We start from the raw sequence: 57,671 nt of genomic DNA on the forward strand, positions 1-57,671 counted from the left end.
TGGAGTTCTATGCGGCCTACACCGACTACGAATGGATCATGGACTTCACCGAGAAAGTGATCCGCCAGGCTGCCATCGACGCCAAGGGCACTGCCGTGCTGACCTACGGCGGCCGTGAGCTGGACCTGTCCAAGCCATTCCAGCGCCTGACCATCTGCGGCGCCATCAACAAGTACGCTCCAGGCTACACCGAAGCGCAGCTGAACGACATGGACTTCCTGAAAGCCGAGCTGCTGAAGTTCGGCGTGAAGCCGTTCGCCACCTCCGGCTTGGGCGCGCTGCAACTGGCGCTGTTTGAAGAAACCGCCGAGGCGCAGCTGTGGGAACCGACCTTCATCATCGACTACCCGATCGAAGTGTCGCCGCTGGCGCGCGCCTCCGACACCCGCGAAGGCATCACCGAGCGCTTCGAGCTGTTCATGGTCGGCCGCGAGATCGCCAACGGCTTCTCCGAGCTGAACGATGCGGAAGACCAGTCGGCCCGCTTCCTGTCCCAGATGAAGGCCAAGGAAGCCGGCGATGATGAGGCGATGTACTACGACGCCGACTTCATCCGCGCGCTGGAATACGGCATGCCACCAGCCGGCGGCTGCGGCATCGGCATCGACCGCCTGATGATGCTGCTGACCGACTCGCCGAACATCCGTGACGTCCTGCTCTTCCCGCACCTGCGTAAAGAAGACTAAATAAATGGGGTACGTCCCCATTTTTCCTACGCCCGCGCTTGCTTGAACTTTCTGCAAGCGCGGCGCATCATGGGGCTCATGAACGCTCCCGAGCCCTCTCTTGCCGAACGCGTCTCGCGCCTGGAAATCCAGGTTGCCAGCATGCACGCCGAGCTTAAAGGTCTGATCGAGACTTCGGTCGCTGAGCTGAAGGGCATGCTTGCCGCGCTATCCGCGCGCATTGACGCGCAGAATATGCGTCTCGATGATCAGTCCCGCCGTCTCGACGAACATGCGCGCTGCATGGACTCGCTCGAAGCCTACATGCGCAAAATGAACGCCACCATCGTCATTACCGGCATCAGCATTGCGGTGAGTGTCATCCTCGGCGTCGGCGCCATCAATTCCTCGTTAGTTTCCGGTATGACGGCCGCCTTCCAGGCTGGCGACGGCAGCGCGCGCTGGCGTGCCAATGTGGAGCGCGATGTTGGCGAGCTGAAAAGGAATTTCGCGGAAATGGATGCCCGCCAGCGCCGCGACAGCACGGCCATCGAGCAACAAGGGCAAGAGCTGCGTGAAATCAGGAAACTGCTCGAGCGCCGCATGGCAACGCAGCAGCCCGAGCCAGCAAAACGCTGATTACTGGATCACGCGATAGCAAGGCGTGTAAGCCTTGCCCGCCAGCTTCATGCGGCTGTGCGCCACAAAGGACGCCAGCAGCGCATCCATCGGCCCCATGATCTCCTTGTCGCCATGGATCTCGAAGTGGCCGTACTTCTCGATGATCCGGATGCCCTCCTCCTTCACATTCCCCGCCACCACGCCCGAAAACGCCCGACGCAGGTTGGCCGCCAGCACATGCACCGGCTGGTTCTTGTGCAGACTCAGGTTGCGCATATTCTCGTGGGTCGGCGCGAACGGGCGCTGGAACTCTTCGTCGATCTTCAGCGCCCAATTGAAGTAGTACGCATCCGAACGCGATTTGCGGTATTCGCGCACCTGCTTCATCCCCTCCTGCATCTCCTGCGCCACCAGCTCCGGATCATCCACGATGATCTTGTAACGTTTCTGCGCCTCCGCCCCCAGGGTCTGGCCGATGAACTCATTGATCTGCACAAAGTACTCGCGCGCCGTTTCGGGCCCGGTGAAGATCAGCGGATACGGAATATCCGCATTCTCCGGATGCAGCAGGATGCCGAGGATGTACAGAATTTCCTCCGCCGTCCCCGCGCCGCCCGGGAACACGCAAATGCCGTGACCGGTGCGCACGAACGCCTCCAGGCGCTTTTCGATATCCGGCATGATCACCAGGTCGTTCACGATCGGGTTCGGCGACTCCGCCGCAATGATGCCAGGCTCCGTGATGCCCAGGTAGCGGCCACCGGTGAAGCGCTGCTTGGCGTGACCGATGGTGGCGCCCTTCATCGGCCCCTTCATCGCGCCCGGGCCGCAACCGGTGCAGATATCCAGCCCGCGCAGGCCAAGCTGGTAACCCACCTCTTTAGAATAGTTATATTCAGCGCGGTTGATCGAATGCCCGCCCCAGCACACCACCAGGTTCGGGTTCAACTGCGGCTTCAGCACATTGGCGTTGCGCAGGATATGGAACACCGCATCGGTAATCCCCTCGCTGCGCGACAGGTCGAACTTGGGATTGCCCGTCACCTCATTATTAACAAAGACAATATCGCGCAGCACCGCAAACAGGTGCTCGTGGATACCCTTGATCATCTTGCCGTCCACGAAAGCGATGGCCGGCGCACCCTTGATTTCCAGCTTGATCCCGCGCTCGCGCTGCAGGATGTTGATGTCAAAAGACTGGAAGCGATCCAGCAATTCCTTTCCATCGTCGATTGTGCTGCCGCAATTGAGCACCGCCAGGGCGCAGTTGCGGAACATGTTATATAGGCCGCCCTTGCCGGAATCCAGCAATTGCACCACCTCCGATTTGGACAGGACTTCCAGCCTGCCTTCCGGAGCAATGAGGGTATCGACAACGTTGCTGTCCATGATACAAAAATCCTTCTATAAACTTTTGGGGGGACCTGCACCTTCAATATACGCCTATGCAGTAACGATTCACAGACGCAAGCTTGGCAAACTTACCACAATGCTGCTTAGCAGCACGCGAATTTGCACTGGAAACCCTTACCTTAGATTACAATTCGGCTTTTTTTGACCAGGAGACACCGCATGGGCGGTCCTACCACGCAAACTACTGAGGCTCATATCCCTGAATTCAGGCAGATCATGGGCCACCCAGCTCCGCTCTGGATGCTGTTCATGTCGGAATTCTGGGAGCGCTTTGCGTTCTACGGCATTCGTTGGGCACTCGTGTTGTACATCGTTTCGCAGTTCTACGGCGGCGACGCTTCCGGCCAGGCTGCGGCTAACCTGACCTACGGCTCCTACCTGGCACTGGTCTACGCCGGCGCCCTGTTCGGCGGCTATGTGGCCGACCGCGTGCTCGGTTACCAGCGCTCCATCCTGCTTGGCGCAGTCTTTATGGCGGCCGGCCTGTTCATGATCGCCATCCCGGAAGACCACATCTTCAAGCTTGGCCTGGCGACCATTATTGTTGGTAACGGCATGTTCAAACCGAACATTTCGACCATGGTTGGCAAGCTGTATGCGATCAACGACACCCGTCGCGACTCCGGCTTCACCATCTTCTATATGGGTATTAACGTCGGCGGCTTCCTGGCCCCGATCTTCACCCAGCTGCTGGCGCAGAAGATCTTCAACACCGGCGACACCCCGGCTTACAAGATCGTCTTCATCTCGGCTGGTATCGGCATGCTGATCTCCCTGTTCTGGTTCTACATCGGCCGTAAAGGCCTGAAGGGCATCGGCGAGCCGGCACCGGAAGCGAAGTCCCCAATGCGCATCGTCTACGTGGCACTGGGCGCACTGGCCGTGATCCCGGTCATGTACTCGCTGCTGGCAGTGGGCGCCGCCGCCCTGCAAGGCGTGTTGACCGTGCTGTTCCTGATCCTGGTGGTGATGCTGATCGTCGAAGGCGTGCGTAACGGCCCTGTAGCGCGCGACAAGACCATCGCCATGATGATCATCTTCGCGTTCAACATCCTGTTCTGGTGCTTCTTCGAGCAAGCTGGCTCCTCGTTCACCTTCCTGGCCGACCAGATCGTGAACCGCAGCCTGGGCTTCATGGAATTCCCGGTAGCCTGGTTCCAGTCCGTGAACTCGCTGGCCATCATCGTGTTCGCACCAGTTGTGGCCGCGATCTGGGTCCTGCTGGGCAAGCGCAATATGAACCCATCGATCCCACGCAAATTCGGCCTGGGTCTGCTGGGTAACGGCCTGGCCTTCGGCCTGCTGATGTACGCGCTGACCTTCCTGGTCGACGACAAAGGCATGATCCCGTTCTGGACCCTGTTCATGGTGTACGTGATCCAGTCCATTGGTGAGCTGTGCCTGTCCCCGATCGGCCTGTCGATGGTGACCAAGCTGGCTCCGACCCGCCTGGTTGGCATGGGCATGGGCGGCTGGTTCCTGTCCACCGGTATCGGCAACAACCTGTCCGGTATCTTCGCCTCCCACGTGTCCGGCGAAAGCGGCATGTCGGTAGCTTCGGCCCTGTCCGGCTACACCTTTGGCTTCTGGTCCCTGATGGGCGCAGGCGTGCTGCTGTTCCTGATCGCACCACTGGTGCAGAAACTGATGCACGGCGTGAAATAAAAAAATGGGGTACGTCCCCATTTTTTAAGAAAGGCAGCTTCGGCTGCCTTTTTTTATGCTTGCGCGGTCAGCCAGGTGTCGAGGCGGGATTCGGCACCGGGCGGGAGGTGCAGGCCGAGCTTGCTGCGCCGCCAGAGGATGTCGGCGGCGGTTTGCGCCCATTCCTTGCGGCGCAGGTAATTCACTTCGGCGGCGTACAGGCCGGGCAGGATTTCCTCGCCCATGTCGGCCAGGTTGTTGCAGCCGTCCAGCATGGTGTGGATGCGGGTGCCGTAGGCGCGCACGTAGCGTTTGACCAGCTCGTGCGGCAGCCAGGAGTATTTCACCTGCACAGCGGCGGCCCATTGGCAGAATTCCTGCACCGAGCGGTTTTGCGGGACGGCGCCAAACAGGTCGCCACCGGGCAGGCAGGCTTTTTCGGTCCAGCCCTGGGCGCGCTTGCCGAGCTGCTTGCACAGCATGTCGGTGGCGTCTTCCGCCAGCTTGCGGAAGGTGGTGATCTTGCCACCGAAAACACTCAGCAGCGGTGCGCCCTGCTCGTCCAGCTCGAGGAAGTAGTCGCGCGTGACGGCCTTGGCGTCGGCGGCAGCGTCTTCCAGTAACGGGCGCACGCCGGCATAGGTCCACACCACGTCGGCCGGGCGCACCGGCTCGCGGAAGTAGTCGCTGGCCAGCTCGCACAGGTAGCGGATTTCGCTCTCCTCGATCTCCACCTTTTGCGGGTCACCCTGGTACTCCAGGTCGGTGGTACCGATCAGGGTGAAATCGCGTTCATAAGGAATGGCGAAGACGATGCGGCCATCCTTGTTCTGGAAAATATAGGCTTGGTCGTGCTCGAAAATCCGGCGCACGACGATGTGGCTGCCTTTCACCAGGCGCAGGTTGCGGGCCTTCTGCGCGCCTGCTGCGCCTTTCAGGAAGGCTTGCGTCCAGGGGCCGGCGGCGTTGACGATGGAGCGTGCCGTGATGCGCTTTTCAGTGCCGTCGGCTTTGCGCAACGTGGCCACCCAGTGGTCGGCTTGCCGCTCCACGCCGACGCAGGTGGTGCGGGTCAGGATGCAGGCGCCTTTGGCGCAGGCGTCCATGGCGTTCAGCACCACCAGGCGCGCATCGTCCACCCAGCCGTCGGAATATTCAAAGCCGGTGCTGAAACTGTCTTTCAGGGGGCGCCCTGCGGGGTGGCAGCGCAGGTCGATGCCGCGCGAACCCGGCAACAGCTCGCGCTTGGCCAGCATATCGTAGAGGAACAGGCCGGCGCGGATCAGCAGCGCCGGGCGTTGTCCGGCGTTGTGCGGCATGACGAAGCGCAGCGGCCACATGATGTGCGGCGCGCTGCGCAGCAGGACTTCGCGCTCCGCCAGCGCTTTGCGCACCAGGCGGAATTCATAGTATTCCAGGTAGCGCAGGCCGCCGTGGATCAGCTTGGTAGAGGCGGACGAGGTGTGCGAGGCCAGGTCGTCCTTCTCGCACAGCACGACACACAGGCCGCGGCCGGCGGCATCGCGTGCGATGCCTGCACCATTGATTCCGCCGCCCACTACCAGTACATCGCAATCCACGTCCGCCATGCTCTTCCCGGTTACTGTTTATAAACGACGCCTTCTTTCATCACAAAGCCGACTTTCTGCAGCAAGGTGATGTCTTTCAGCGGGTCGCCCGCCACGGCGACGATATCGGCAGCATACCCTGCTTCCAGCGAACCCAGGCGGTTCGACTGGCCCAACAAGGAGGCTGCATTCAGCGTGGCGGAGCGGATCGCTTCCAGCGCCGGCATGCCCGCTTCCACCATGTAGGCGAATTCCTTGGCGTTTTCGCCGTGCGGGAAGACGCCTGCATCGGTGCCGAAGGCGATCTTGACGCCGGCCTTGTAGGCGCGCGCGAAGGTACCCTGGATCTGCGGGCCGATTGCGGCGGCCTTCGGGCGCACCAGCGGCGAGTAGTAGTTGGGCTCCCTGGACTTGTCGGCGACATAGCGGCCGGCGCTAATCGTCGGCACGAACCAGGCGCCGTTCTTCTTGAACAGGGCGATGCATTCGTCGTCCATGAAGGTGCCGTGCTCGATCGAGTCCACGCCTGCTTTCAGGGCGCGTTTCATGCCTTCGGTGCCGTGCGCGTGGGCCGCGACCTTGAAGCCGTAATCGCGCGCCGCGGCGATCAGGGCTTTCAACTCCTCGTCGTCGAACTGGGAATTCATGCCGCTGCTGGCCTGGCTCAACACGCCGCCGGTGGCGGTGATCTTGATGACGTCCGCGCCTTCCTGGTAGCGGGCACGCACGGCCTGGCGCGCTTCCTCGGCGCTGTTGATCACGCCTTCCATCGGTCCCGGCGTGCCGTGCACGTGGCGCTCTTCGCGCGATTTGCCGTTGCTTGGGTCGCCGTGGCCGCCGGTGGTGGCGATGGTTTTACCGCCGGTGAACATGCGCGGGCCGACGATGGCGCCGCTGTTGATGGCGCGCTTCATGGCGATGTTCAGGCCTTCGCTCGCGCCCAGGTCGCGCACCGAGGTGAAGCCGGCTTTCAGGGTGCGCTCGGCGAAGGCGACCGAGTCGTAGGCGCGGTCGGCGGCATCCAGCGTAAGCTGGCCGCGCAGCGCTTCGACCTGGGGCTGGGTCTGGCCGGTCAGGTGCACGTGCATGTCGATGAAGCCTGGCATGCAGGACATGGCGCTCAGGTCGACGTCGCCTTTGCCTTTGGTTGGTTCGATGGCCTTGACGCTGCCGTTTTCAATGTGGACCGTGACCTTCTCGCGCCATACGCCGGCTTTCACGTCCAGCAGGCGGCCGCAATCGACCGTTTGCGTCGCGGCGCTAGCCGCTCCGGCTACCAGCAGCAGGCTTGCTGCACCCAGTTTCTTCATCACCCATTCTCCTTCTTTAACTAGTTAGCTTCTTCACGTGCCACCCACAAGAGCAGCGCCATGATTACAGCATAAGGTAGCAGGGACAGCAAATCCGCGCTTGGACCGCTGAAAAACGGGTTGCTTTGTTCTGCCCATTGCGTGACCGCGGCGTCGAAATTGGTCATCACGCCGGCGGTGATGGCGATGACGATGCCGGCCAGCGCGCCGCCCGCGATATAGCCCGATGCCAGCAGCACGCCTTCACTGCGGTCGCCTGCGGCCTGGCGCGCTTCCTCGTCCTTGCCGGCGTACTGCGGCAGCTTGTGGTTGCGGCGGTCGGCCAACCAGCGCAAGGTGCCGCCGACCGCAATCGGCAGGGTCGCCGACAGCGGCAGGTAGACGCCGACGGCAAAGGAGAGCGACTGCACGCCCGCCATCTCCAGCACGATGGCGATCATCACGCCCAGCATGACCAGGGTCCATGGCAGTTCCTGGTCCAGGATGCCCTTGATGATGTAGGACACCAGCACCGCCTTGGGCGCGTCGTACTTGCGTACCTCGCTGCCGTCCGGGCGCTTGGCGTGGGTGCCGTTGATGCCGGGGTCGACGAACCATACGGCCTTGCCGTCCGGCGCCACCAGGTATTTGCCTTCCGGCCCGCCCTGCGCGTCCGGCTTTTGCCAGACCTTGTAGGTGGCGCTGTCGCTGGCGGCCTGCGGCCCTTCCAGGCGCGCGGTAGCGGTCAGGCGCGCGGCGTCGGTTGTCAGGCCCGGCGCTACCTGGGCGGCCGGCACGTACACCGTGCTGGCGTTATTCAGCTGCAGCAGGATGGGGCCGAGCAGCAGCGCGGAGGCGAGCGAGCCGACCAGCATGGCGTACTGCTGCAGGCGCGGCGTGGAGCCGACCAGGAAGCCGGTTTTCAAGTCCTGCGAAACGGTGCCGGCGTTGGCGGAGGCGATGCAGACGATCGCGCCGACCGACAGCGCCGTAACGTAGTATTGGCCGCCGGTCCAGCCCACCGCCAGGAAGATCAGGCAGGTCAGCAGCAGCGTGGCGACCGCCATGCCCGAGGTGGGGTTGGACGAGGAGCCGATTTCGCCGGTCAGGCGCGACGACACCGTGGCGAACAGGAAGCCGAACACCAGGATCAGCAGGGCGCCCAGCAAATTCATATGCAGCGGCGTCGAGACGGTGATCACGGCGATGATGGCGAGGCAGCCGAGCACCACCCATTTCATCGGGATATCGCGCTCGGTGCGGCGCGTGGTGTCGGCCTTGCTGCCCTTGCCCGCGCCGGCCAGGCCGCCTGCCAGGCTGCGCCAGATCATCGGCATGGCGCGCAACAGGGCAATGATGCCGCCCGCCGCCACGGCACCGGCGCCGATATACAGGATATACGCGCCGCGCACGTCGTTTGGCCCCATTTCGGAAATCAGCATGGTGCCCGGCGCCAGCACGGCGCTCAGCGGGTCGCCGAAAAATTTGATCATGGGGATCAGCAGCAGGTAGGACAGCACGCCGCCCGCAGCCATGGTCAGGGCGATGCGCGGGCCGATGATATAGCCCACCCCCAGCAGCTCCGGCGACACTTCGGCGCCGATAGAGCCGCCCTTGAGCGGCGCGCCCAGCACCACTTCCGGCGCATCCTTCCAGCCTTTCAACGAGACGTTGAATGCCTTGTACAGCAAGCCCACCGCAAAGCCGCCGAAAATCAGGCGCGCCCGGCGGCGGGCGTCGTTGGCCGCCCCGGACTCGCCTTGCAGCGCCTCACCGGCCGCCAGGCGCGATGAATCGCTGGCTGCAGCCTTGAGCACTTCGGCGCAGGCTGTCCCCTCGGGGAATTTCAGTTCGCGGTGCTGGTCCACGATCATGGTGCGCCGCATGGGAATCATCATCAGGATGCCGAGCAGGCCGCCCAGCACGCCCACCAGCATCACGCGCGAGATTTCCAGGTCGAAGCCAAGGATCAGGATGGCGGGCATGGTCACGCCCAGGCCGAAGGCGATCGACTCGCCGGCCGAACCTGCGGTTTGCGCGATGCTGTTCTCCAGGATGCTGGAGTCCTTGCCGCCCAACTTCTTGGCCAGGCCAAAGAAGGTGACGGCGATGACCGCCACCGGGATCGATGCGCTGACGGTCAGGCCGACTTTCAGCACCAGGTACAGCGAGGAAGCACCAAACACCATGCCCAGGATGGTGCCGAGGAACAGGGCGCGGAAAGTCATCTCCGGCAGCCGCGCCTCGTCGGGTATATAGGGACGAAACACTGAAATCCTTTTAGACTGAAACACCAAGACTATGGCATAAGGTGCAATACCTGCATAGTCTATAATTGCCCGACTTCGCAACCGTGAGAGCTGATTTGAGCAATCGACCTTCCTGGCTGAATCGCCGCAACATCATCCGCGCCGGTATCGGCGCCGGCATCGCCGCACTGGGCGGTGCAATCGCCCTGGCCTGCTACGCAGCTTTCGTTATCCGTCCCAACCTGCCGACACTGGAGGCAGTCACCGATTACCGCCCCAAGATCCCGTTGCGCGTGTACACCGCCGACAAGGTGCTGATCGGCGAATTCGGCGAGGAACACCGCGATTTCACGCCCATTGCCGAAGTCCCGGACCTGATGAAGAAGGCGGTGCTGGCCATCGAAGACACGCGCTTTTATGAGCACGGCGGCATCGACTGGATCCGCGCCATGGGCGCCGCCCGCGCCAACCTGCGCGGCAGCTTCCGCCAGGGCGCATCGACCATCACCATGCAGGTGGCGCGCGATTTCTACCTGAGCAAAGACAAATTCGTCTCGCGCAAAATCGCCGAGATCATGCTGGCCTACCGCATCGAGGACGCGCTCGAGAAGGACAAGATCCTTGAGCTGTACATGAACAATATCTTCCTGGGCCAGCGCTCCTATGGCTTTGCCAGCGCTGCCCAGGCCTACTTCGGCAAATCGCTGAAGGAGCTGTCGATCGCGGAAACGGCCATGCTGGCCGGCCTGCCGCAGAACCCTTCGCGTAACAATCCGGCGGTGAACCCGAAGAAGGCGCGCTCGCGCCAGCAGGCGGTGCTGAAGCGGATGTATGAGCTGGACTACATCACCGAGGCGCAATACGAGGCGGCCAAGAAGGAGCAGCTGCACGTCAACCAGCGCGGCCAGGAGTTCGACACGCACGCCGAATACGTGGCCGAGCTGGCGCGCCAGGTGGTCTTTGCCGAGTTCAAGGAAGAGAGCTATACGCGCGGCATCAACGTTTACACCACCATCCAGTCCACCGACCAGAACGCGGCCTACGCCTCGGTGCGGCGCAACGTGGTGGCCTACGATCAGCGCCACGGCTATCGCGGCCCGGAAGCCAGCATCGAGCTGCCGGCCGACGAGGAAGAACGCGGCGACGCCATCGATGACGCGCTGTCAAAGCGGGTGGTGAGCGACGGGCTGATCCCGGCCGTGGTGCTGCAGGCCAGCCCTACCCTGGTCAAGGCTGAAACCTCGGACGGCGACGTGATCTCGATCAGCGGCGACGGCCTGAAACTGGCCGCTTCCGCCTTGTCGGACAAAGCCAAGCCGGCCACCGCCATCCGCGCCGGCGCGGTGATCCGCATCATGCAGACCGAGAAAAAGACCTGGGCCATCACCCAGGTGCCGAAAGTGGCAGCCGCCTTTGTGGCACTGGACGCCAACACCGGCGCCTACCAGGCCATGGTGGGCGGTTTCGACTACGGCCTGCAAAAGTACAACCACGTGACGCAGGCCTGGCGCCAGCCCGGCTCCGCCTTCAAGCCCTTCATCTACTCCGCCGCCGTAGCCAAAGGCTTTGGGCCGGCCACCTTGATCGCTGACCAGCCGCTGGAAATGCCGGGCGGCGCCAACGGCGAAGCGTGGAAGCCGCAGAACGACGACTTTGTGTTCGACGGCCAGGTCACCATGCGCCGTTCGCTGGCCGCGTCCAAAAACGTGCCGTCAGTGCGCCTGCTGCGCGCGGCCGGCCTGGACGACACGCATGCCTTCCTGGCGCGTTTCGGCTTTGACATGCCGCGCCATCCCAAGAACTACACCATTGCGCTGGGCACCGGCGCGGTGACGCCGCTGCAACTGGCCGGCGCTTACGCCGTGTTTGCCAACGGCGGCTACAAGGTGACGCCCTACCTGATTTCCCGCGTCACCGACGCCAAAGGCGTGCCGATCATGGATATCAAGCTGCCTCCGGCCGCCGCTGCCGGCGAGCGCGTGCTGGACGAGCGCAACGTCTTCATCATGGACAGCATGATGCGCGACGTGGCGCGCAGCGGCACCGGCGCGGCTGCGGGCCGCCTGGGGCGCGCCGACCTGGCTGGCAAGACCGGCACCACCAGTGATTCCTTCGACGGCTGGTTCGCCGGTTACGGCGGCGGCGTGGTGGCGGTCGCGTGGATGGGCTACGACGAGCCGAAATCGCTTGGCGGCCGCGAGTTCGGCGCCACCCTGTCGCTGCCGATCTGGATGGACTATATGCGCGCCGCGCTGCCCAAGCATCCGCCGGTCGACCGCCCGGCACCGGAAGGCGTGGTGCAAATGAACGGCGACTGGATCCTGGAAGAATATGCGGGTGACCCGACCGTGCGCGCGGTGGACATGGAAGCCGCGCCGCTGGAGCCGGAAGCGCCTGCGGAACCCGAACCGCCGGAAGCCCCGGTCCCGCCAGCGCAGCCAGCCCCGCAGCCGGCGACGGGCGCCTGAGCATGCGCTGCGGCCAACCACCGCATACCCAGCGCCGGCGCCGCCTGCTGCGCGCGGCCAGCGCTTTGCCGTTGGCCGCGCTGGCAACACTCCTGCCTGCGGCCCAGGCGCACCACGCGCGCCCGCATATCCCGCGCATCTACATGATCCTGTTCCGGGGCGAGACCGGCGTGGAAGCGGGCTTCCGCCAGTGGTTCGCGGACAACAAACTGGAAGCCGAGTTCCTGGTGCGCAGCGTGGACCTGCACCCGGGCCGAGTCTCCGGCTTGCTCGATGAGGCGCGCGCCTGGCATGCCGACCTGATTTACACCTGGGGCACGCCGGTCACCATGGCCGTGGCGGAGAAGGAATTCGAGATCCCGATCGTGTTCACCATGGTGTCGGCCCCCATCGCGTCCGGCCTGGTGCGCAGCCTGGCGTCCTCGCAGCGCAACCTGACGGGCGTCAGCCACGTGGTGCCGCCGCGCCTGCAGATGAACGCCATCCGCAACTACCGCCGCTTCGAGCGCATTGGCGCCATCTTCAACCCGACCGAAGTCAACGCGCGCGTCGCCGTGCGCGACATGCGCACCGAGGTGGAACGCAGCGGCGCCGACTTCGTTTGCCGCCCGGTGCCGCTGGACGATGCGGGCCAGCCGCGCGCCAACGCCATTCCCGACGTGCTGCACGAACTGGTCGAGCAAGGCGCGCAGCTGCTGTATGTGGGCCCGGACAGCTTCCTCTCGGCGAACCGCCGGCTGCTCACGGAGTCGGCCCTGGCCCTGGGCCTGCCGGTCTTCTCGGCGGCGGAGGTGACGCTGCGCGATGGCCGCGCGCTGTTTGGCCTGGTGGCGGGCTACGGCAATGTCGGTCGCCTGACCGCCCATAAGGCGGCGCAGATCCTGTACCATCGCGTCAAGCCCGCCGCCATCCCCATTGAGACGCCGGGCAGCTACTCCTATCTCGTTAACATGGATGTGGCACGCCAGCTGGGCATGATGCCTCCGGCGCGCGTGCTGCAAATCGCGGAGCAAATCTGATGATTCCACTGTCGCCGCCGGTCCTGCAGCAAATGGGCATGGGCCTGGCTTATGGCGTGACCGATGCGGGTTCCGTCCGCCCCAGCAACCAGGACAACCTGCTCTTGCTGCCGGAGCTGAACCTGGTGGCGGTGGCGGACGGCATGGGCGGGCATGTGGGCGGCGATATCGCCAGCACCGAGGCGTTGCTGCTGGTGTGGAAGCATTTGCGCGGGCTCGAACCTCCGGCCGGCGAGGCGCAGGCGCTGCAGCAGCTGCAGAACGCGGTGCGCTTTGCCAACCTGACCCTGTTCAGCAACAATGCGGCAGCGGGTCTGCAGGACGGCTACGGCATGGGCACCACGCTGACCGGCATGTGGCAGCCGCGGGCGGATGGCCCGGCGTATATATTCCATGTGGGTGACAGCCGCATCTACCGTTACCGCGATGGCCGGCTGGCGCAGCTGACGCGCGACCAGACCTTGTACCAGCAGGCGCTGGAGGCCGGCATGACGGGCATGCTCCCGCCGCGCAACCTGCTGCTGCAGGCCATCGGACCCGGTGAGGACGTGCGGCCGGACGTGTTTGCGGCGCCGCTCAGGGCGGGCGACCTGTACTTGCTATGCAGCGATGGTTTGTATGGCGCGTCGGCGCAGGAGGCCCTGGCCGCAATCCTGTCCTGCGCGGGACCGGCCAACCTGGCCGAGACCTGCAACGCGCTGGTGCAAAAGGCTTTGCAGGATGGCAGCCGCGATAATGTCACGGCTGTCCTCTTGCGCTGCCCTGATTAGAACTCTTCCCATTCGTCGCCGGCCTTGCTGGCGGCGACAGCCGGGCGGCGCGGCGCTTCCTCGGCGCTGCTCGCTGCGCTGGTAGCCCGGGCCGCGCCGCCGGAGGCATTGCCCGCCGCGCGCACCGCGCTACGCTGCGCCGCGCCCGCCGGCCGCGCCACGGCCAGCGCGCGCGCCTGGGTGGTTGGACGCCGGGTGGGCGCCGCAGTGGTGATGGCCGCCATCGCTGCCGCGTCGAGCTTGAAGACGCTGACCACCTCCATCAGCTGCGCCGCCTGCTCCTCCAGCGCCGCGGAAGCCGCCGCCGCCTCCTCCACCAGCGCCGCGTTCTGCTGCGTCACATGGTCCATCTGGCTGATGGCGATATTGATCTGGTCGATGCCCGAGCTTTGCTCCTGCGTCGCCAGGCTGATCTCGGCGATGATGTCCGTCACCCGCTGCACGCTGGTGACCACCTCGCCCATGGTCGCCCCGGCCTCGCCAACCAGTTTGCTGCCCGCGCCAACCTTCTCGACCGAATCGCCGATCAGCTGCTTGATTTCCTTGGCCGCCGCCGCCGAACGCTGCGCCAGGTTGCGCACTTCCGACGCCACCACCGCAAAGCCGCGCCCCTGTTCGCCCGCGCGCGCCGCCTCCACTGCCGCATTCAGCGCCAGGATATTGGTCTGGAACGCGATGCCGTCGATCACGCTGATAATGTCCACGATCTTGCTGGACGACTCATTGATCGAATCCATGGTTTCCACCACGCGCGCCACCACCTCGCCGCCCTTGGCCGCCACGTCCGACGCGGTCTTGGCCAGCTGGTTGGCCTGCTGCGCATTATCCGAATTGTGGCGCACGGTGGAAGTCAGCTCCTCCATCGAGGAAGCGGTTTCCTCCAGCGAGCTGGCCTGCTCCTCGGTGCGGCTGGACAGGTCCATATTGCCGCTCGCGATCTCGGTCGTGGCGCAGGCAATGGTATCGGTCCCCTTGCGTACCTGGCCCACCACCCGGATCAGGCTTTCGTTCATATCCTTCAGCGCCTGCAGCAGCTGGCCGGTTTCCTCCGTGGTTTCAACATTGATATCGCTGGTCAGGTCGCCCGCCGCCACCGTCTGCGCCACCTTCACGGCAGATACGATCGGGCGCGTGATCGCCATCGCGATATACCAGGCAATGAGCACCGCCACCACCATCGCCACCAGCACCGTCGCCACCATTGCGCGCTCGGCCGCCACCACCGAATCCGAGCCGGCCTTCACCGACTCGAGGGCGATCTTGTCGTTCATGTCAATGATCTTGTCCAGGGTCTGCTCGGCCTTGATAAACAGCGGTTCGGAGGCATGGAACTGCTGGAAGAACTGCGCAAACAGCTCCTTCTGCTTTGTCTCATCGTTGTTCGCCGCCAGCGCCGACACCGTGCTGCCAAGTTTCGCGTCGGCTGCCTTCCAGGCATCCCACTCGCCCACGAACTGCTTCCACAGCACCGCCTCCTCCGGCGTTTGCGGCAAGGGTTCGTACTTCTTCCAGCCGACCATGGCCTTGGCCCACGCCGCCTCGCGCTCCTTAGCCACCTGCGCGAAATGGGCCTGTGCCTGGTAGTCGTTCTCGTAGATCGCCGCCTGCAGGGTGGCCTTATCGACCGCCGTCTGAGCTTCGCTCATCACCAGCAAGCCATGGATCGAAGGCAGGCGCACCACGCCGATTTCATTCACCGAGGCGCCGACTTTAGAGATGCCGCTATACCCGGACACGCCCAGGATTGCCAGTGCCAGCATCATCATCGCCACAAGTGCCGCCAGTTTCCACTTGATCAGCAGGTTCTTGAACATAAACTCACCCTTTCTTTCATTGCAAAATTATTTATATGGTTATATTTGGAGAGATTGTGCTCTTACCGAATGAATATCGGGCGTTCTTTACCGTGCGTCAACATATTCGTGTCTTCTTGAACCCTCTAAGCAACAGATGGATATAATGTGGGGCCAGTCTTGTTCAAGCGTCACCTTTGCATGCCCTTTGATTTAAAAAAAGCCATTCCAAAGCCCGGTAACCGCTTCGCTTTGCCCAACCTGTTCGGTTCCGGTGACGCCTACGCCCTGGCGCAGACCGCCCTCGAATTGAAAGCGCGCGGCCAGATGCTGGCCGTCGTCGTCGCCCAGGCCAGCGATGGCCAGCGCCTGCTCGCCGAAATCCCCTGGTTCGCCAACGGCCAGTTGCGCTGCCACTTGCTGCCGGACTGGGAAACCCTGCCATACGACGCCTTTTCGCCGCACCAGGACCTGGTGTCCGAACGCCTGGCCACCCTGCACGAAATCCAGACCGGCCAATGCGATGTCGCCATCATTCCGGCCACCACCGCACTGGTGCGCATGGCGCCGCCGTCGTTCCTGGCAGCCTATACTTTCTTCTTCAAGCAAGGCGAAACGCTGGACGAGGCCAAGCTCAAATCGCAGCTGACGCTGGCCGGCTACACCCATGTGAGCCAGGTCATGTCGCCCGGCGAATACTCGGTGCGCGGCGGCTTGATCGACCTGTTCCCGATGGGTTCCGCCCTGCCCTACCGCCTGGACCTGTTCGGCGACACCATCGAAACCATCCGCACCTTCGACGCCGACACCCAGCGTTCGCTCTACCCGGTGAAGGAAGTGCGCCTGCTGCCGGGCCGCGAATTCCCGATGGACGAAGCCGCGCGCACCGCCTTCCGCAGCCGCTGGCGCGAAACCTTCGAAGGCGACCCGTCGCGCGCGGTGATCTACAAAGACATCAGCAGCGGCATCGCCTCCGCCGGTATCGAGTACTACCTGCCGCTGTTCTTCGAAGAGACCGCCAACTTCTTCGACTACCTGCCGCAAGCGGCCAGCCTCGCCATGGTGGGCGACATCGACGGCGCCATCAAACGCTTCTGGGCCGACACCGAATCGCGCTACAAATTCCTGAAGGCCGACCGTGAGCGCCCGATCCTGCCGCCCAACGACATCTTCCTGGGCGACGAGCAGTTCTTTGTGCTGGCCAAGCCGCACCCGCGCCTTGCCATCTCGCGCGACATGTCACTGCCTTCGTCCGAACTGTCGGCGCCGATCCCGAATATCGCCGTCAACCGCCACCTGGACGATCCGCTGACCAACCTGCGCGCCTACCTGATGCAGTCGGGCCGCCGCGTGATGATCTGCGCCGAGAGCAACGGTCGCCGCGAAACGTTGCAGCAGTACTTCGCCGAGTTCGACCTGTCGCCCGCGCTGGTGGAAGGCTTCGACGGCTTCCTCGCCAGCGACGCCAAGGTGGCGCTGGGCGTGGCGCCGCTGCACGCCGGTTTCGAATTGGAAGACGGCATTGCCTTCATCACCGAAACCGAACTCTATGCCGGCTCCGGCCGCCGCGCCGGCCGCAAAAAGCAGGAAGCCGTTACCCAGGTCGAATCGATGGTGCGCGACCTGTCCGAGCTCAAGATCGGCGACCCGGTGGTGCACATCAACCATGGCATCGGGCGCTATATGGGCCTGGTCAGCATGGACCTGGGCGAAGGCGAGACCGAATTCCTGCACCTGGAATACGCCAAGGAGAGCAAGCTGTACGTGCCGGTATCGCAGCTGCATGTGATCTCGCGCTACTCCGGCGCCTCGCCGGACGACGCGCCGCTGCACACCCTGGGCTCCGGCCAGTGGGACAAAGCCAAGCGCAAGGCCGCCGAACAGGTGCGCGACACCGCCGCCGAGCTGCTTAACCTGTACGCCCGCCGCGCTGCGCGCACCGGGCACGCCTTCGAGTACTCCTCGCACGACTACGAACGTTTTGCCGACAGCTTCGGCTTCGACGAAACGCCGGACCAGGCGGCCGCGATCATGAACGTGATCAAGGATATGACCTCCGGCAAACCGATGGACCGCCTGGTGTGCGGCGACGTTGGCTTCGGCAAGACCGAAGTGGCCTTGCGCGCCGCCTTCATCGCCGTCATGGGCGGCAAGCAGGTCGCCATCCTGGCCCCGACCACCCTGCTGGCCGAACAGCACGCGCAAACCTTTGCCGACCGCTTTGCCGACTGGCCGGTGCGCATAGCAGAAATGTCGCGCTTCCGTACCGGCAAAGAGATCGCCACCGCCATGAAAGGCATGCAGGACGGCACCCTGGACATCGTGATCGGCACCCACAAGCTGTTGTCGGACGACGTCAAATTCGAGCGCCTCGGCCTGGTCATCATCGACGAGGAACACCGCTTTGGCGTGCGCCAGAAGGAAGCGCTCAAATCCCTGCGCGCCGAGGTAGACGTGCTGACCCTGACCGCCACGCCGATCCCGCGTACCCTGGGCATGGCGCTGGAAGGCCTGCGCGACTTCTCCGTGATCGCCACCGCCCCGCAAAAGCGCCTGGCCATCAAGACTTTCGTACGCAGCGAAGGCGAATCCATCATCAAGGAAGCCGTGCTGCGCGAACTGAAACGCGGCGGCCAGGTCTACTTCCTGCACAACGAGGTGGAAACCATCCAGAACCGCCTGGCCAAGCTGCAGGAAATGCTGCCCGAAGCGCGCATCGCGGTGGCGCACGGCCAGATGCACGAACGCGACCTGGAAAAAGTCATGCGCGATTTCGTGGCGCAGCGCTACAACATCCTGCTGTGCACCACGATCATCGAAACCGGCATCGACGTACCGACCGCCAACACCATCATCATGCACCGCGCCGACAAGTTCGGCCTGGCGCAGCTGCACCAGCTGCGCGGCCGCGTCGGCCGCTCGCACCACCAGGCTTACGCCTACCTGCTGGTGACCGACGTGCAAGGCCTGACCAAACAAGCGCAGCGCCGCCTGGACGCCATCCAGCAGATGGAAGAACTGGGCTCCGGCTTCTACCTCGCGATGCACGACCTGGAAATCCGCGGCGCCGGCGAAGTGCTGGGCGAAAACCAGTCCGGCGAAATGCTGGAAGTCGGCTTCCAGCTCTACACCGACATGCTGAACGAAGCCGTGCGCGCCCTGAAGGCGGGCCGCGAGCCCGACCTGGCCGCCCCGCTCGCCACCACCACCGAAATCAATTTGCACACGCCGGCCCTGCTACCAGCGGACTTCTGCGGCGACGTGCACGAACGCCTGTCGATCTACAAACGCCTGGCCAACTGCGGGACCCAGTCCGGCATCGACGACCTGCAGGAAGAACTGATCGACCGCTTCGGCAAACTACCGGATGCAGCCAAAGCGCTGGTGGAAACCCACCGCCTGCGCATTGCGGCCAAATCCGTCGGCATCGTCAAGATCGATGCCCACTCGGAAGCCGTAAACCTGCAATTCATGCCCAAGCCGCCGATCGACCCGATGCGCATCATCCACCTGATCCAGAACCAGCGCCACATCAAGCTGAACGGACAGGACAAGCTCAAGATCACCGCCAATATGCCCGACCTGACCGCGCGCGTGAACCAGATCAAAACTGCCATTAAACAGCTGACCGCCTGATGACCTCTATGACGATGAACCTGGTGCTGCAAGGAGTCGGCGATTGCGCCGCCCGCCTGCAGCGCATCGCCGCCCTGACCGCGCCGAAACGCGTGGTGACGGTTTCCGACAACGCCCTGCGCTGCGAAGGAATCACCTACACCCCGGCCCTGCGCCAGACCATCGAGATCGCCGCCCAGGCAGCCCACCTCGACACCACCTACATGATGGGCGTGCGCCGCCTGGACGAGTTCAAGCTGGTGGCGATGGACATGGACTCGACCCTGATCACCATCGAATGCATCGACGAAATCGCCGATATGCAGGGCCTGAAGCCGCAAGTGGCCGAAATCACCGAAGCCGCCATGCGCGGCGAGCTTGATTTTTCCGAAAGCCTGAAGCGCCGCGTCGCCCTGCTGGAAGGGTTGGACGCCAATGCCCTGGAGCGCGTGTACGAAGAGCGCCTGCGCCTGTCGCCTGGCGCTGAACGCATGCTGCAGGCGGTGCAGGCCGCCGGCCTGAAGACGCTGCTGGTTTCCGGCGGCTTCACCTTCTTCACCGAACGCCTGAAGACGCGCCTGGGCCTCGACTACACCCGCGCCAACGAGCTGGAGATCGTGGACGGCAAGCTGACCGGCAAGGTGATCGGCGAAATCGTGGACGCCGACGTCAAGCGCAAATCGGTCGAACACGTATGCGCCGCGCTGGGCATCATGCCCGAGCAAGCCATCGTGATGGGCGACGGCGCCAACGATTTGAAGATGATGGGCATCGCCGGCCTCTCCGTCGCCTTCCGCGCCAAACCCGTGGTGCGCGAACAAGCCAGCGTCGCCCTCAACTACGTCGGCCTCGACGGCATCCTCAACCTGCTTCAATAAGATTCGGGGTCAGGTCTGACAATCGGACAAATGGTGCCCATGGGCACCATTTGTCCGATTGTCAGACCTGACCCCGAATTTCTAGCCGACAACCCCTCGGGCACGCAGGGCAGATATTTGCGCCTCCGTCAGCCCGAGTCCGGCCAGCACGCCGTCCGTGTGCTGGCCCAGCGCCGGGCCCTGCCAGCGTACTTCGCCCGGTGTCTCGGACAACTTGGGGACGATGCCGGGCATCTTGACCTGCACGCCATCCGGCAGCACGGCATCCAGCAGCATGCCGCGCGCCTGGTAGTGCGGGTCGGCCACAATGTCCTTGACCGAGTAGATGCGCCCCGCAGGCACTTCGGCGCGCTCCAGCACGGCCAGCACTTCGTCAATCGTATGCGCCGAGGTCCAGCCGGCAATGGCGGCGTCGATCAGCTTTTCCTGCGCGGCGCGGCCATCGTTCTGCGCGAACTGCGGGTCTTCGGCCATATCGGCACGGCCGATGGCGTGCATCAGGCGCTTGTAGATCGGATTCGAGTTGCCGGCGATAACCACGTACGAGCCGTCGCGCGTAGGATAGGTGTTGGACGGCGCGATTCCCGGCAAGGCGCCGCCGCTGCGTTCGCGCACGTGGCCCAACAGGTCGTACTCCGGCACCAGCGATTCCATCAGGTTGAACACGCTCTCCACCAGCGAAACATCCACCACCTGGCCATCGCCCTGCCCCGTCTTCACACGCAGCACCGACATCAGCGCGCCCATCACGGCATGCAAGGAGGCCAGCGAATCGCCCAGGCTCACGCCCACCCGCGCCGGCACGCCGCCGGCCTCGCCGGTAGTGTAGCGGATGCCGCCCATCGCTTCGCCAATCGCGCCGAAGCCGGGGCGGTCCTTGTATGGGCCGCTCTGGCCATACCCGGAAATGCGCACCATGGTCAGCTTCGGGTTCGACGCGTGCAGCACAGCCCAGCCCAGGCCCAGTTTCTCCAGCGCGCCCGGTTTCATATTCTCGATGAGTACGTCGGCATCGCCGCACAGCTGCTTGACCAGCGCAATGCCTTCCGGCGCCTTCAGGTTGATCGAGATCGACTTCTTGTTACGCGACTGCAGATACCACCAGAGCGAGGTGCCCTTGTGCAGCTTGCGCCATTTGCGGATGGGATCACCCTCGCCCGGCGCTTCGATCTTGATGACTTCCGCCCCGAATTCCGCCATCAGGCGGGCCGCAAAGGGCGCCGCAATGAGCGTCCCGATTTCAATGACTTTGATACCCTGCAACGGACCCGCCATTTTCACCACTCCTCTTGCAATTACATTATCATTAACGCCGAACCAAGCATTCTAACCGGAGGCGAAAAATGCTGTACAAAGGTAGCTGCCATTGCGGCAATGTGAAATTCGAGGCCGAAGGCCAGATCGAAGGGCTGGTCTCCTGCAACTGTTCGATCTGCCAGCGCAAGGGCGCGCTGATGTGGTTCATCCCGCGCGATAATCTGAAACTCCTGACGCCGGAAGCCGACCAGGCCAACTACACCTTCAACAAACACGTGATCAACCACCGTTTCTGCCCTAAATGCGGCATCCATACCTATGGTGAAGGCAAGGACCCTGCGGGCAACGCGGTGGCCGCCGTGAACGCCCGCGCGTTGGAAAATTTTGAGCTGGAATCCGTCCCGGTCCAGCATTACAACGGCCGAGAACTGTAAGGAAGCGCTATGTCACAAGAACTGGTACTCGAAGACCGTTTGCGGTCGGCCAAGGAATGGGCGTTCTGGCTCTACCTGGGCCACGGCCTGAGCGTCTTCTTCACGCTGGGCGCGGCCTCGCTGATTCCGCTGATTTTCAATTACATCAAACGCGACGACAGCGCCGGCACCTTCGTCCACAGCCACCACGGCTGGATGATCCGCTCGTTCTGGTGGTACCTGGTATGGGTCTGCGTCGGCTGGGCCCTGTTTGCCACCGTACTCGGCATCGTGTTCGCATGGATCGTGTGGGCTGCCGCGTGGCTATGGAAGATCTACCGCCTGATTCGCGGCATCATGGCCCTCAACAATAACTCGCCGATCGGCGACTAAGGACGGCCGCAGAGTTCGGCGCGCTTGGCCGGCACCCGCAGGACCTGGTCCACATAGTAGGTCAGCGCGGCCTCGCTGTACTTCGGGTCCGGATGCATGGCGACGAACGGCGCGGCCGCCTGCGTCCAGGTCGCCACGCAGGTGGCGGTCGGCGCGCTGCCTTCCGCGCAGGCGGTGAACGCATCGAATGCGCGCCGATAGCTGGTGAATGCGGCATGCGCCATTGGCAGGCCATGGCCCGGCACCAGCGTGTCGAATTCCAACTGATCGATCTCCGCCAGCGCCTGGCGCCAACCCTCGGCGCAACCCGTGTCGAAGAATGGCAGCGGCACCACCACCAGATCGCCCACGAACACCGTCTTGCTGGCCGGGTCATGCACCCAAACATCCCCTTCGGTCGCCGCATGCTTCGCCAAGTGCAGGCGCAGCTCGCGGCCGCCCAGCTTGAGCGTCATCGGCCCCGTGACCGGCTGGTCCGGCACCAGGTTGGCGGGATCGTCAATCGCATTCAGGTATAGCCGCGTGCCCACCTTTTGGCCTTCGGGCACCGCCGGATCCACCAAACGAGCCTTCGCCTTCTCGACGTTCTGCAGCAGGAAACCCTTCAGCGCGCCCTCCACCGCAGTACTCGCGTACAGTTTGGCGCCAGGATAAGCGGCCCGGATGCGCGCATTGCCGGTGGCGTGGTCCAGGTGCCAGTGCGTGTTGATGATGGCGGTGATCGGCTTGTTGCGCGCCTTGGCAACCGCAATGATCTTGTCCGTGTGCTCCGGGTGGCGGCCGGTGTCGATCACCAGCATTTCGACCGGACCCTCGAACACAATCGAATTCCCGTCCGGCTGCGCATCTTTCGGCAGCTTCCCCTCGATAAAAGTGTACGGCGCCACAGATGCCGCCAGCACCAGCGAGACTGTCGCAATCATTACCATGCCACGCTCCAAGTTTCTAAAGGATTGGCGCACCTCGGAAATAAATCCCGCGACAGCGCCGGCGCCGCCAAGAGGAATATCAGGCCGGCGCATGCCGGTCCTTCGAACACTGCGCGCTTCGATAAAATCTGTCCCGGCTCGACAACGCCGAGCGACTGCAGGATGATTATTGCACGAACCATTTGCCATTCACTTCGACCACATAGGCGGCGAAGTTGAACACAATGAGCTGGCGCGCGAGAGGGTCAGCCGTACCGTTCGCCCCGCAGCGTGAAACCAACCGTAAACGGGGCCGCCATTTGCAGGCCTGATTGGCAAAGACCGCACAATGCCGGCCCGATGAAGAGTGAAAGCTAAGTTGCGATTCTAATACTCTACTGGGGTAAGCTCGCTGCCGCCGATCGCCCGAAAGCCCGGCTTCGCATAAATACACAGTTTGCCGAAAATCAAAAAGAGAAGTATTCAGGTTCGGTAAAGTGACCTTTCTCGACTTCCTTGGAGGGACTATGTCATTTATGCTGAACGTTAGCGAAGAAGATATCGCTGAAAAAAACGGTATCCCAATGCGAAAGGCAATACCGAGTGCGTTGAGTTCATCCGGCAAACCACAAATGCGCCAGGCACTCAATTCTGGCGACCGGGGGTTAAAGTGCTCGGCGCCCCGTTTGGCGCCATCGCACGTGGGACAGCGATAGCTACCTTTGACGAGAAGGACCGCTACCCCACAGACGCCAAGGGGAAGCACGCCGCAATCTATCTTCACCAAACAGCTCAAGGCATAGTCGTCCTGGATCAATGGAACAGCCTCGGAAAAGTCTCAACACGTACCATTCGAGCCAACCCAAAGGCGACCTCCCGGAGTAATAATGCTGACGCATACTATGTCATTGAGTAGGGCGCGCCTCGCCTTGTTTTGCTGCCTCAGTCTGGCTACACTTTATTGCCCTGCTGAGGAGCTGACCTGCCCCCCATCTATCACTTCAAGCGAAGCGATATCTCCCCAGGTGAGCGGATGGGAGGCAGTTTCAACCCCACAGGTGCATAAGCTGGAGAACGCCCAGGTGTATGACGGCCATCCAAGTGAAATGGCCTCACTGGTGCCAGATCGAAGCACCAGCCATGGGCCTGTACATCAAGCCATCTGGCACCTTGCTGGGGAAAGGGAGCGGGACACCTGGATCGGTTGCAGCTACAAAAACAGCTCGCTCCTCCTCGTGCACAAGGTGTCCCCAATGCCCGTCGCTGCGTTCTGACATATCAACGAAAAGGAACGTCCGCCCCGGGCTCACTAACGAGCGTGGACTGCCGCTAATGCTAAGTCAAAGCAGCAGCAGCGCGCGCTCGATGTCGGCGATCAGGTCGCCCGCGTCTTCCAGGCCGATGTTGAAACGCACCAGAGTGCCTTTGCCGCTCCAGTTCTTGCGCATGGTGTGGACGCGGTACGGTATGCACAGGCTGTGCGCGCCGCCCCAGCTGTAGCCAATGCCGAACAGCTCCAGCGCATCGACGAAACGGTCGGTTTGCTCTTCGCTGTACTTTTCGTCGAACAGTACTGAGAACAGGCCGCCGGCGCCAGTGAAGTCGCGCTTCCAGAATTCGTGGCCGGGGCAGTCCTCGAACGCGGGGTGCAGGACTTTGCTGATTTCGGGACGGGCTTTGAGCCAGGCGGCGACTTTGCGGGCGGAGGCGTCGTGGGCGTCGAAGCGCAGTTTCAGCGTGGGCAGGTTGCGCAGGACCAGATAGGTGTCGTCGGCGCTCACGCCCAGGCCGAGCCGCATGTGGGCCATGCTGAGACGTTCGTGCAGCAGCTTGTCGCGCGTAACCAGGGCGCCCATCAGCACGTCCGAGCCGCCCGACTGGTACTTGGTCAGGGCTTGCATGACGATGTCGACGCCAAGGTCGAAGCCGCGCAGGGCCAGGCCGGCGGACCAGGTGTTGTCGAGCGCGGTGAGGACGCCTTTCTGTTTCGCGACGGTGCAGATGGCGCGCAGGTCGGGAACTTCCATCGAGACCGAGCCGGGGGCTTCGGTCCAGATCAATTTGGTGTTGGGCTGGATCAGCTCTGCGATGCCGGCGCCGATCATGGGGTCGTACAGGCGGGCGCTGATGCCGAAGTCGGTGGCGAGCCAGCGCGCGAGATCTCGGTTGGGGCTGTACACGTTGTCGGGCAGCAGGACGTCGTCGCCGGATTTCAGCAGTGCGAAGTTGCACATGGCGATGGCGGCCAGGCCGCTGGGGGCGAGCAGGCAGTGATTGCCGCCTTCGATCTCGGCCAGGCGGGCTTCGAGGGTGAAGGTGGTGGGGGTGCCGTGCAGGCCGTAGGTGTAGGCGTTCTTTTCTTTCCAGTCGCCCGAGCGCATGGCGGCGACGTTCTTGAACAGGACGGTGGAGGCGTGGTGGATTGCGCTGGGGAAGGCGGCGAAGCCTTCGGGCGGCACGTAGTCCGTGTGGACGATTTGGGTTTGCAGGTGCTTTTTGGTCATGGCACCTATTCTAAACCGGTAAGGCAGGGTCTGACCCACAGGGTCAGACCCTGGGTGTACAAAGGCCGCGGGATTGGGTGCAGGCGCACAACCCTAACCCGCGGCCATGGCATTGCTTGGGTCTGACCCTGCGGGTCAGACCCAGATTTACCGGTTTTACTGCGCCTCACCCCACAAGTCATGCGCGTCGGAGGTGGTGATTTCAACATCGAAGAACTGGCCAACGGCCAGTTTCTTTTTCGGGTCAAATGGACGTTTGACGTGCACGACGCCGTCAATCTCCGGCGCATCCGCAGCGGAACGGCCGATGGCGCCGCTCGGGGTCAGCTCATCGATCAGCACCTTGATCGTCTTGCCCACCTTCGCCTTCAGGCGATTGCGCGAAATCTCTTCCTGCAGCAGCATCACGCGGCCGCGGCGCTCTTCACGCACCTCTTCCGGCACCGGATTCGCCAGCTCATTGGCAGTCGCGCCTTCCACCGGCGAGTAGGCGAAGCAGCCCAGGCGGTCGATCTGCGCTTCCTTCAGGAAGTCCAGCAGGTACTCGAACTCCGCCTCGGTCTCGCCCGGGAAGCCGGCGATGAAGGTGGAGCGGATGGTCAGGTCCGGGTTCATTTCGCGCCACTTCAGGATGCGCTCCAGGTTACGCTCGCCGGATGCCGGGCGCTTCATGCGCTTCAGCACATCCGGATGCGCGTGCTGCATCGGAATGTCCAGGTAAGGCAGCACGTGGCCGTCGCCCATCATCGGGATCACTTCATCCACGTGCGGGTACGGGTAGACGTAGTGCAGGCGCACCCAGGCGCCGTATTGCTTGGCCAGCTCGCCCAGGGCCTGGGTCAGCTGCGTCATATGGGTTTTCACCGGACGGCCGTTCCAGAAACCGGAGCGGAACTTGACGTCGACGCCGTAGGCGGAGGTGTCCTGCGAAATCACCAGCAGTTCTTTCACGCCGGCCTTGAACAGGTTCTCCGCTTCCAGCATCAGCTCCGCGATCGGACGCGATACCAGGTCGCCGCGCATCGACGGGATGATGCAGAACGAGCAGCGGTGGTTGCAGCCTTCAGAAATTTTCAGGTAGGCATAATGCTTGGGCGTCAGCTTGATGCCTTGCGGCGGCAGCAGGTCGATGAACGGTTCGTGCGGCTTCGGCAGGTGGGTGTGTACCTGGGCCATCACCTCGCCCACCGCGTGCGGGCCGGTCACGGCCAGGACTTTCGGGTGAACCTTCTGGATGATGTCGTCGCCGTCCTTGTCTTTCTTGGCGCCCAGGCAGCCGGTCACGATGACCTTGCCGTTTTCAGCCAGCGCTTCGCCGATGGCGTCCAGCGATTCCTGCACGGCGGCGTCGATGAAGCCGCAGGTGTTCACGATCACCAGGTCGGCACCGTCGTAGGATTTGGCGGTTTCGTAGCCTTCGGCGCGCAGCTGGGTCAGGATTTGTTCGGAGTCGACCAGCGCTTTCGGGCAGCCGAGGGAGACAAAGCCAACTTTAGGTGCGGGGGTGCCTTCGGCGGGGGTGGTGCGGGTGATTTGCTTGGATTGCATGGCAGATAGCTGATGATTCAGGGCAATCCACCATTATAGCAAAAGCGGGAGCCTAGCTCCCGCTTTCACAGCTTACTTTTTGTCCGTGGGCGGCGGCGCAAACGGGAAGGTGCCGAAGATATTCTTACTCTGGTTCTGCATTTGCTCTTGCATTTGCACAAACAGGCTCTTCGACTGGTCAATATAGTTATTCATCATGCCCTGCATGATCGGCGCTTGCACGTTCATGAACTGGGTCCACATTTCGGGGCTGAACGATTTGCCGTCGAAATTCGCGGCGCCGGTAGTGAATTTGCGCTGGATATCGGTAAATGCCTGGATATTCTTTTCCAGGTAAGACCCCATCATGCCCTGCATGGCATGGCCGTAGAAACGGATGATCTGCGCCAGCACGTCGGTAGAGAACATCGGCACGCCGCTGGCCTCCTCTTCCAGGATGATCTGGAGCAGGATGCTGCGGGTCAGGTCTTCGTTGGACTTGGCGTCGACGACGGTGAACTCTTCGGCATCGAGCACGAGTTGTTTAACGTCCGTCAGGGTAATGTAGGAACTGGTTTGCGTATCGTAAAGACGGCGATTCGGGTATTTCTTAATCAAGCGTTCAGTACTTTTCTTTGCACTACTCATCACAAGTCCATTTATTGCGCCGCAGCGCGTCTACCTGCCGTTGATAATATTTGCGACCCCATTATAGGGCGAAAAAAAAGCTTTTGGCACGACAATGTTATAAGTTAAGTGATTGTCGTGGCCAATATTGCAACGCAACTTAATATTGCCGTTTCTCAATCAGCCTTGGCTTTGACATAACGTCCTGGCGCCGCTTCGATCGGCTGGAAGGTAGCGTTGCCGAGCTTGCTGCGCGCCTTCACGTCCTTGCCCCCGTGCTCGGCGAGGAAGGCGGCCCAATCCGCCCACCAGCTGCCGGGATGCTCGGCGGCGCCTGCGAACCACTCGTCCGCCGTCGCAGGACGGGCGTCATTGGTCCAGTAGCTGCGCTTTTTCTTCGCCGCCGGATTGATCACGCCCGCAATATGGCCGGAGGCGCCCAGGATGAACTTGTTCTGCCCCGGCTTTTTGGGATTCAGGATTTTGGTCGACTGGTAGGCCGAGTTCCACGGCACGATATGGTCCTCGCGCGAGGCGTAGATAAAGGCAGGGGCGTCGATCTTCGACAGGTCGACTTTCTCACCTGCAACAGTCAGCTTGCCCGGCACCTTCAGGCTGTTCTCCAGGTAGGTATTGCGCAAGTACCAGCAGAACATCGGGCCCGGCAGGTTGGTCGAGTCCGAGTTCCAGTACAGCAGGTCGAATGGCGGCGGCTCGTTGCCTTTCAGGTAGTTGGACTGGACATAGTTCCACACCAGGTCGTTCGGGCGCAGGCTGGAGAAGGTGCTGGCCAGGTCGCGGCCCGGCATCAGGCCGCCACTCTTCAGCGCCTGCTCGCGGATCTGCACTTGCGCCTCATCCACGAAGACGTTCAGCACGCCGGTGTCGCTGAAGTCGAGGAAGGTGGTGAGCAAGGTGACTGCCGCTGCCGGCTGTTCGCCGCGCGCGGCCATCACGGCCAGGGTGGTCGACAGCAGAGTGCCGCCGACGCAGAAGCCCAGCACGTTCAGCTTGTCTTGCTTGCTGATTTCGCGGGTGATGTTGATGGCGTTGACCACGCCCTTCTCGATATAGTCGTCCCAGGTGGTCTTGGCCAGCGACTGGTCCGGGTTGCGCCAGGACACCAGGAACACGGTATTGCCCTGCTCCACCGCATAGCGCACCAGCGAGTTTTCCGGCTGCAGGTCGAGGATATAGTACTTGTTGATGCACGGCGGCACCATCAGCAGCGGGCGTTCGTGGACGGTCTTGGTCAGCGGCGTGTACTGGATCAGCTGGAACAACTCGTTCTCGTACACCACCGCCCCTTCCGTCGTCGCCAGGTTGCGGCCTACTTCAAAGGCTTTTTCATCCGACAGCGAGATATGGCCTCGTTGCATATCACCCAGCAGGTTGGCCAGGCCCTTGGTCAGGCTCTCACCCTTCGATTCGATCAGTTTCCGGTGCGCCTCCGGGTTGGTGGCCAGGAAGTTGGCGGGCGACATGGCGTCCACCACTTGCTGCACGGCGAAGCGGATTTTCTGTTTTTGCTGCGGGCTGGCGTCAACGGCTTCCGCCATTTGCAGCAGGAATTTGCTGTTCAGCAGGTATGATGCCGCATTGAACGCGGACACCGGATTGCCCTGCCAGGCGTCGGACGAGAAGCGGCGATCCTTGACCGACGGCGATTTGCCGGTCAGGAATTCCTGCCACAAGGCAGTGAACTCGCCCATATAATCGTTCCTCAGCTGCTCCATCGCTTCCGGGCGAACGGCGGCACCGGCATTACGCAGGAGTGCCGCGCCTGGCACCACATCCATCTCCGGCATCATCTTGAGCCAGGATTGCCATTGGTTCGGATCGCTGATTTGGGCCATCCAGGCGTTGGCGAAGGCTTGCGGGTCGGGCATGTTCATTTTTAAGTCCGTTAAAAATACAACTTTGGGAGAAAAATGCTGCTTGTTGCTGTTGCCTGGCTCTACGTCACGGTGCTGATGGCGTTCACGGAACCAACCGTGGTTGCCGGCATCATGACATTCCTGCTCTATGGTGCGTTGCCATTGGGAATACTATTTTATATAACAGGTGGCAAACGCCGCAAACGCAAACGGGCAGCCGAAGCCGCCCGTCGCGATGAACCACCTACTGTTTGATCCAGATCAAACTCGCCTGCCGCCCCGTCACCTTGTCGCGGCGATAGGAATAGAAGCGGCTGGCGTCCGTCACGGTGCATAAATCGCCGCCCGACACGTCGCTTACGCCAACCCGTCCCAGCGTGAGCCGCGCCAACGCGTAGATGTCGGCCAAATACTTACCCGGCATGCTAGCGCGGGGCACGAAGGCGGCGCGCACCGCTGCCGTTTCGTCGGCTGAGCCTTCCGCACCGGCCAGGAAGGCTTGCAGCACTTCCTCCCCCACCTCGAATTGCTGCGGGCCGATGGCAGCCCCGAGCCAGGCGATGATCTCATTGCCGGCCGGGTCGCCCTCGGGCGCGAGTTCGGCGCGCATGGCGGCCACCGTCGCCTCGAGCACGCCACCGGCCAGGCCGCGCCACCCCGCATGCGCGGCGCCGACCACGCTGCCGGCGCGGTCGGCAAACAGCACCGGCAGGCAATCCGCAGTCTGGATGGCGCAGATGGCGCCGGGCATGGTGGCGATGCTGGCATCCGCTTCCGGCACGCTGCCGCGCGCCACGCGGTCGGCGCGGGCGACCACGCTACCGTGCACCTGCGACAGCCAGGCCGGCTCGGACGGCAGGCGGCCGCGCACAATCGCGCGGTTAAAGGCCACATTGGCCGGATCGTCGCCCACGTGCACGCCCAGGTTCAGGCCGCCGCCGGCGGTGGCAATCTCCTGCGGGCCGGGGCCGTAAGGGTCGGGGCTGACGCCGCCGCGCCGCGTGGTGCACACAAAACCGATATTGTCGGGCGCGCCGGGCCAGTCCGGCACCAGCCATTGCGCCCCTTGGAAGGAATGCTGCATTTACTCGTCGTCGAATTCGTCGTCGTAGATATCGTAGTCTTCGTAGTCACCGTGGCCGGCTGCGGCGGCGGCCAGCGCCGCCTCGTCCGGTTCCTCGATGCCGGCGCGCTGCATCAGCTCGACGAAGTCCTCTGCCAGCGGCACATTCCATTCCATCTGCGCGCCCGTGAACGGGTGAATCAGGCCCAGGCGGCGTGCCTGCAGGGCCTGGCGCGGGAAGATATGCGCCATGTGCTGCTTGCCGTACACCTGGTCGCCGATCAGGGAGAAGCCCAGGTGCGCCATGTGGACGCGGATCTGGTGGGTGCGGCCCGTCTCCAGGCGGCATTGCACCAGGGAAACCGGACGGCCATCCAGCACGCCCTCAGCCAGGCGCTGGTAATGGGTGATGGCCGGCTTCGAGCCCATGCTGGCGGACACCGCCATTTTCACGCGGTCTTTCTGGTCGCGGCCCATCGAGGCGTCGATCGTGCCGCTCATGCGCGGGGTGCCCCACACGATGCACCAGTACTCGCGCTTCACGGTGCGCGCCTGCAGCTGGCGCACCAGGTCGGTCTGGGTCGGCAGGTCTTTGCCCACCACCATCAGGCCGCTGGTGTCCTTGTCCAGGCGGTGCACGATGCCGGCGCGCGGCACGCCGCCCAGTTGCGGCCAGCGGTGCAGCAGGCCGTTCAGCATGGTGCCCGACCAGTTGCCGGCGCCCGGATGCACGACCAGGCCGGCCGGCTTATTGATGACCAGCAGGTTGTCGTCTTCAAACACCACGTCCAACGGCACGTCTTCCGGGGTGAAAGCGACGTCTTCCGGGGCCGGTTGCGGCACCACCAGGATTTTTTCATCGCCATAGACGGTGGCGCGCACCTTGGCGGGTTTGCCATCGACGGTGACATGGCCTTCCTCGATCCAGGATTGCAGGCGGCCGCGCGAGAACTGGGGCACCAGACGTGCCACGACCTTGTCCAGGCGTTCGCCGCAGTCGCCCTTGGTCAATTCGAGTTCAATCGGGGCCAGGGGGTCGCCCGCAGGCGTATCTTCCCCAAATTCACCTTCAAAATCGGCGTCAAAATCGTTGTCAGGCATTTGTTCTGCCGAATTCATCTCAGGTTTCAATATCACAGCATTCCCATCGGCTATAATCAGCCAAGTTTAGTATTTTGGTTAACGATTCCTTGCACATCAACATGCAAAAAAAAATATCAGTAGTTGCAGCAACAGTCGTACTGTTTAGTTTGTCAGCTTGTGGCCTGTTACCAGAACGCGCGGACGAGTCCCGAGGCTGGTCCGCAACGAAATTATACTCGGAGGCCAAGGATGAACAGGCCAGCGGCAACTATGAACGTGCCGTTCAGCTGTTTGAGCGCCTCGAATCGAGCTATCCGTTCGGCACTTATGCGCAGCAAGCGCAGATGGAAGTGGCCTACTCCCACTATAAGGCACAGGACCAGGCCCAGGCTCTGGCAGCTGTGGAGCGCTTCATCAAGCTGCATCCGAACCACCCGAACGTAGACTATATGTACTACCTGCGTGGCCTGATCAACTTCAACGATTCCATCGGCTTGCTGAACTTCCTGTACGAACAGGATCCGGCCGAGCGCGATCCGAAAATGACCCGCGAGGCGTTTGCCGCCTTCAAGGCCCTGGTCGAGAAGTTTCCAAATAGCAAGTATACGCCGGACGCGATTGATCGCATGAAGTACCTGATCAATGCCATGGCCAAGTACGAAGTCTATGTGGCGCGCTATTACTACCGTCGCGGCGCCTACCTGGCGGCGATCAACCGTTCCCAGGGCGTATTGACCGATTACGCGGATTCGCCTTCGGTCGAAGAAGCGCTGGCCATTATGTACCGCGGTTACGACAAGATGGGCAACATCACCCTGCGCGACGATACCAAGCGTGTGTTCGTGAAGAACTTCCCGGACAGCAAAATGCTGGAGGATGACGGGTCGAAGAAGACTGCCTGGTGGCGTGTCTGGTGATGTAACCAGCAGAACCGGGAAACCAGGGTATGGCCCACAGGGCCATACCCCACCCCATTACGCTGCGATCTTGCGGCGGAAGACCCAGGTAGTGTCGTTCGAGGCGTCCGCCTCGAACTTATAGCCATCCACATCGAACTTCTTCAGCTTTTGCGGGTCGGTGATGTTGTTCACCGCCGCGTAGCGTGCCAGCATGCCGCGCGCGCGTTTGGCGAAGAAGGAAATGATCTTGTATTTGCCGCCCTTCCAGTCCTCGAACACCGGCGTAATCACCGGCATGGCCAGCTTCTTCGGCTTGACGGACTTGAAGTATTCGTCGGACGCCAGGTTGACCAGCACCGGCGAACCTTCCTTGTTCAGCGCATCGGTGATCATCTCGCCCCAGAACTCGTACAGGTTCTTGCCGCGCGGGTTTTGCAGGCGGGTGCCCATTTCCAGGCGGTGCGGGTGGATCAGGTCAAGCGGCTTGAGCATGCCGTACAGGCCGGACAGGATGCGGATGCGCGACTGGGTGTAATCCAGCTGCTTGGCGTTCATGCTGCGCGCATCCAGGCCGTCGTACACGTCGCCGTTAAAGGTCATGACCGCCTGGCGCGCCTCGCCGGTGTCCTTGGTCCAGGTGGCGTAGCGCGCCACGTTCAGGGTGGAGAGCGCGTCCGACAAGTCCATCAGTTCGCCCAGCTGCTGCGGCGAAAACGCGCGCAGGCGCTCGATCAACTGCTCCGAGTGATCGAGGAAAGCGGGTTGCGTTGCGAGTTTGGTGGTGGGCGGAGTCTCCAGGTCAAGACTTTTTGCAGGCGACAGCACAATCAGCATAAGATTCAAAATTAAAGCGAAAACCCCGACATGATACCTGTTCCACCACAACTTGCACCGAAGCGCATCGTCATCGACACCAACGTCTGCCTCGACCTGTTCGTTTTCCAGGACCCGCGCTGGGCGGCGCTGCTGTCCGCCATTGAAAGCGGCGCGGTGGAAGCGATCACGCGCGCCGACTGCCGCGCCGAATACCTGTTCGTGCTGAACTACCCTCACCTGCCGCTGGATGAAAGCACCCGCCCATTAAGCGCGGCGCGTTTCGACCAGTACATCAAGGTCGTGCAGCCGCCCGAATCCGGCGTGCGCCTGCCGGTGTGTACCGACCGCGACGACCAGAAGTTCCTGGAGCTGGCGCGCGACGCCCAGGCCGACATCCTGATCACCAAGGACAAGGCCCTGCTCAAGCTGGCCAAACGCCTGGCCAAGGCCGGCATGTTCAAGGTAATGCTGCCGGAAAAATGGTCACTTGAGGCCTGAGCGCGCTTAACTTCGCTTGACTTTTAAGTTTTACCCTCGGGGCAACACTTGTTTTATTTGGCTGCGCTAGAATGGAAAAAACCTCCACTTTCCCAGCCAGATGAAACAACTGCAATCCCGCCTGCCTGCTGTCGGCACCACCATTTTCTCGCGCATGTCCGCCCTGGCGGCCCAGCATGGCGCGGTCAATCTTGGCCAGGGCTTTCCTGATTTCGCCTGCGATCCCAAGCTGGTGGACATGGTTACCGTGGCCATGCGCGAAGGCTTTAACCAGTACCCGATCGGCACCGGTGCGCGGGTGCTGCGCCAGGCCATCGCCGACAAGATTGCGCGCGTCTACGGCTGGCAGTACGACGTCAATACCGAAATTACCGTCACGCCCGGCGCCACCGAAGCGCTGACCACCGCCATCCTGTGCAGCGTGCACCCGGGCGATGAGGTAATCGTGATCGAACCGGCCTACGACAGCTACCTGCCCGCCATCGAACTGGCCGGCGGCGTGCCGCTGCTGGTGCAGATGGAAGTGGCGGAGCATGGCGGCTACAGCGTGCCATGGCCGCGCCTTGCGGCGGCGGTGTCCGAGCGCACGCGCATGATCATCATCAACACCCCGCACAACCCCACCGGCAGCGTGCTGCGCGCCGCCGATTTGGCCGCATTGGCCGATATCGTGCGCGATACCGAAATCCTGATCCTGTCGGACGAAGTGTATGAGCACATGGTGTTCGACGGCGAGCAGCACGAATCGATGTGCCGCCACCCGGAGCTGGCGCAGCGCGCCTTTGTGGTCTCGAGCTTCGGCAAGACCTACCACGTGACCGGCTGGAAGGTCGGCTACGTGGCGGCGCCGGCCATGCTGATGGCGGAGTTCCGCAAGGTCCACCAGTACAACGTATTTTCCGTGAATACGCCCATGCAGCACGGCTTTGCCAGCTATATGGACGATCCGGCGCCATACGTGAACCTGCCGGCCTTCTATCAGCGCAAGCGCGACTTGTTCCGCAAAGGCCTGGAAGGCAGCCGCTTTGAATTGCTGCCGTGCGACGGCACCTACTTCCAGTGCGTGCGTTATGACCGCATTTCCTCCTTGCCGGAGGCGGAGTTTGCGGAGTGGCTGACGGCCGAAGTCAAGGTGGCGGCCATTCCAGTGTCGGCCTTCTACCGCGACGGCAAGGATTCCGGCATTGTGCGCTTCTGCTTTGCCAAGAAGGACGAGACGCTGGCGCTCGCATTGGAGCGACTGGCGCGCGTGTAATCATCGGGGATGACCATGAACCAGTACTTGAACAGCTTGCAGGATCTCGGCATGGATTCCGGGGCGCGCATTGAGCCGCCGCCTTCGGTGCTGCATGAACTGAACCAGGCCAATAAGCGACTGGAAAAGCTGCTGGCCGATTTGCGCAACGAGCGCAATGCCGATGCGGACTTGCGCAATATCGCGCGCGAAGTGCTGCGCGCGGTGGAGCTCAACCCCGAAATCGCGCTGGCTTGCCTGTTCCTGAACCAGATCGCGGGCACCTACGCGGTGCGCCACTGCATTGAGACAGCGATTGTGGTGATCCTGGTGGCGCGCGGCATGGGCAAGCCTTCGGACGAAGTGCTGTCGCTGACGGCGGCGGCGCTGACCATGAATGTGGGTATGCTGCGCCACCACGACAGCTTCCAGTCGAAGTCGGGCTCCCTGAACAGCGAGGAAATGGCGATTGTGCGGCGCCACCCCGAGAACAGTGCGGAGATCCTGAAATACGCGGGCGTGGAGGACCAGGAATGGATTTCCTGTGTCCTGATGCACCACGAAAACGACGACGGCAGCGGCTATCCTGCGGGCATGACGCGCGAGGAGATCACGCAGAACGCGCGTTTGCTGGCGATTGCCGACCGCTATTGCGCGCGGGTTTCGGCGCGCAACTACCGCTGCTCCATGCTGCCGGACGAGGCGCTGGAAAAACTGCTGCACGATCCCTCCCACCCGGCCGATCCGGAACTGCAGGCGCAGTTCCACCGCCAGGTTGGTAAATTCCCGCCGGGCGTGCTGGTCCGGCTGTCCAACGGTGAAACGGGCGTCGTGGTGTCGCGCGATGGCGGCGATGGCGTGCTGGAGGTGCGCTGCATGCGTGATGCGGCGGGCAAGTCGCTGCCGGCTGCCGTGCATCGCCGTACCGACCATCCCGAATGCGCGATCAGCCAGGCCCTGACCGAAGACCAGGCTGAATTGCGATTCTCAATGAAGCAGATCTGGGGCGCGCAAGCGGCCCTTTAATTCAGCTGCTGCAGGCGGCGTTCCACAAAGCTTTGCAGTTCCGGTGTCAGGCGGCCGATGTCGCGGGCGCGCTGGAAGGCGACCTTGGCTTCCGCGTTGCGCTGGTCGGCTTGCAGCGAAATGCCCATTCCCATCCACCATACTGCGTTGCCCGGTTGCAGGCGCACGGCGGCCTGGTAATGGTCGGCCGCTTCGCGGTGGCGCCCGTCTCGCTCCAGCACATTGGCGAACATGGCGCGGTAATCGGCATTCGTTTCCGCATAGGGTAGGCTGCGCTGCAGCGTGTCGATGGAGCCGCCTCCGTGCTCAAGCTGCAAGCGTGCCAGCAGCATCGCCATTCCAGTTTGCTGCGGAGTCAATACCAAAGCACGCCGCAGATGGCGCATGGCGTCGGAGTGACGCTGATTTTCCACCAATACTGCAACCAGGGTCTCGCGCGCCGCGAGGTGGCGCTGATCAATTTCCAGCGCTGCTTCCAAGTCGCTAATCGCCTCCTGGATGCGTGCGCTGAGCAGCTTACTTTGCGCGCGCTCGTACAGCGTTGTGGCGGAGACTTGCACGCCGCCATCGCGCGCCACGGATGTGAGCTGGCTCGTGCCGCCGCCGGACGCCTCCTTTGTCGCTGTCATTTTCGGGCTGCGCTCAGGTGCTGCCTGGCGCGCTTTCGCGACATGCCCCCTCCTCTCCGGCGCCGCCTTTTCCAGTGGCTGCACTTTCGCCGTTCCAGGCTGCGGTGCTAGCGGTGCCGGCAGCGGCAATCCATCGACCATTTGTTCCGGCGGCGTAAGCTGCGGCGCATCCGCCGCCGGCGCAGCTTTGATCACACCTTTCGCCGGGGCTACTGGCACCACATCCGCCGCCGGAACCTTGTTCCAATACCGCCAGCCGGCAGAGGCCGCACCAGCCAACAAGATCACTACCGCCAAGCCTATCAGCAAAACCGAGCGGCGGTAAGGCGGCGTATCGGGCACGGCACGCACCGCGTCCGGCATGCCAGCTGCCTGTGGCGCGCCACCGCGCGCATCGAGATCCTGCAGCATTTTGTTAATCAGGCTCATAAACTCAACCGATAGGACAGAACCGCGCCCGCCGCGGCCAGCGCCGCCAGTGCCAACCCCGCCGCAAGCCAAGGCCACCCGCGCCGCTTCAACAGCGCGGTGTCTTTCACTGCAAGCTTCACATGGCGGTCGTCGACTTGCTGGCGCCCCTCGCCATACGCCAGTAGCATAGCCTTGTGCGCCATGATGTTGATCAGGCGTGGAATGCCGCCGCTCGCTGCGAACAGCCGGCGCACCGCCGCCTTGCTGAACAGCCGCGCGCCGGTAAATCCGGCCACCCGCAATCGATAGGCCAGGTAATACTCCATATCATCGCGCGACAAGGCGCCCAGGTCGTGCTGGAAAGTGATCCGCTGGGTAAGCTGGCGTATCGATTGCGCCTGCAAATGTTGATTCAGCTCCGGCTGCCCAAACAAGACGATCTGCAGCAACTTGCGTTTTTCCGTTTCCAGATTGGTGAGCAGGCGCAAGGCTTCCAGGCTCGCTTCGGGAATGGTCTGGGCCTCGTCCACGCAGAGCACTACGCGTTTGCCTTGCGCTGCCAACGCCAGCAGGCGCGCGGTCAGGGACTTCAACAAATTGTGCTGGTCCACATCCGGCGCCAGCTGCAACTCGAGCTCTTCGGCCAGTGCCAGCATCAGGGTACGCGGCTCCAGCAAGGGATTGGGCAGGTAGGCCGTGACGAAGCCGTCGCCCAGCGTCTTCATGAACTTCCGGCATAACAGGGTCTTGCCGGTGCCGACTTCGCCGGTAATCTTGATGAACCCTTCACCGCTGCGTGCCGCCACCAGCAGGGTGTTCAAGGCCTCCTGCGAATGCGGGCTGTTGAAAAAGAAGCTGGTGTCCGGCGTAATGCCGAACGGCGCTTCGCGCAGGCCGAAGTGGCTCTCGTACATATCAGTAGCGTCCCATGCCCTTGGGATCAAGGCGCTCAATGCGGCGGCTGCTGTCCATCAAATCCTGGCTCCAATCGCTGGCGGCGTCGACGATGGTCGGCTTGATCAGTACCACCAACTCGCGCTTCTGGATCGAATCAGCGGTGCTTCGGAACAGGCCGCCGATCAGCGGGATACGGCCTGCCACCGGGACCTGCGAACGATCGGCGCTGGTCGATTGGCGCATCAGACCGCCGATGGCGACGACGCTGCCGTTTTCGCCACGCACCATGCTGTCCATCTCCGACGTGGCCGAGGCCGCCAACGGCAGGTTCAGGCTACCCGCCGTGCCGAGGTTGATACTCTTGTTCACCGTCGATACTTGGCTCACCGACGGGTGCACGTGCAGGATGATGTTGCCTTTTTCGTCGATCTGCGGCGTCACGTCCAGAACCACGCCGGAGAAAAACGGCTGCAAGGTCACGTTGGGGGATACCGTGCCGTTTCCAGTGGCATTGGTATTGGTCGTAGTGCTGACGCCGGTCACGAAGAACTCATCGGTGCCGATTTTCAGCACCGCTTTCTGGTTGTTCAGCGTTGCTATACGCGGGCTGGACAACACGTGCACCGTTCCTTGCGACTCCAGGAAGGAAATCAGGGCGGCAAAATTCGCACTCTGGAACGCAATCCCGAACAGCGAGCTGGCGGCACTGGTCGCTGCGGCCAGTGAACTGCCCGGAGTGGACTGCAAGCCATTCGGCTGCCCCATCACGGACGTCACGCCATTGATGCGCGGCGCCAGCGTGGTGCCTGGCCCTACCATCCCGGCCGAGATGCGGGAGGAGCCGAAGGCGGCCCAGTTAATGCCCGACTGGGCGTTTTCGCTCAGCTCCACTTCCAGGATCTTCGCTTCCAGGATCACCTGGCGCGCCACCGCCAACTGTGTAGCCTTGAGATAGCGGTCGACATTGCGCAAGTCTTCCGGCATGGCTCGGATTACCACCAAGCCCGACTGCGGGCTGACAACAACCGTGCGACCATCCTTGCCCACGCCCACGATGGCATCCAGCGACAGCTTCAACTCAGCCCAGAAGTCCGACTCGGAACGGGTGGTGACGTTGGCCGCCTCATCAAGCACATTGGCCGTGGGCGAATTCGGGTCACCCGGGTTGTTATTGCGGTTCTGCCGATTATTGTTATTGCCGCTGTCGATGCCGTTACTATTGTTCTGACTATTGTTGCCTACGTTTTGCACCGAGGTCGATGTCACCCTCAAATTGGAGGAGCCGCGCCGCGACGCTGTTAAGTAATTCACCTGGAACATCCGGCTTTGCAGCGTCAGTGGCTTGATCGAGATGCGCGTGCCCTCGATGCGGTAGTCATAGCCGTACATTTCCCGCACCGCCTCCAGCGCCTCCTGGATGGTCACATCCTTCAGGTTGGCGCTGATGGTGCCGCCGACCTCCGGATGCACCAGCATGTTGTAGCGTGTGCCGGCCACCAGGGAATTGAAGAACTGTTGCGCAGGCGCGTCACTGAAGGCGACGTTGAAGCGCTCCTCCAGCACTGGACGCGCTTTGGGCAACTGCCCGGCAAGCTGGTCGGCAGAAGGCAACAGGGCTTCGGACACTTGGCGCGGCAGCGGTGCGGCAGCGGCGGCGGTCGCAGCGGATTTGACTTCGCTGCTGATGGTGCTGTAAGTCTCGCGCAGCGGGGTCTGGGTGCAAGCTGCCAGCAGCACCAGCGCGGCTGCGCCCACCACCGGGCGGAAAACCTGTGCGACTTTCGGCATAGTATTTCGATTTGTCATGGCTCTTGCGCCTTATCCAGTCCGGATGATACCAACTTCAAGACTTGTTTATGTTTGCCGCGCTGCAGGACTACGGCACGTTCCCGCACTTCCACCAGGACTGCACCGTCCACTTTCCCGCCCAACGGCACGATGGCGCCATCGATGACCGCCAGTTGGCGCCCACCCGGGCGCCGCGCGATCAGCACGGACTGCAACTGCGGCCCCGGCGCGGCGGAGGCAGCGGCAGGGCCACGCTCGGGCTGCGACGCCTGCAATTCGGGCGGCGGCCGGGTCGGATCTGGCAATGCCTGCTGTCCGTGCGCGGCGGCGCAGCCCCCCCATGCCAGTAGTAATAAACACATCCTCATAACTGCACCCACGTGTCGTCCAGGCTCAAGGTATATACCGTCAAGGTCAGGCTGGCTTCCGGGTGCTTAATCACGCTCAATTTCGCGCTACCCCAGATCAGGCGCGGCGACACTTTCTCCAGCGCTTCCATATAGCCCAGCAAGTCGGCATAGCTGCCGCGCACCTCCAGCTCCACGCCGTGCCGGTACAACAGGGCGACGGGCGCCGGCCCTGCCGAGGGCAGCGCGCCCACCGCCGGGGTGGACTGACTGAATTTCCCGTCCTGCAAGCCACTGACCGGCAATGTCCGCATGGCCGATACCCGCAAGCCGGGGTGTCCGCGCAGAATCTGCTGCAAGAGGGGCACAATACGTTGCGGCTGCACCAGGCCGCGCTTCTTGTCCGATAACTCGTCACCTACAGCGCGCGTCAGTTCCTGAACGGTCGCCAGGCGCTGCCGGAGCGGCGCATTCGGGTCGGGCTCGTATGCCTTCAGGATTGCAGCGATACCTTGGTCCGCCGCGGCAATCTGATCTTGCTGTTGCTGCATGGTGGCGTGCAGCGCATGCCGCTCTACCGTCAGCGGCGCCAGCTTACCCATCCAGGCGATCGCCGCGATCACGACAATGCCGCTGACGAACAGCGCGACGCGCTGCCGGAGCGGCAGGCTGTCGACGCGCTGTTCAAGCTTCAACAGCGCGGCCTTCACGGTTGCCCTCCGGCATTGGCCGGCAGCGGCGCCACGCTGCTTCGCAACCTGAACTCCAGGAATCGGGACGTGTCCCCGGCAGACACAGACGGTGGCAGCGCGCTCAAGGCCGGAGCCGGCGTGCTGCCGGCGGTCCCCGGCGGCAGCAGGGACAGGGGCGCGCCTGGCGCCGCGTCGGCCACCGGTGCCTGCGCCGCTGGCGGCCCCATATCCAGCGCCTGGAACGTTTTTCCGCGCAAGACGGGTTCCTCAGCCAACCGCGACAGGTAGGCCGGCAGCAACGCCGCCTGCAGCACACGCCCCTGCAAGCTAATCTCGTGTGGCTCGCCTTCAATGCCCACCTCGGTCAGCCACAAACCCTGCACGCTTTGGCGCGCCAAGGCACGAAAGTACTGGGCAAAGCCCTGCCCGCCCTCGCCCTCCCCCTGGCGCAACATCGACATCGCTTGTTGCAAGGACTTCAGACGCACTTCCTTCGCCTGCAAATCCGACTTCAACACGGGGTCACTGGCGCGCGGCGCGAACTCGAGCTTTACCGCCTCCAACCGCGCCTGGCGCGCCTTCAGCGCCGCATCGCGCAGCACCGCGTTTTCCCGCAGCGGCGCCAGCTGCAGCTGGGCAAACACCACCAGGGCGATGGTCCCAAGCAGCATGACGCCCAGGGCCAGGCCCATGCCGCGCGCACCAAAACTGTGCCGCTGCCGCATGAAGACTGGGTTGAAAAGATTGATTTGCTGGCTCATGGCGTCACCAGTTCCTGGCGCAAGGCCGCGCCCAGCGCGAAGAAATAGTAAGCCTGCTGCGCCGGGTCGAGCAACTCCGGCACGGCGGACAGGTCAATGACATCCGCCAGGTTCGTCTGCACCACCGGCATATACATATTCGACGACAGGTAGCTCAACAGCGCTTCGTTGGAGCCCGGCGCAAGCACCATGCGCGCGATGGAGATAAAACTGAACTGGCGTTCAAAATGGTCGAGCGAGCGCTGCACCTCCAGCATCAGTCGGTCCAGTGTCGCATGGCGCCGGTCGGCGTCCTGGTCCTCCAGCAGTTCCGTCGTGACGTCGATGCGGCGCGCCAGGTAAAGTTCGCCCAGGTAGGTCACCGTCAACAAGCCCCCTTGCGGGCCCACCGACAGCATGCCCAGCCCCCGGCCATCCTCTTCCAGCAGGGCCGACACATTGCGCTGCGCGTTTTCCGGAATATCGATGACTTCCAGCGCGACACCGGCATCGAAAAACCGCTCTTGGCGCTGGCGCACGACACTATTGCGCGCGGCCACCACGAACATGCTGGGCGTACGGCCGCTGGCGCGCTCCACTGGTATCGACATGATGTCGAAGGTGGCGTCGTCGACATGAAAGTCCAGCATATCCTTCATCCGCCAGCGCACGGCGGTTTTCAGTTCTTCCTGCGGCACATTCGGCGCTTCCACCGTCAGCATCTGATACTCGCTGGGAGACAGCAGAGTGCTGCAACGATAGCGCATCGCATTGCGCGCGCGCGCCGCGCGGGCCAAGGCCTCCTGCCCGCCCTCGCTTTGCAGCGCCACTTCAGCGCATCCAAGCAATACCGGCGTGGCAGCACCCTGGCGCCGCATCGTCGCCAACGCCATGCCTTGTGTGGTCGGAGCGAAGACCATCCAGGCGTCTTTTTCCTTTTTTGCTTTCGAGAAAAGTCGCATTCCGCAGTGTTGTCAAACTTTTGGATGAAGAAACAAACGTAATTCTTTGATTAATTGGCGTATCTTGCCACTGTTCAGCCACACTGTCAGTACAATTCCCTGATATAGGTCACCGGGGTGTTGCGATAAATACCAAAGGTAGCCCGGCCAGGCGTACTCGGCAACCATTCAGGCCCCGAGGCAGGATCGATGTAATAATCGGCGGTGCCATGACTGCCGGCGCCCGGCGCCCTCAGCAGGAAGCGCGCCAGACCACCACTGACGGAACGCAGCGCGTTGGACGTGGCGCCCAACACGGATTTGCAAGCACTACCGGATACCAGGTTCTTTTTGCAGTTCGTAAAGCGCAACAGCGCTGGATTGAGCACATCAGCCATGGAATCGCCGCTGCTGGTCGCCCAGCGCGTACCGTTCCAATACTGGACGCGCGCAGTCACCGGCAGAAACTGCAGCTCGGAGCCAAATACGTTCGGCAGCTGCAGACGCGCATTGGCCACTATCACCTCCCCTTCAACCAGCTCACGCGCCGCGTTGTAGCCGTACAGGGAGCTGACCCCGTCCGCATCGGTGGCGCGGACATAGACCAGAGCAGGCGTCTGGCGGCCAGCGCCCGCCGCTCCCGTCATCGAGTACGGATTACTCATTTTGTAGTCGAGCATCAATGACAAGCGCCCCTCGTCGTTGTCGAAGTCTAGATCGCCACTGTCCTTAACCGTCGCCGCCTTCTTGTCGCGGCGCAGGCCGTCGGCTGGTGGGTTGGCGCCAAAGGCCAAGGCTGGGCATACCCCGCCGCTCGGCGCGGCCAGCGTCTGGTTGAGTGCGCCGCATAGGTAGAGTGCCTTGGAAAACACGCCGCGGTAGTTCTTCAACAGGTTGCCGTCGACGTCGTGGGCGGTCACTGTCGTGCTGAACGGCAGCGCCGAGTAGACCAGGCCGCTGACGGCGGAACACGGCAAGTCGGCCGGGCATGGCAAAATCGGCCCCAGGGCGTCCGGCGGTTCCAGCACAGTATTGAAATGATCGGGCACGAAGCGCCCGATATTGGTGGTGACCGGATCAACCCCGCCGCTGCCGAGGTAGTCGTTGCCCGCCAAAGTCGCCTTGGTGGTGATGATGCCGACTTCGGGGTAGTTGAAGGTCCCTGACGAGAGTCCTAACGCGAACGGATTGAGGCTGCCTTCCAGTTCCGGGCGCGCCACCATGTCCGCGAAGCTCAGGCCGTCGCTCGGGTTCGGGTTGAAATAAATGCTGCGCGGCAGGATCTCGTTACCAAAGTTCTTGGCGAAGTACTTGGTACCCGGGACCTTATCCCTGGTCCGCACGCCAACGCTGATCGTGAAAGGTTCGCCGGCCGCAACAAACTTCGCGCCGGTGGCCACCGTCGCTCCCGGGTTGTTGATGCGCGTGCCATTGGCGCCAGTCTTGTAGACATCCATTTCCAACATATAGGGCCGCATCACAACCGGCCCGCTGGCGCCAGTCTTACCGCTCGAATCCTGCATGAACAGCTTGACGCGCCCCACATCGAAGTAGTTGAAGGTCAGCGGCACGCTGATGCTGGCCTGGTTCGCCGCCACCGTCAGGATACGGTAAGCCGACCACTGCGCGCCGCTCGGCGTCGCGCTGTTTTCCGCGCATTTGGGCAGCAGCGACGCCAAGTCCGGGAACGATGCCTGTTCGGTCGTGCCCTTCACCGGATTATGGCAAGACATGCCGAAACGCATGGACAAAGCAGTCGGCAGCGTCGCGCTGGGCGCGGTCGGGACGCCGGAACCATTTAGCAGGGTGATGTACACCGCGACGTCATCGCCGGCGATGACACTCTTCCAGTCAATGAACTGGCATTGGCCGGCAGTGCCGAACGCCACTCCCTTGGTGCACACGGAACGCGTGAAGACGTACGGCGCCACTTCCACCGCCGCCGTATCGGTCGCGGTATTGTTTGCCATCTGGTTGTCGAACTCGCTGCCACTGACCGTCACCGTATTGCTTAGCGAGCTCGTCACGGAATTGACCATGACGGTCAGGAGCAAAGCCGGGGCACTCGCCCCCACATCCAGCGGAATGTTGTAATTGCAGGTAACTTTCTGCCCAGCCTGTACACAGCTCCAGCCGTCACCGCCGGCGTACACAAGACTGACCTGCGACGGCAGGTTGTCGACTACCTGGATCGTACCTGGCTCTGCGGCTGGGCCGTAATTGGTCACGTTCACTGTATACAACATGGTCTGGCCCAAGGTCGGCGCCTGGTCGCGTGCGATGGTGATGCCGAGGTCGGTCACCGGCGTATTCGGCACCGCAATCACTTCCGCGCTCAGCAACACCAGATCCTGCTCGGACCGGTACACCGTGGTGGCACTGGTTTGTCCAGCCTGGATCACGGGACTGCTTACCGTATATGAATCGTAGTCGATACCGTAGGATGCGGTATCCGTGCCGGCAATGGTGCTCGCCGAGTTGAACTGGTTGCCCGATGGGTTCACGCTGTTCGACATCGAGTAGCCGTTAAAGGTCAGGAATTCGCCGCTCGGCGTACTGCTCAGCGTCGCATCCCCCTCCCAGGTTATGTGCGCCACCCGCCCGGTTTGCGTGGTCAAGGGTGGAATTTCGAAGTTCGACAGCGACAGCGTCACGCTGCTGTACTGGATGTACTGGAAGCCTTCGTAAATATTCAGAACCCGGAAGGTCTCGGTCGGCAGCGAATACACCACAATCATGGCCCAGCCACCGACAACCCCCTGCACGTCGCACCACTTCGACGAGTTGGCGATCGTCAGGCCGGAAAAAGAGTACTTGGCATTGCGCTTCGCCGTCACCTCGGCCGTGACGTCATACGCCCCGCTGAAAAAATCATAGCCTACCGTGGCACTCTTGTATTGCCGCGACGCCGGCGCGGTCACCGCTTTGCCATCGAAGGTGACGGCGTAATCAGTGGTAGTGCCGGAGGCAGCCCAGTAGAGCTGGGCGCTGAGAATTTTCGCCGATGCTGGAATCCCGCTCAAGGTCGCTTCCGTCGTCTCGTTGGCGGCATAGATGCTGCAAGCATTGGTAGTGTTGGATGCCTTGCGCAGAGTCTTCTGCAAGCCGACAAAATTGACGTTGCCGGCAAAACTCTTGAACAAGGCGATGGTGGTATCAGCGTGTGCCGGCATCGCCAACAGCAGCATGGCCAGCGTCAACCATCGGTACCGGGACCAGAGGGCGCTCACGTCGTCAGTCTCCAAAATCGACCTGGATAACCCGCTGCACATAATCCAGGTTGTTGCTCGGATTCGGGCAGGCGCCTGCCGCCGGCTGGTTGCACGCGACCACACGCATGCGGTAGCGCTTGATTGTATTCAGCAGCGTCGTGGTACAGGTCACGCTAACCGTGTAAGGGCTCAGCGTAGTGCTGGCAGGCATGGCAAAACTGGTGGTTGACAAAGCCCCGCTGGCCGCCGGGCATAAGGCGCCGCTACGCAACTGTCGGTGCATGCCCCATTCAACGCCGGAACGTGCCGCCAGATAGGCTCGGGTGCCTTGCACATCCAGTCCAAAGGCCGCTTGCTGGGTTGACGTTACCGTGACGATGGCTACCGCCAGGAACGCCAGGACCACAACCAGGAAAATGGCCGCCACCAGGCTCACCCCGCGCTGGCGGAACTGTGTGCGCAAAAGGGTCATATCGGATTATCCACGTGAATCTGATGAAACAACTGCACCGTTTCCATCGGAGCATCGGCTCGTGCCAGCGTAAGGTTAATACCCAGCAAGCCCGAGCGAGTATTGGCAATATTAGCCTCATATGTGAAGCGGCAGGCCGTGACATTCGTCGCCAGGACGGCCGTACTTGGTGAAGCCGAGGGCGCCACGTAGTTCCATTGCCGCAGCAGCTGGCGGTTTGCAAGGTCGCACACAAAACTCACCGGACCGGTCACCACCTGGAAGCGGCGCGCCGGCGAACTCAAGACAGTCCCCGACCCGCCCGCGCTGGCAAACGGATTGCTCGCCAGGGTGACCGTATTGCCCGCCACCGCACTCACCAAGGCGATATTGTCGCCGGCATACGCGTCCGCACGGTCGATGCCCGGGCCAAGGTTATAGACCACAATCGAATCGGTGCCTGCAACAATGGCTGGCGATGGCATCTGGCCAACCACGGTAAAGCTGCGCTTCGCGCTATCGGCAAAGTCCAGGTAGCCGGCCCCCTCGTTATCTTCCTCGGCGAGGTAGCGGCCGCCCGACTTGGTGGGAAAGAACTCCACCGAAGTGCCTGCGGGGTTGACCCGGACGCTGTTGGGCAAGGCCCGGCGCACCTCGCGCGCTACACGCCGCACCGCCAGGTCGGCGGCATCGCTTAAATCAGCGCGCGCCGCGCTGTCGACGTAGGCTTGCACCGGCGCTCGCATGAAAACCGCCACGATACCTACCAGGACTCCGACCAGCACCATCACAACGATCATTTCGATCAGCGTGAAACCGTCCTCGCGTCTCATTGCGCCACCTGCGGAGCGTATCGGGTGCGATAAGCATCCAGTTCGATGAAATCGCCCGCTTGGGCGCCATGGGTGACCCGCACGGTCAAGCGCAACACTTCCTGTGTCGCCACGGCGGCCGTGGAGGTTATGCCATTCAACGATTCGGCGCGCACCGTAAGCGTCGCCGAGTAGCCGCTCAGGCCCAACTCATTCCCCGCCGCGTCAACCAGTTTGCCAGCAGCGTTATTGAATGCGGCGTGGGCTACGCCCAGGCTGGGGACGTAGTCATTGATGTTATCGAAGGGGCGCGCATTGCCCGGCTCCTGTCCCACGCCTTCCGGAGTAGCGCAATTGGCAGGCGCAGCCGGATTTTCAGTCACATCGACCGGATCGCAGAAGGTAAAGGCAGCCAGCTGGACCTCCTCCAGCAAAGCTTCCGCGATGAGCAGGGCCTGCTTCCGTCGCAGCGGGTCGGCACTCGCGTTGTTCGTATTGGCCAGCGTGCGCAGGATAGCTGCGACCGCGATGCCGACGATCAGGATAAACAGGATCAGCTCAACAAACGTCAGCCCGGATTGACGATAGCGGCTAGTAAACATAGCCCGTTTCCCATTGCACCCGGATGGGCTGCTGGTCGTCGCCTGCGCGTACCAAAAGGTTCAGCGAACTGAACTCCGCACCGGTGTTCAACTGCGGCTTTCCGGCGGCATCGAAATAGAAATGGTTGTGGGCCGCACTCGCAGGCGACAACACCAGCGTCACGTTGGCTGGGGGCGCAACGCAAGCCCAGCTCCGGTCGGTGCTGCACTGGCCGGTACCGTTGAAGCTATTGCCGCCCCCCGGGTCCTTGACGCGATTCGTCGAACTGCATGTCGCGGCATAACACAAGGCGACACTTGTAGCATCGAGATAAACGTAAATCGGCCGATTTTGGGCGATGGCAAGGCGCTGGCCAAAGCGTAGGGTAGCCTTGACCTGGGCTGCGAAGCCGGCCGCATCGAAGCCGGTACGCGAAAAGAAGCGGTTAAAGGCGATGGCCGAGAGGATGCCAACGACAACCAGCACAATGATCAATTCGACCATTGTGAAACCACGCTCACGCCGTGCTTTGCTGGTTGTCATTGCTCCTTGGCTGTGGGAGCGGGTTTAGCAGCCCGTCGTTACCGTGGTGACCACCGGTGGCGTGACAGGTGTTGTGGTAAGGACGGCAGCAGTGTACAGCGCGTAGCAGGTTGCCCCTTTAGTTGAACTCGCTACGCTCACTGGGACGAAAGCCACCGAGCCTGCTGGCGGCGTCGGATTGTTTGGGCCGGCAGTGCCTGCCACAATCGTCTTGTAATCAGTGGCGCTGATACCGGCCATGCTTTCGATCTGTGTGCCAGTAATTGTTGGGAAGCCGGCAGAGTCGACCGCCACGTTCAAGCCTTCCATTGCGACCGGGCTTGATGGCGCGATCAGCCAACGGCTATGAACCAGCGAAGTCGCGGCGTTCAGCGAGCCGCGAACCGCATTCACACTGGCGGTGCGTGCCTCGGTGCCGACATCGATGAAACGGGGCAGCGCGGTGGCGGCGAGAATGCCGAGAATCACGATCACGACGATCAGTTCAATCAGCGTAAAACCCGCTTGTTGAGTACGAGGCATGGTGTAAGAAAACTTTTTCATCACTTCTCCCAATAAGTTCGACAATCAATTCAGACCGGCATTCTGGCTAGTCATATACCTGGTTGAGGACGACACCGGCGTTGATCGCGGGTGGCTCTGGCGGCCTGGCGGAGTGTTCGGGCAAGCGCCGCAATTCTAACTTGAAATAGAGCATTTTCTGTTGCTTATCCATAGATTTCTCTCCTCCAAGCAACACATATACCAGCCGCTTCGACTCGGTATCAAAAAACCAGGTACCGGGCTCAGCCGGGGCACTTGCCAAATTCGCAAACTCCCCAGCATAATTTGGAGGCCGGACAGCCATCAGCCGCATCGGGTTTGCACCCTCCAAAGCAACTGTTGTGGCCGGTCTTAGGCGATGCATTTCAACAGCAGCGCGCAATTGTGACACCGTAATGGCAACCGCCCGCTCCTCTGCATTTTCAGTGTAGAACGAGATCCTGTTCAAGAAAACCACCAGCAAAACCAAGCCGACCAACAACCACACCAATGCCTCGAAGCGGCGAAACCGGCGCAGCTTACTCATCTCTTAAGTGCAACTTTACCCAAATCCCAGATAGGCAGGAAGACACCCAACGCCAGGATCAACACCATGATGCCGAGGAAGGTGATCAGGATCGGTTCGATCTGGGCCGACAGGGTCTTTAGTTCGTAGTCCACCTCGCGTTCGTACATCGCGGCGATCTCATCCATCAAATCATCCAACGAGCCTGTTTCCTCGCCGACCGCGATCATTTGCAGCACGATAGGCGTAAACACGTTCGCAGCCATGGCCGTGCGCAAGATGCTCTCACCCCGTTCCACGCCATCCCGCATCTGCTCCACACGCGCGGCCAGATAGGCATTGTCCACCGTTTGCGCGACTACAGTCAGCGCCTGCACGATTGGCACCCCGCTACGGGCCGACAACGCAAAACTGCGCGCAAAACGCGCCATCGTGCCTTTGTGGATGATTTTCCCCGCAATCGGCAGATGCAGTTTCCAACGATCCCACTTGTAACGCCCCGCTTCGGTGGCGATCCAGGAACGCCACATAAGCCCCCCCGCCACCAAGGCTCCAGCCAGTATCGGCCAGTACTTGACTGTCAGGTTGGACGTCGTCAGCAATATGCGCGTCATAAGCGGCAACTCGGCGTTCAGATTGCGGAACACGCCTTCGAACGCCGGAATCACCCACATATTAATCACGACAATGGCCGCAAGCATCGCCAGCACCACAAACGTGGGATAGCGAAGCGCCGCACGGACGCGCTCCTTCATGTCGCGCTCAAACTCGAGATGGTCGAACAACCGCAGGAACACTTCGTCCAGCCGGCCTGTCATTTCCCCGACCCGTATCATGGACAGGTAGAACGGCGTGAATGCCACAGGGTGACGCCGCATGGCAGTCGACAGCTCGCGGCCCGCATCAAGCGACTCCCGCAGATCGGCGATCACGCGCGCAAATGCCTTGCTGATGGCTGATTCCTGCAGGCCACCCAGGCCACGCATGATCGGCACCCCGGACTTCAACAGGGTGTGCATCTGTCGGCTGAATAACTGCACATCCATGGAATTGACCTGCTTCTCGGTCAGCCTTTCCCACAGCAGCCGCCAGGCGGACTTGCCGGCGTTTCCCGCAGCGGTTTCCTTGATTTCGACCGGCGTGACCCCAGTGGCAAACAACTGGTCGGCCACCGCCCCGCTGTCGGCGCCTTCCAGCACCCCAGCCAGCAATTCGCCGCGTCCGTTACGTCCCTTGTATGCGAAATAAGGCACGTTAATCCTCGAACTGGTTGCTGATACGCATAGCTTCCGCCACCGTGGTGCGGCCCTGGATCACGAGCTGCACCGCGTGTCGGCGCAGGGTTTGCCCGCCCATCTGCTGCGCGGCGGCTTTCAGGAAGACGGCCGGGTCCACGTCGTTGGCGGCGTCCACCACCGCCTGGCTCATTTCCAGCAGCTCGTACACGCCGGTCCGGCCACGATAACCCAGGCCGTTGCAGTGCGAGCAGCCCTTGCCGTGGAAGTAGCGGCCCATGTCCACCTTGTCCTTCAGCTCAAGGGTCAGCCACTCATGCTCGCTCGGCGTCAGCGTGTACGGCGTGGTGCAGGATTCGCAGATCACGCGCACCAGGCGCTGCGCCAGCACGGCCTGCAACGAGCTGCCGACCATGTAGCGCGGCACGCCCATATCCATCAGGCGCAGCGGAGTGCTGGCGGCATCATTGGTGTGCAGGGTGGAGAGGACCAGGTGGCCGGTCATTGCGGCGCGCAGGCCGATTTGCGCGGTTTCCTGGTCGCGCATCTCGCCGACCAGCACAATATCCGGGTCCTGACGCAAGGCGGAACGCAGCACGCGCGCGAAATCCAGCTCGATCTTCTCATTGACCTGCACCTGGTTGATGCCCGCCAGGCGGTACTCGACCGGGTCTTCGACCGTGATCAGCTTCTTCTCCATCGAGTTCAGCTCGGCCAGCGCGCAGTACAACGTGGTGGTCTTGCCGCTACCGGTCGGTCCGGTCACCAGCACCAGGCCGTTGGGGCGCGCCACAATTGCGCGGAACTTGTCCAGCAGCGGTTTCGGCATGCCGATGGCGTCCAGGCGCAGGGTCATGCCGCTCTGGTTCAACAGTCGCATGACGATGGATTCGCCGTACTGCGTCGGCATGGTGGAGATACGAACGTCGATCCGTGCATTCTTCACGCGCACCGCGAAGCGGCCGTCTTGCGGCAGACGCTTTTCCGAGATGTCCAGGTCGGACATCAGCTTCAGGCGCAGCGCCAGTGCCGGAGCGATCTTGATATCGGCTTCCGTCTGCAAGTGCAGCACGCCATCGATGCGGAAGCGGATTTGCAGCCGTCCTTCCTGCGGTTCAATGTGGATGTCCGAGGCGCGCACTTGGGCCGCGTCGTCGAACAGCGATTGCAGCAGCTTGACCACCGGCGCTTCTTCCAGCCCTGGACTGGCGGCGGCCAGCGCGCCAAAGTCCACCGAACCTTCGCCCAGCTCCTGTTCCAGCTCGCGCGCCAGGCCGGTAATGTCCTCGGTGCGGCGGTAGATGCGGTCGATCGCAGCCAGCACCTCGGTCTCGTTGACCACGGCCAGCTCGATGGTCTGCTTCAGCAGGCGGGTGATTTCGTCGTACGCGAACAGGTCGGTCGGGTCGGACAGGCCCACCAGCATGGTGCCTTTGCGGTCTTCCAGCACCAGCGCGCGGAAGCGGCGGGCCTGGGTTTCCGGCAGCATCCGCACCAGGTCGGAATTAATCTGGTAAAACTTGAGGTTGATGTAAGGGATGTTGAGCTGGCGCGCCAGGGCGCCGGAAATCTGCTCTTCGGTGACGTAGCCGTGTTCCACGAACACGCGCCCCAGCTTGCGGCCGCTGCGTTTCTGCTCCGCCAGCGCCATGCCCAACTGTTCTTCCGACAGCAGCTTTTGCTGCACCAGGATCTCACCTAAGCGAACCTTTTCCGGCCTCGTCATGCCCTATGCCCCGAATCCATATAGTCGAGGGCATTGTATGCGACTGAATCGTGCATGTATAGCAAAAGGCGTTAGCAGAATGCTACACGGGCGACGAAAACTTGCGGGAAGTGGTCAAATGGCAGGGCCAATTCCACCACCGGAAGCTCGCCCATGTATACGCAGCACTTTGGCTTGCACGAAGCACCGTTCGGCATCACGCCGAACCCGGCCTTCTTTTACAGCGGCAACGCGCGCGGGGAAATCCTGTCCGCCCTGCTCTACGCCGTCACCCATGGCGAGGGAATTGTCAAGGTGACGGGCGAGGTAGGCTGCGGCAAGACCATGCTGTGCCGCATGCTGGAGGCGCGCCTGCCGCACGGGGTGGACGTGCTCTACCTCGTCAACCCTACCCTCTGCCCGCAAGAAGTCCTGCATGCCATCGCCGCTGAGCTGGGTTTGGCAACCGGTGGCCGCCGTTCGGATGAGGTGGTGCGCGCGCTGCAGGCAGAGCTGATCGCGCGCCACGCGGCCGGCCGGCGGGTGGTCTTGCTGGTGGAGGAAGCGCAGGCCATGCCGCTGGAGACGCTGGAGGAGATCCGCCTGCTGACCAACCTGGAAACGGCCAGCAGCAAACTGCTGCAGATCGTGCTGTTCGGCCAGCCGGAGCTGGATGAGCACCTGTCGCTGCCGCGCATGCGGCAACTGCGGGAGCGCATCACCCACAGCTTTGACGTCCCCCCCATGCCGCGCGACCAGATCCCCTTCTTCCTGTCGCACCGTTTGCGCGCTGCGGGCTATCGTGGTCCAGAACTGTTCAGCCAGGGCGCGGTGCGCCTGATCGCGCGCGGTTCGCAAGGCATTGTGCGGCGGATCAACGTGCTGGCGGATAAGGCGTTGATGGCCGCTTTCGTGGATGACTTGCCTTACGTCAACTCCACCCACGTGCGCCAGGCGATTGAGGACAGCCGCTATTCGTGCGCGGTTGTCCCGGGCAATCGCAGTATGATCGTTTTCGATAGATTCCTGGCAACTTGTTTCCGGCGGCGATCAACATGAAGAACCTTACGGCTTCGCTGTTATGCGTCTTGCTTGGGGCTTGTGCGGCACCGCAGCTGCCCGTCTCCCCCGCCCATGTGGGCGAGCCGGCGCCCGTGGCCGGCGCCATTCCGGAGCCGGTGCAGCACAGTGCGCCTTTGCCTTCGCCGCGTCCTGCGCAGCGGCAGGAAACGTATAGCGTCTCGGTGCACCGGGTACCGGTGCAGTCGGTGCTGTTTGCGCTGGCGCGCGATGCGGGCCTGAATGTGGATGTGCATCCGGCTATCGAGGGCATGGTGACCTTGAACGCGCTAGACCAGACTTTGCCGCAACTGTTGGCCCGTATCGGCAAGCAAGTTGATATGCGTTATGAGCTGCAGGGCAAGAACCTGGTGGTGCTGCCAGACCAGCCTTACTGGCACCACTACCGCGTGGACTACGTGAACATCGCGCGCAGCACCAATAGCAGCGTGAATATCGCCACCCAGATCTCGACCACCGGCGGCTCGGCGGTAGGCGGGACGGCGTCCAATCCGGTGCCGTCCGCCGGCATGGCGCTGGGCGGGGGCAACAACAACTCAACGACTTCCGTCACCAACCGCTCGGACAACAATTTCTGGTTCAGCCTGGAAAAGAATGTGCGCGACATGCTGCGCCCCACTACGCTGGGCGACTCGCTGAGCGATCCGCTGGCACAGATGCGGGAGCAGGCGAGCGCCCTGCTGCAGCAGGCGCAGTCGCAGGGCGCGGGCGGGCCGGAGGGCGGCTATCCCGGCGCGCAGGCTACGGCAGCACAGGCGCGAACAGCAGCGGGGGCAACCGCCTTTGGGCCTGGCGCGGCGGGCCAGGTACGCGGTGCCGCCTCGGTCATCGCCAATCCGGAGGGCGGGCTGCTGTCGGTGCGCGCCACCAGCCGGCAACATGAAAAGGTGCAGGAGTTCCTGGACCTTATGCTGTCCGCCGCCAAGCGGCAGGTGCTGATCGAGGCGACCATTATCGAGGTCAAGCTCAGCGACCAGTATCAGCAGGGGATCAACTGGTCGCGCATCAATGGGCACGGAAAGCTGGGCCAGGGCCGGGTCGGCACGGCGCCGCTACCGTCGGGCATCCTGCCGGGCACTTCGCCGGGCTTCTTTATCTTCGACTACTCCAACCCGGTCACGCGCTTTGGCAATATCAGCGCGACCATCTCGCTGCTGGAGTCGTTCGGCAAGGTCAAGGTGTTGAGCAGCCCAAGGATCAGCGTCCTGAATAACCAGACGGCTTTGCTGAAGGTGGTGGACAACAACATCTTCTTCACGCTCAAAGTGACGCCTGCGGTGCTCACCTCCAATGGCACGATTGCCACGCCGGCCACCTACGAATCCAAAGTCGAAACCGTGCCGGTGGGCTTTGTCATGAGCGTAACGCCGCAGATTTCCGCGGATGATGAAGTGACCCTGAACGTGCGCCCCACCATCACGCGCATTGTGGACTCGGTGGAGGACCCCAACCCGGAACTGCACAAGCAAGGCGTCATCAGCCGCGTGCCGGTGATCCAGGCGCGCGAGATGGAGTCGGTGCTGAAGGTGCAGAGCGGCCAGGTCGCGGTGATGGGTGGCTTGATGCAGGATTCGGTGGACAACGCCAAGGATGGTATTCCCTGGGTTAGCTCATTGCCGGTCGTGGGCAACCTGTTCTCGTACCGCAATGAAACCGCGAGCAAAACGGAGCTGGTTATCTTCCTGCGGCCTGTGGTGGTGAAGGATGCCAGCATCGCTGGCGACTTCCGCGACTACCGCCACCTCATGCCCAACAGGCCGGCGGAGGGCCTATGAGCTTGCTCATGCAGGCCTTACGCAAGGCGGAGCGTGCCCGGGTGCAGAACGGGCAGGAGCCTGAGCCCGCCGAGCCTGCGCCGCCGCCCCAGGATGGCGGACCGGCCTTCTCGCTAATGGCCGACGCGTGGCGCCTGGAACCGCTCGATGCGGAGCCGCCGGTGATTCCGGCCCAAGAGGCGGTGCATGATCCGGTGCCGCCGCAGGCGCGGCATGAAACCCAGCGCCCCCGGGCGCCAGCTCCCGACCCGGTTCCGTCTTCCTCCGGCAGCAGTGCCGCGCCTGACTGGCGGGATGACGAGGGCCGCAGCCCGCCCCTTACCGGCACGCCATCTCCGCGCGCGACCGAAAGCGCGGTCCGGGCTGGGATGCGCGCGGCGGCGCCAGCGCGTGCTGTTGCGTCTTCGCAGCGGCGGCTGACAATGCTGGTGGCGGCCTTGCTTGGCCTGCTGCTGGTGTTCGGGTTGGTGTATTGGCGCGCCGTGTCCGGTCCGGGACCGGGAGCACGGTTGCCGATGGTGCCTATGCCGGCGCCCGGCGCAGCGCCGGTGGTCGCGGACGGCTTGCCGGCGGCGGCGGGGATACCGGTGGCGCCTTATGCGACGGCGCCAGGGCCGGGCAGCGGCGAGGCGGCGTATAGCGGCGGCGCGCCGGGGGCGGCTGGCGTGGCTGGCGCGGTGGGGCCGGCTGCCGCCGTTGGCGCGCCCGATTTCGTGCCCGGCGCGACCGCGCGTCCGGGAATCGGCAGCACGTCGGATTTGGCAGCCGCCGCGCCGGCGACCCGCCCGAACGTTGACGTCACCGTGCCCACGCCGGAACAATTGGCCGCCATCACCGATCCCGCCATCCGCGCCGAGGCGATGCGCGATGCAGCTGAAAGGGCGGCGCGCCAGGTGCGCCATGATGTCGCGGGTGCTGCCAGTGGAACCGCTGGAGTGGGCAGCGTCCCCGACGCTCCCCCTGCCCGGCCACTCCCATCCAACACGGCGGAAACGCCGGCGCGGAGCGCGAACCGGCAAGCTGGCGGCACGGAGATGCGCAGCAGGACTTCGGCCGCGGAACGCGCACCAGGGCAGGCGCGCAGGCCGGCCGGCGCCACGGGCAGCGCAACGGCAAAGGCGGCCAATAGCGGCGCGCGGTCCCTGCCGACGGCGGTCGGCGAGAATGGCGACGTGCGTTTTGTGCGCGGCGCTACGCCAGACGGCATCTCTCCCGCCATACAAAACGGCTACAACGCCCTCAAATCCGGCGACCTCACCGCCGCGCGCCAGCAATACGACCTAGCCCTGCTGCAAGACCCGAATAACCGCGACGCCCTGCTCGGCGCCGCCGCTCTCGCCCTGCGTGAAGGCGACGGGCGGCAGGCCTCCGGCAACTACCTGCGCATGCTGGAGCTCGACCCCAACGACCCGGACGCACTGGCCGGCCTGTCCGAACTGCGCGGCGGCGACCTGGAAGCGAATGAAGTCAAGCTCAAAGGCGTCGCCCGCAAACACCCCGACTCCGGCCCGGTGCAATTCGCCCTGGGCAACCTGTATGCGCGCCAGGGTCGCTGGCCGGAAGCCCAGCAAAGCTACTTCCGCGCCTACAGCGCCATGCCAGACAACGCCGACTACGCGTACAACCTGGGAGTGGGACTGGACCGCATGAACCAGCCGCGCCTGGCGCAAACCTATTACCGGCGCGCGCTGGAACTGGCGCAAGGCAGCCCGCCCGCCTTCAACGTGGAAACGGTACGCAAGCGACTACAAGCCCTGGAAACGCCGCCCCAATAAAGCACAATGGCCGACACGCAGAAAATCCCGCTCGGCAAACTGCTGATCCAGAAAGGCGTTATCAGCCAAGACCAGCTCCGGATCGCGCTGACCGAGCAAAAACGCAGCAACGCCCCGCTGGGCCAGTTGCTGATCTCGCTCGGCTTCGTCACCGAAGCCACCATGCGCGAGGCCCTGAGCGAAAACCTCAACACCCGCTCGGCCGACCTGAAAAGCCTGGTGGTCGATGCCGTCGCCCTCAAGCTGATCCCGAAGGACGTGGCCAAACGCTACCGCGTCTTCCCCATCGTCTACGAGCGCGACACCGACCGGCTGGTGCTGGCCATGTCCGACATCACCAACATCGTCGCGCTGGACCAGGTGAGCGCCATGCTGGTCAAGGGCATTACCCTGGTGCCGCTGCTGGTGAATGATTCCGATATCGCGCACGCCATCGACCACTACTACGGCTTTGAACTGTCGATCGACGGCATCCTGCACGAAATCGAAACCGGCGAAGTCGCTTTCGACGCGATGAGCGACGAATACAGCCAGCCCATGGTGCGCCTGATCGACGCGCTGCTGGCGGACGCGGTGCAGAACGGCGCCTCCGACATCCACTTCGAGCCGGAGCACAGCTTCCTGCGCATCCGCTACCGCATCGACGGCATCCTGCGCCAGATCCGCAGCCTGCACCGCTCCTACTGGCCGGCCATGGCGGTGCGCCTGAAAGTCATCAGCCAGATGAACATCGCCGAAACGCGCGCGCCGCAGGATGGGCGCATCTCGATCCAGTTCTCCGGCCGCCAGATCGACTTCCGCGCCAGCTCCCAGCCCACCACGCATGGCGAGAATATCGTGCTGCGGGTGCTGGACCGCCTGAAAGGCATCGTGCCGCTGGGGCGTCTGGGC

50 protein-coding genes and 1 pseudogene (2 of these 51 running past the window's edge) are annotated in these 57,671 nt (G+C 62.8%); 21 read left to right on the plus strand and 30 right to left on the minus strand.

Features of this window, described 5'->3' with window-relative positions; all coding sequences use genetic code 11:
- Window positions 1-686, plus strand: partial view of a lysine--tRNA ligase gene (gene lysS / locus GTP41_RS16940; RefSeq protein ID WP_161026749.1) — the end only. Its footprint begins 853 nt before the window's first position; the window shows 686 of its 1,539 coding nt (coding positions 854-1,539); its start codon lies off the left edge, out of view; its stop codon occupies window positions 684-686.
- Window positions 687-728: 42 nt separating this feature from the next.
- Window positions 729-1,304 (plus strand): hypothetical protein, encoded by a 576-nt coding sequence (locus GTP41_RS16945; RefSeq protein ID WP_161026750.1) that lies wholly within the window; start codon window positions 729-731, stop codon window positions 1,302-1,304.
- Here the strand turns inward: GTP41_RS16945 and ppnN are convergent, their stop codons facing one another.
- A complete protein-coding gene (ppnN, locus tag GTP41_RS16950) occupies window positions 1,305-2,675 on the minus strand; it encodes a nucleotide 5'-monophosphate nucleosidase PpnN (RefSeq protein WP_161026751.1) in 1,371 nt (456 codons plus the stop codon).
- A 240-nt stretch (window positions 2,676-2,915) separates the two neighbouring features.
- Here ppnN and GTP41_RS16955 point away from each other — a divergent pair, with 240 nt between their 5' ends.
- On the plus strand, window positions 2,916-4,364 hold the full coding sequence (locus tag GTP41_RS16955) for a peptide MFS transporter (protein ID WP_443094244.1): 1,449 nt from the start codon (window positions 2,916-2,918) through the stop codon (window positions 4,362-4,364).
- A gap of 53 nt (window positions 4,365-4,417) precedes the next feature.
- On the opposite strand, the gene glpD is transcribed toward GTP41_RS16955, so the two are convergent.
- From glpD to GTP41_RS16970, 3 genes are read right to left on the minus strand one after another with little or no spacing between them, the layout of a single operon-like run.
- A complete protein-coding gene (gene glpD, locus GTP41_RS16960; protein ID WP_161026753.1) occupies window positions 4,418-5,932 on the minus strand; it encodes a glycerol-3-phosphate dehydrogenase in 1,515 nt (504 codons plus the stop codon).
- 11 nt (window positions 5,933-5,943) lie between these two features.
- Complete coding sequence (locus GTP41_RS16965) at window positions 5,944-7,221, minus strand: metal-dependent hydrolase family protein (protein ID WP_161026754.1); 1,278 nt, start codon at window positions 7,219-7,221, stop codon at window positions 5,944-5,946.
- 20 nt (window positions 7,222-7,241) lie between these two features.
- Complete coding sequence (locus GTP41_RS16970) at window positions 7,242-9,470, minus strand: OPT family oligopeptide transporter (RefSeq protein ID WP_371867369.1); 2,229 nt, start codon at window positions 9,468-9,470, stop codon at window positions 7,242-7,244.
- 95 nt (window positions 9,471-9,565) lie between these two features.
- On the opposite strand from GTP41_RS16970, the gene GTP41_RS16975 reads away from it, so the two are divergent.
- From GTP41_RS16975 to GTP41_RS16985, 3 genes are read left to right on the plus strand one after another with little or no spacing between them, the layout of a single operon-like run.
- Window positions 9,566-11,917: a penicillin-binding protein 1A gene (locus GTP41_RS16975; RefSeq protein ID WP_202419767.1), complete on the plus strand. Its 2,352-nt coding sequence runs from the start codon at window positions 9,566-9,568 to the stop codon at window positions 11,915-11,917.
- A 2-nt stretch (window positions 11,918-11,919) separates the two neighbouring features.
- The gene (locus GTP41_RS16980; protein WP_161026755.1) at window positions 11,920-12,936 is read left to right on the plus strand and encodes an ABC transporter substrate-binding protein; all 1,017 of its coding nucleotides are present in this window, start codon (window positions 11,920-11,922) and stop codon (window positions 12,934-12,936) included.
- Window positions 12,936-13,706 (plus strand): PP2C family protein-serine/threonine phosphatase, encoded by a 771-nt coding sequence (locus tag GTP41_RS16985; protein WP_161026756.1) that lies wholly within the window; start codon window positions 12,936-12,938, stop codon window positions 13,704-13,706. Before GTP41_RS16980 ends, GTP41_RS16985 begins: the two co-directional genes overlap by 1 nt.
- On the opposite strand, the gene GTP41_RS16990 is transcribed toward GTP41_RS16985, so the two are convergent.
- Window positions 13,703-15,520, minus strand: coding sequence for a methyl-accepting chemotaxis protein (locus GTP41_RS16990; RefSeq protein ID WP_161026757.1), 1,818 nt, complete (start codon window positions 15,518-15,520; stop codon window positions 13,703-13,705). The two genes, GTP41_RS16985 and GTP41_RS16990, sit on opposite strands and share 4 nt — an antisense overlap.
- Window positions 15,521-15,700: 180 nt before the next feature.
- On the opposite strand from GTP41_RS16990, the gene mfd reads away from it, so the two are divergent.
- Both mfd and serB read left to right on the plus strand, forming a co-directional pair.
- On the plus strand, window positions 15,701-19,135 hold the full coding sequence (gene mfd / locus GTP41_RS16995; protein WP_161026758.1) for a transcription-repair coupling factor: 3,435 nt from the start codon (window positions 15,701-15,703) through the stop codon (window positions 19,133-19,135).
- A gap of 14 nt (window positions 19,136-19,149) precedes the next feature.
- Complete coding sequence (gene serB, locus GTP41_RS17000) at window positions 19,150-19,992, plus strand: phosphoserine phosphatase SerB (protein ID WP_161026810.1); 843 nt, start codon at window positions 19,150-19,152, stop codon at window positions 19,990-19,992.
- A gap of 81 nt (window positions 19,993-20,073) precedes the next feature.
- Here serB and GTP41_RS17005 read toward each other — a convergent pair whose 3' ends face one another.
- Window positions 20,074-21,267 carry a CaiB/BaiF CoA transferase family protein gene (locus tag GTP41_RS17005; protein WP_161026759.1) on the minus strand — a complete coding sequence of 398 codons (1,194 nt, stop codon included), beginning with the start codon at window positions 21,265-21,267 and terminating at the stop codon, window positions 20,074-20,076.
- A 68-nt stretch (window positions 21,268-21,335) separates the two neighbouring features.
- Here GTP41_RS17005 and GTP41_RS17010 point away from each other — a divergent pair, with 68 nt between their 5' ends.
- Window positions 21,336-21,683: a GFA family protein gene (locus GTP41_RS17010; protein ID WP_161026760.1), complete on the plus strand. Its 348-nt coding sequence runs from the start codon at window positions 21,336-21,338 to the stop codon at window positions 21,681-21,683.
- A 9-nt stretch (window positions 21,684-21,692) separates the two neighbouring features.
- Window positions 21,693-22,055 carry a DUF4870 family protein gene (locus GTP41_RS17015; protein ID WP_161026761.1) on the plus strand — a complete coding sequence of 121 codons (363 nt, stop codon included), beginning with the start codon at window positions 21,693-21,695 and terminating at the stop codon, window positions 22,053-22,055.
- Here the strand turns inward: GTP41_RS17015 and GTP41_RS17020 are convergent.
- Complete coding sequence (locus GTP41_RS17020) at window positions 22,052-22,978, minus strand: MBL fold metallo-hydrolase (protein WP_161026762.1); 927 nt, start codon at window positions 22,976-22,978, stop codon at window positions 22,052-22,054. The genes GTP41_RS17015 and GTP41_RS17020 overlap by 4 nt on opposite strands.
- A 586-nt stretch (window positions 22,979-23,564) precedes the next feature.
- Between GTP41_RS17020 and GTP41_RS17025 the strand changes: the two are divergent.
- Both GTP41_RS17025 and GTP41_RS28000 read left to right on the plus strand, forming a co-directional pair.
- Window positions 23,565-23,879: pseudogene (locus GTP41_RS17025) on the plus strand (BPSL0067 family protein); the annotation flags it as partial.
- Window positions 23,866-24,237 carry an STY0301 family protein gene (locus GTP41_RS28000; RefSeq protein WP_371867371.1) on the plus strand — a complete coding sequence of 124 codons (372 nt, stop codon included), beginning with the start codon at window positions 23,866-23,868 and terminating at the stop codon, window positions 24,235-24,237. The pseudogene GTP41_RS17025 and the gene GTP41_RS28000, both read left to right, overlap by 14 nt.
- Before the next feature lie 66 nt (window positions 24,238-24,303).
- Here the strand turns inward: GTP41_RS28000 and GTP41_RS17030 are convergent, their stop codons facing one another.
- The 4 genes from GTP41_RS17030 to phaC form a co-directional block, all read right to left on the minus strand.
- Entirely contained in the window at window positions 24,304-25,467 is a 1,164-nt protein-coding gene (locus GTP41_RS17030; RefSeq protein WP_161026763.1) for a cystathionine beta-lyase, read from the minus strand.
- Window positions 25,468-25,623: 156 nt separating this feature from the next.
- Window positions 25,624-27,015, minus strand: coding sequence for a 30S ribosomal protein S12 methylthiotransferase RimO (gene rimO / locus GTP41_RS17035; RefSeq protein WP_161026764.1), 1,392 nt, complete (start codon window positions 27,013-27,015; stop codon window positions 25,624-25,626).
- A 72-nt stretch (window positions 27,016-27,087) separates the two neighbouring features.
- Window positions 27,088-27,642 carry a polyhydroxyalkanoate synthesis repressor PhaR gene (gene phaR / locus GTP41_RS17040; RefSeq protein WP_161026765.1) on the minus strand — a complete coding sequence of 185 codons (555 nt, stop codon included), beginning with the start codon at window positions 27,640-27,642 and terminating at the stop codon, window positions 27,088-27,090.
- Window positions 27,643-27,797: 155 nt separating this feature from the next.
- Entirely contained in the window at window positions 27,798-29,516 is a 1,719-nt protein-coding gene (gene phaC / locus GTP41_RS17045) for a class I poly(R)-hydroxyalkanoic acid synthase (RefSeq protein ID WP_161026766.1), read from the minus strand.
- A gap of 36 nt (window positions 29,517-29,552) precedes the next feature.
- On the opposite strand from phaC, the gene GTP41_RS17050 reads away from it, so the two are divergent.
- Window positions 29,553-29,753 carry a hypothetical protein gene (locus GTP41_RS17050; protein ID WP_161026767.1) on the plus strand — a complete coding sequence of 67 codons (201 nt, stop codon included), beginning with the start codon at window positions 29,553-29,555 and terminating at the stop codon, window positions 29,751-29,753.
- Here the strand turns inward: GTP41_RS17050 and pgeF are convergent.
- Both pgeF and GTP41_RS17060 read right to left on the minus strand, forming a co-directional pair.
- Window positions 29,743-30,582 (minus strand): peptidoglycan editing factor PgeF, encoded by an 840-nt coding sequence (gene pgeF, locus GTP41_RS17055; RefSeq protein WP_161026768.1) that lies wholly within the window; start codon window positions 30,580-30,582, stop codon window positions 29,743-29,745. The two genes, GTP41_RS17050 and pgeF, sit on opposite strands and share 11 nt — an antisense overlap.
- Entirely contained in the window at window positions 30,583-31,662 is a 1,080-nt protein-coding gene (locus tag GTP41_RS17060) for an RluA family pseudouridine synthase (RefSeq protein ID WP_161026769.1), read from the minus strand.
- Between the two features lie 101 nt (window positions 31,663-31,763).
- Between GTP41_RS17060 and GTP41_RS17065 the strand changes: the two genes are divergently transcribed.
- Window positions 31,764-32,561, plus strand: coding sequence for an outer membrane protein assembly factor BamD (locus GTP41_RS17065; protein WP_161026770.1), 798 nt, complete (start codon window positions 31,764-31,766; stop codon window positions 32,559-32,561).
- A 57-nt stretch (window positions 32,562-32,618) separates the two neighbouring features.
- On the opposite strand, the gene yaaA is transcribed toward GTP41_RS17065, so the two are convergent.
- Window positions 32,619-33,377 (minus strand): peroxide stress protein YaaA, encoded by a 759-nt coding sequence (yaaA, locus tag GTP41_RS17070; RefSeq protein ID WP_161026771.1) that lies wholly within the window; start codon window positions 33,375-33,377, stop codon window positions 32,619-32,621.
- A 30-nt stretch (window positions 33,378-33,407) separates the two neighbouring features.
- Here yaaA and GTP41_RS17075 point away from each other — a divergent pair, with 30 nt between their 5' ends.
- From GTP41_RS17075 to GTP41_RS17085, 3 genes are all read left to right on the plus strand, one after another.
- On the plus strand, window positions 33,408-33,857 hold the full coding sequence (locus GTP41_RS17075; protein WP_161026772.1) for a putative toxin-antitoxin system toxin component, PIN family: 450 nt from the start codon (window positions 33,408-33,410) through the stop codon (window positions 33,855-33,857).
- A gap of 100 nt (window positions 33,858-33,957) precedes the next feature.
- Window positions 33,958-35,112 carry a pyridoxal phosphate-dependent aminotransferase gene (locus tag GTP41_RS17080; protein ID WP_161026773.1) on the plus strand — a complete coding sequence of 385 codons (1,155 nt, stop codon included), beginning with the start codon at window positions 33,958-33,960 and terminating at the stop codon, window positions 35,110-35,112.
- A gap of 15 nt (window positions 35,113-35,127) precedes the next feature.
- Window positions 35,128-36,117, plus strand: coding sequence for an HD-GYP domain-containing protein (locus GTP41_RS17085; RefSeq protein WP_161026774.1), 990 nt, complete (start codon window positions 35,128-35,130; stop codon window positions 36,115-36,117).
- Here GTP41_RS17085 and GTP41_RS17090 read toward each other — a convergent pair.
- The 16 genes from GTP41_RS17090 to GTP41_RS17165 all read right to left on the minus strand — a co-directional run bounded on the left by GTP41_RS17090 (window position 36,114) and on the right by GTP41_RS17165 (window position 52,171).
- Complete coding sequence (locus GTP41_RS17090; RefSeq protein WP_161026775.1) at window positions 36,114-37,175, minus strand: tetratricopeptide repeat protein; 1,062 nt, start codon at window positions 37,173-37,175, stop codon at window positions 36,114-36,116. The genes GTP41_RS17085 and GTP41_RS17090 overlap by 4 nt on opposite strands.
- Window positions 37,172-38,071, minus strand: a complete 900-nt coding sequence (locus GTP41_RS17095; RefSeq protein WP_161026776.1) for an ExeA family protein — start codon at window positions 38,069-38,071, stop codon at window positions 37,172-37,174. The genes GTP41_RS17090 and GTP41_RS17095 overlap by 4 nt, the downstream gene beginning before the upstream one ends.
- Before the next feature lies 1 nt (window position 38,072).
- Window positions 38,073-39,842, minus strand: coding sequence for a pilus (MSHA type) biogenesis protein MshL (gene mshL, locus GTP41_RS17100; RefSeq protein WP_161026777.1), 1,770 nt, complete (start codon window positions 39,840-39,842; stop codon window positions 38,073-38,075).
- A 14-nt stretch (window positions 39,843-39,856) separates the two neighbouring features.
- Entirely contained in the window at window positions 39,857-40,147 is a 291-nt protein-coding gene (locus GTP41_RS17105) for an MSHA biogenesis protein MshK (RefSeq protein WP_229502919.1), read from the minus strand.
- 59 nt (window positions 40,148-40,206) lie between these two features.
- Window positions 40,207-40,899 (minus strand): type II secretion system protein GspM, encoded by a 693-nt coding sequence (locus GTP41_RS17110; RefSeq protein ID WP_161026779.1) that lies wholly within the window; start codon window positions 40,897-40,899, stop codon window positions 40,207-40,209.
- Window positions 40,896-41,642: a PilN family protein gene (locus tag GTP41_RS17115; RefSeq protein WP_161026780.1), complete on the minus strand. Its 747-nt coding sequence runs from the start codon at window positions 41,640-41,642 to the stop codon at window positions 40,896-40,898. The genes GTP41_RS17110 and GTP41_RS17115 overlap by 4 nt, the downstream gene beginning before the upstream one ends.
- A complete protein-coding gene (locus GTP41_RS17120) occupies window positions 41,639-42,541 on the minus strand; it encodes a type IV pilus biogenesis protein PilM (RefSeq protein ID WP_229502920.1) in 903 nt (300 codons plus the stop codon). The genes GTP41_RS17115 and GTP41_RS17120 overlap by 4 nt, the downstream gene beginning before the upstream one ends.
- 128 nt (window positions 42,542-42,669) lie before the next feature.
- Window positions 42,670-45,792, minus strand: coding sequence for a DUF6701 domain-containing protein (locus GTP41_RS17125; protein ID WP_161026782.1), 3,123 nt, complete (start codon window positions 45,790-45,792; stop codon window positions 42,670-42,672).
- A gap of 4 nt (window positions 45,793-45,796) precedes the next feature.
- The gene (locus tag GTP41_RS17130; protein WP_161026783.1) at window positions 45,797-46,246 is read right to left on the minus strand and encodes an agglutinin biogenesis protein MshP; all 450 of its coding nucleotides are present in this window, start codon (window positions 46,244-46,246) and stop codon (window positions 45,797-45,799) included.
- Entirely contained in the window at window positions 46,243-47,058 is an 816-nt protein-coding gene (locus GTP41_RS17135) for a prepilin-type N-terminal cleavage/methylation domain-containing protein (RefSeq protein ID WP_161026784.1), read from the minus strand. The genes GTP41_RS17130 and GTP41_RS17135 overlap by 4 nt, the downstream gene beginning before the upstream one ends.
- Entirely contained in the window at window positions 47,055-47,639 is a 585-nt protein-coding gene (locus tag GTP41_RS17140) for a type II secretion system protein (protein ID WP_161026785.1), read from the minus strand. Before GTP41_RS17140 ends, GTP41_RS17135 begins: the two co-directional genes overlap by 4 nt.
- Window positions 47,629-48,162: a prepilin-type N-terminal cleavage/methylation domain-containing protein gene (locus tag GTP41_RS17145; RefSeq protein ID WP_161026786.1), complete on the minus strand. Its 534-nt coding sequence runs from the start codon at window positions 48,160-48,162 to the stop codon at window positions 47,629-47,631. Before GTP41_RS17145 ends, GTP41_RS17140 begins: the two co-directional genes overlap by 11 nt.
- Before the next feature lie 24 nt (window positions 48,163-48,186).
- A complete protein-coding gene (locus GTP41_RS27820) occupies window positions 48,187-48,705 on the minus strand; it encodes a type II secretion system protein (RefSeq protein ID WP_308700860.1) in 519 nt (172 codons plus the stop codon).
- Window positions 48,706-48,751: 46 nt separating this feature from the next.
- Window positions 48,752-49,231 carry a hypothetical protein gene (locus tag GTP41_RS17155; protein WP_161026787.1) on the minus strand — a complete coding sequence of 160 codons (480 nt, stop codon included), beginning with the start codon at window positions 49,229-49,231 and terminating at the stop codon, window positions 48,752-48,754.
- Window positions 49,228-50,463, minus strand: coding sequence for a type II secretion system F family protein (locus GTP41_RS17160; protein ID WP_161026788.1), 1,236 nt, complete (start codon window positions 50,461-50,463; stop codon window positions 49,228-49,230). The genes GTP41_RS17155 and GTP41_RS17160 overlap by 4 nt, the downstream gene beginning before the upstream one ends.
- A 1-nt stretch (window position 50,464) precedes the next feature.
- Window positions 50,465-52,171, minus strand: coding sequence for a GspE/PulE family protein (locus tag GTP41_RS17165; RefSeq protein ID WP_161026789.1), 1,707 nt, complete (start codon window positions 52,169-52,171; stop codon window positions 50,465-50,467).
- Window positions 52,172-52,324: 153 nt separating this feature from the next.
- Between GTP41_RS17165 and GTP41_RS17170 the strand changes: the two genes are divergently transcribed.
- The 4 genes in view from GTP41_RS17170 to GTP41_RS17185 are tightly spaced (at most 6 nt apart) and all read left to right on the plus strand, a layout consistent with a single transcriptional unit that may run on beyond the window.
- Window positions 52,325-53,209, plus strand: coding sequence for an ExeA family protein (locus GTP41_RS17170; protein WP_161026790.1), 885 nt, complete (start codon window positions 52,325-52,327; stop codon window positions 53,207-53,209).
- Window positions 53,206-55,005: a pilus (MSHA type) biogenesis protein MshL gene (mshL, locus tag GTP41_RS17175; RefSeq protein WP_161026791.1), complete on the plus strand. Its 1,800-nt coding sequence runs from the start codon at window positions 53,206-53,208 to the stop codon at window positions 55,003-55,005. The genes GTP41_RS17170 and mshL (GTP41_RS17175) overlap by 4 nt, the downstream gene beginning before the upstream one ends.
- Window positions 55,002-56,780, plus strand: coding sequence for a tetratricopeptide repeat protein (locus GTP41_RS17180; RefSeq protein ID WP_161026792.1), 1,779 nt, complete (start codon window positions 55,002-55,004; stop codon window positions 56,778-56,780). The genes mshL (GTP41_RS17175) and GTP41_RS17180 overlap by 4 nt, the downstream gene beginning before the upstream one ends.
- A gap of 6 nt (window positions 56,781-56,786) precedes the next feature.
- Window positions 56,787-57,671, plus strand: partial view of a GspE/PulE family protein gene (locus GTP41_RS17185; RefSeq protein WP_161026793.1) — the 5' portion only. 810 nt of this gene lie beyond the right edge of the window; only the first 885 of its 1,695 coding nucleotides appear in the window; it begins with the start codon at window positions 56,787-56,789; the stop codon falls past the right edge of the window.

It is taken from the genome of Pseudoduganella guangdongensis (genome assembly GCF_009857475.1).
Lineage (GTDB): Bacteria > Pseudomonadota > Gammaproteobacteria > Burkholderiales > Burkholderiaceae_D > Rugamonas > Rugamonas guangdongensis.

Coding starts and splice junctions, on each gene's coding strand:
- ppnN (WP_161026751.1), bottom strand. CDS start 2,675: ATGGACAGCAACGTTGTCGATACCCTCATTGCTCCGGAAGGCAGGCTG.
- GTP41_RS16955 (WP_443094244.1), top strand. CDS start 2,916: ATGGGCCACCCAGCTCCGCTCTGGATGCTGTTCATGTCGGAATTCTGG.
- glpD (WP_161026753.1), bottom strand. CDS start 5,932: ATGGCGGACGTGGATTGCGATGTACTGGTAGTGGGCGGCGGAATCAAT.
- GTP41_RS16965 (WP_161026754.1), bottom strand. CDS start 7,221: ATGAAGAAACTGGGTGCAGCAAGCCTGCTGCTGGTAGCCGGAGCGGCT.
- GTP41_RS16980 (WP_161026755.1), top strand. CDS start 11,920: ATGCGCTGCGGCCAACCACCGCATACCCAGCGCCGGCGCCGCCTGCTG.
- GTP41_RS16985 (WP_161026756.1), top strand. CDS start 12,936: ATGATTCCACTGTCGCCGCCGGTCCTGCAGCAAATGGGCATGGGCCTG.
- GTP41_RS16990 (WP_161026757.1), bottom strand. CDS start 15,520: ATGTTCAAGAACCTGCTGATCAAGTGGAAACTGGCGGCACTTGTGGCG.
- mfd (WP_161026758.1), top strand. CDS start 15,701: ATGCCCTTTGATTTAAAAAAAGCCATTCCAAAGCCCGGTAACCGCTTC.
- serB (WP_161026810.1), top strand. CDS start 19,150: ATGAACCTGGTGCTGCAAGGAGTCGGCGATTGCGCCGCCCGCCTGCAG.
- GTP41_RS17005 (WP_161026759.1), bottom strand. CDS start 21,267: ATGGCGGGTCCGTTGCAGGGTATCAAAGTCATTGAAATCGGGACGCTC.
- GTP41_RS17010 (WP_161026760.1), top strand. CDS start 21,336: ATGCTGTACAAAGGTAGCTGCCATTGCGGCAATGTGAAATTCGAGGCC.
- GTP41_RS17015 (WP_161026761.1), top strand. CDS start 21,693: ATGTCACAAGAACTGGTACTCGAAGACCGTTTGCGGTCGGCCAAGGAA.
- GTP41_RS17020 (WP_161026762.1), bottom strand. CDS start 22,978: ATGATTGCGACAGTCTCGCTGGTGCTGGCGGCATCTGTGGCGCCGTAC.
- GTP41_RS28000 (WP_371867371.1), top strand. CDS start 23,866: ATGTCATTGAGTAGGGCGCGCCTCGCCTTGTTTTGCTGCCTCAGTCTG.
- GTP41_RS17030 (WP_161026763.1), bottom strand. CDS start 25,467: ATGACCAAAAAGCACCTGCAAACCCAAATCGTCCACACGGACTACGTG.
- rimO (WP_161026764.1), bottom strand. CDS start 27,015: ATGCAATCCAAGCAAATCACCCGCACCACCCCCGCCGAAGGCACCCCC.
- phaR (WP_161026765.1), bottom strand. CDS start 27,642: ATGAGTAGTGCAAAGAAAAGTACTGAACGCTTGATTAAGAAATACCCG.
- phaC (WP_161026766.1), bottom strand. CDS start 29,516: ATGAACATGCCCGACCCGCAAGCCTTCGCCAACGCCTGGATGGCCCAA.
- GTP41_RS17050 (WP_161026767.1), top strand. CDS start 29,553: ATGCTGCTTGTTGCTGTTGCCTGGCTCTACGTCACGGTGCTGATGGCG.
- pgeF (WP_161026768.1), bottom strand. CDS start 30,582: ATGCAGCATTCCTTCCAAGGGGCGCAATGGCTGGTGCCGGACTGGCCC.
- GTP41_RS17060 (WP_161026769.1), bottom strand. CDS start 31,662: ATGCCTGACAACGATTTTGACGCCGATTTTGAAGGTGAATTTGGGGAA.
- GTP41_RS17065 (WP_161026770.1), top strand. CDS start 31,764: ATGCAAAAAAAAATATCAGTAGTTGCAGCAACAGTCGTACTGTTTAGT.
- yaaA (WP_161026771.1), bottom strand. CDS start 33,377: ATGCTGATTGTGCTGTCGCCTGCAAAAAGTCTTGACCTGGAGACTCCG.
- GTP41_RS17075 (WP_161026772.1), top strand. CDS start 33,408: ATGATACCTGTTCCACCACAACTTGCACCGAAGCGCATCGTCATCGAC.
- GTP41_RS17080 (WP_161026773.1), top strand. CDS start 33,958: ATGAAACAACTGCAATCCCGCCTGCCTGCTGTCGGCACCACCATTTTC.
- GTP41_RS17085 (WP_161026774.1), top strand. CDS start 35,128: ATGAACCAGTACTTGAACAGCTTGCAGGATCTCGGCATGGATTCCGGG.
- GTP41_RS17090 (WP_161026775.1), bottom strand. CDS start 37,175: ATGAGCCTGATTAACAAAATGCTGCAGGATCTCGATGCGCGCGGTGGC.
- GTP41_RS17095 (WP_161026776.1), bottom strand. CDS start 38,071: ATGTACGAGAGCCACTTCGGCCTGCGCGAAGCGCCGTTCGGCATTACG.
- mshL (WP_161026777.1), bottom strand. CDS start 39,842: ATGCCGAAAGTCGCACAGGTTTTCCGCCCGGTGGTGGGCGCAGCCGCG.
- GTP41_RS17115 (WP_161026780.1), bottom strand. CDS start 41,642: ATGAGCCAGCAAATCAATCTTTTCAACCCAGTCTTCATGCGGCAGCGG.
- GTP41_RS17120 (WP_229502920.1), bottom strand. CDS start 42,541: ATGGTCTTCGCTCCGACCACACAAGGCATGGCGTTGGCGACGATGCGG.
- GTP41_RS17130 (WP_161026783.1), bottom strand. CDS start 46,246: ATGACCCTTTTGCGCACACAGTTCCGCCAGCGCGGGGTGAGCCTGGTG.
- GTP41_RS17135 (WP_161026784.1), bottom strand. CDS start 47,058: ATGAGACGCGAGGACGGTTTCACGCTGATCGAAATGATCGTTGTGATG.
- GTP41_RS17140 (WP_161026785.1), bottom strand. CDS start 47,639: ATGTTTACTAGCCGCTATCGTCAATCCGGGCTGACGTTTGTTGAGCTG.
- GTP41_RS17145 (WP_161026786.1), bottom strand. CDS start 48,162: ATGACAACCAGCAAAGCACGGCGTGAGCGTGGTTTCACAATGGTCGAA.
- GTP41_RS27820 (WP_308700860.1), bottom strand. CDS start 48,705: ATGAAAAAGTTTTCTTACACCATGCCTCGTACTCAACAAGCGGGTTTT.
- GTP41_RS17155 (WP_161026787.1), bottom strand. CDS start 49,231: ATGAGTAAGCTGCGCCGGTTTCGCCGCTTCGAGGCATTGGTGTGGTTG.
- GTP41_RS17165 (WP_161026789.1), bottom strand. CDS start 52,171: ATGACGAGGCCGGAAAAGGTTCGCTTAGGTGAGATCCTGGTGCAGCAA.
- GTP41_RS17170 (WP_161026790.1), top strand. CDS start 52,325: ATGTATACGCAGCACTTTGGCTTGCACGAAGCACCGTTCGGCATCACG.
- mshL (WP_161026791.1), top strand. CDS start 53,206: ATGAAGAACCTTACGGCTTCGCTGTTATGCGTCTTGCTTGGGGCTTGT.
- GTP41_RS17180 (WP_161026792.1), top strand. CDS start 55,002: ATGAGCTTGCTCATGCAGGCCTTACGCAAGGCGGAGCGTGCCCGGGTG.